At 63.6% G+C, this 49,824-nt stretch carries 44 protein-coding genes, 1 pseudogene and 1 riboswitch; of the genes and pseudogenes, 24 read left to right on the plus strand and 21 right to left on the minus strand.

What is annotated here, in order from left to right:
• The 7 genes and pseudogenes from B2S33_RS16310 to gshB form a co-directional block, all read right to left on the minus strand.
• Nucleotides 1-283 (minus strand): annotated as a pseudogene (locus B2S33_RS16310) (dihydroorotase); the annotation flags it as partial.
• Nucleotides 280-1,284 carry an aspartate carbamoyltransferase catalytic subunit gene (locus B2S33_RS16315; RefSeq protein ID WP_027914040.1) on the minus strand — a complete coding sequence of 335 codons (1,005 nt, stop codon included), beginning with the start codon at nt 1,282-1,284 and terminating at the stop codon, nt 280-282. The gene B2S33_RS16315 and the pseudogene B2S33_RS16310, both read right to left, overlap by 4 nt.
• A 12-nt stretch (nt 1,285-1,296) precedes the next feature.
• Nucleotides 1,297-1,815, minus strand: a complete 519-nt coding sequence (gene pyrR, locus B2S33_RS16320) for a bifunctional pyr operon transcriptional regulator/uracil phosphoribosyltransferase PyrR (RefSeq protein ID WP_023533003.1) — start codon at nt 1,813-1,815, stop codon at nt 1,297-1,299.
• Nucleotides 1,816-1,864: 49 nt separating this feature from the next.
• Entirely contained in the window at nt 1,865-2,302 is a 438-nt protein-coding gene (ruvX, locus tag B2S33_RS16325) for a Holliday junction resolvase RuvX (RefSeq protein WP_288650663.1), read from the minus strand.
• A complete protein-coding gene (locus B2S33_RS16330) occupies nt 2,302-2,871 on the minus strand; it encodes a YqgE/AlgH family protein (protein WP_242810019.1) in 570 nt (189 codons plus the stop codon). The genes ruvX and B2S33_RS16330 overlap by 1 nt, the downstream gene beginning before the upstream one ends.
• 46 nt (nt 2,872-2,917) lie before the next feature.
• Entirely contained in the window at nt 2,918-3,817 is a 900-nt protein-coding gene (locus B2S33_RS16335) for an energy transducer TonB (RefSeq protein WP_027914038.1), read from the minus strand.
• A gap of 139 nt (nt 3,818-3,956) precedes the next feature.
• Complete coding sequence (gene gshB / locus B2S33_RS16340) at nt 3,957-4,922, minus strand: glutathione synthase (RefSeq protein ID WP_288650664.1); 966 nt, start codon at nt 4,920-4,922, stop codon at nt 3,957-3,959.
• A 239-nt stretch (nt 4,923-5,161) separates the two neighbouring features.
• Between gshB and B2S33_RS16345 the strand changes: the two genes are divergently transcribed.
• The 7 genes from B2S33_RS16345 (at nt 5,162) to trhA (ending at nt 14,718) form a co-directional block, all read left to right on the plus strand.
• Complete coding sequence (locus B2S33_RS16345) at nt 5,162-5,563, plus strand: response regulator (RefSeq protein ID WP_027914036.1); 402 nt, start codon at nt 5,162-5,164, stop codon at nt 5,561-5,563.
• A 48-nt stretch (nt 5,564-5,611) separates the two neighbouring features.
• Entirely contained in the window at nt 5,612-5,977 is a 366-nt protein-coding gene (gene pilH, locus B2S33_RS16350; RefSeq protein WP_111475567.1) for a twitching motility response regulator PilH, read from the plus strand.
• Complete coding sequence (locus tag B2S33_RS16355; protein ID WP_027914034.1) at nt 5,974-6,525, plus strand: chemotaxis protein CheW; 552 nt, start codon at nt 5,974-5,976, stop codon at nt 6,523-6,525. The genes pilH and B2S33_RS16355 overlap by 4 nt, the downstream gene beginning before the upstream one ends.
• 48 nt (nt 6,526-6,573) lie before the next feature.
• Entirely contained in the window at nt 6,574-8,598 is a 2,025-nt protein-coding gene (locus B2S33_RS16360; protein ID WP_225806697.1) for a methyl-accepting chemotaxis protein, read from the plus strand.
• A gap of 9 nt (nt 8,599-8,607) precedes the next feature.
• Nucleotides 8,608-13,557: an Hpt domain-containing protein gene (locus B2S33_RS16365; protein ID WP_288650666.1), complete on the plus strand. Its 4,950-nt coding sequence runs from the start codon at nt 8,608-8,610 to the stop codon at nt 13,555-13,557.
• Complete coding sequence (locus tag B2S33_RS16370) at nt 13,550-14,032, plus strand: chemotaxis protein CheW (protein WP_023532942.1); 483 nt, start codon at nt 13,550-13,552, stop codon at nt 14,030-14,032. The genes B2S33_RS16365 and B2S33_RS16370 overlap by 8 nt, the downstream gene beginning before the upstream one ends.
• Nucleotides 14,033-14,100: 68 nt before the next feature.
• Nucleotides 14,101-14,718 carry a PAQR family membrane homeostasis protein TrhA gene (gene trhA, locus B2S33_RS16375; RefSeq protein ID WP_027914031.1) on the plus strand — a complete coding sequence of 206 codons (618 nt, stop codon included), beginning with the start codon at nt 14,101-14,103 and terminating at the stop codon, nt 14,716-14,718.
• Between the two features lie 41 nt (nt 14,719-14,759).
• Here the strand turns inward: trhA and B2S33_RS16380 are convergent, their stop codons facing one another.
• On the minus strand, nt 14,760-15,479 hold the full coding sequence (locus tag B2S33_RS16380; protein ID WP_027914030.1) for a 16S rRNA (uracil(1498)-N(3))-methyltransferase: 720 nt from the start codon (nt 15,477-15,479) through the stop codon (nt 14,760-14,762).
• A 104-nt stretch (nt 15,480-15,583) separates the two neighbouring features.
• On the minus strand, nt 15,584-16,990 hold the full coding sequence (locus B2S33_RS16385) for an adenosylmethionine--8-amino-7-oxononanoate transaminase (protein WP_028687250.1): 1,407 nt from the start codon (nt 16,988-16,990) through the stop codon (nt 15,584-15,586).
• A 205-nt stretch (nt 16,991-17,195) separates the two neighbouring features.
• Between B2S33_RS16385 and B2S33_RS16390 the strand changes: the two genes are divergently transcribed.
• The 3 genes from B2S33_RS16390 (at nt 17,196) to B2S33_RS16400 (ending at nt 20,507) form a co-directional block, all read left to right on the plus strand.
• A complete protein-coding gene (locus B2S33_RS16390) occupies nt 17,196-19,097 on the plus strand; it encodes a flavin monoamine oxidase family protein (protein WP_288650667.1) in 1,902 nt (633 codons plus the stop codon).
• A gap of 245 nt (nt 19,098-19,342) precedes the next feature.
• Nucleotides 19,343-19,894, plus strand: coding sequence for a cytochrome b (locus B2S33_RS16395; RefSeq protein ID WP_027914027.1), 552 nt, complete (start codon nt 19,343-19,345; stop codon nt 19,892-19,894).
• A gap of 34 nt (nt 19,895-19,928) precedes the next feature.
• Nucleotides 19,929-20,507, plus strand: a complete 579-nt coding sequence (locus B2S33_RS16400; RefSeq protein WP_145279391.1) for a YceI family protein — start codon at nt 19,929-19,931, stop codon at nt 20,505-20,507.
• A gap of 49 nt (nt 20,508-20,556) precedes the next feature.
• Here B2S33_RS16400 and B2S33_RS16405 read toward each other — a convergent pair whose 3' ends face one another.
• The 4 genes from B2S33_RS16405 to ahcY all read right to left on the minus strand — a co-directional run bounded on the left by B2S33_RS16405 (nt 20,557) and on the right by ahcY (nt 25,992).
• On the minus strand, nt 20,557-22,437 hold the full coding sequence (locus B2S33_RS16405) for a DEAD/DEAH box helicase (protein ID WP_027914025.1): 1,881 nt from the start codon (nt 22,435-22,437) through the stop codon (nt 20,557-20,559).
• Between the two features lie 218 nt (nt 22,438-22,655).
• Nucleotides 22,656-23,444, minus strand: a complete 789-nt coding sequence (locus B2S33_RS16410; protein WP_280077513.1) for a substrate-binding periplasmic protein — start codon at nt 23,442-23,444, stop codon at nt 22,656-22,658.
• 133 nt (nt 23,445-23,577) lie between these two features.
• Nucleotides 23,578-24,423 (minus strand): methylenetetrahydrofolate reductase [NAD(P)H], encoded by an 846-nt coding sequence (gene metF / locus B2S33_RS16415; RefSeq protein WP_027914023.1) that lies wholly within the window; start codon nt 24,421-24,423, stop codon nt 23,578-23,580.
• Nucleotides 24,424-24,582: 159 nt separating this feature from the next.
• Nucleotides 24,583-25,992, minus strand: coding sequence for an adenosylhomocysteinase (gene ahcY / locus B2S33_RS16420; protein ID WP_027914022.1), 1,410 nt, complete (start codon nt 25,990-25,992; stop codon nt 24,583-24,585).
• 20 nt (nt 25,993-26,012) lie between these two features.
• A riboswitch (S-adenosyl-L-homocysteine riboswitch) is annotated at nt 26,013-26,109 on the minus strand.
• 178 nt (nt 26,110-26,287) lie between these two features.
• On the opposite strand from ahcY, the gene B2S33_RS16425 reads away from it, so the two are divergent.
• Entirely contained in the window at nt 26,288-26,689 is a 402-nt protein-coding gene (locus B2S33_RS16425; RefSeq protein ID WP_023533000.1) for an acyl-CoA thioesterase, read from the plus strand.
• A 35-nt stretch (nt 26,690-26,724) separates the two neighbouring features.
• Here the strand turns inward: B2S33_RS16425 and B2S33_RS16430 are convergent, their stop codons facing one another.
• The gene (locus tag B2S33_RS16430) at nt 26,725-27,960 is read right to left on the minus strand and encodes a cation:proton antiporter (RefSeq protein WP_049696726.1); all 1,236 of its coding nucleotides are present in this window, start codon (nt 27,958-27,960) and stop codon (nt 26,725-26,727) included.
• A 242-nt stretch (nt 27,961-28,202) separates the two neighbouring features.
• On the opposite strand from B2S33_RS16430, the gene B2S33_RS16435 reads away from it, so the two are divergent.
• Nucleotides 28,203-29,036: a DMT family transporter gene (locus B2S33_RS16435; RefSeq protein WP_288650669.1), complete on the plus strand. Its 834-nt coding sequence runs from the start codon at nt 28,203-28,205 to the stop codon at nt 29,034-29,036.
• A 27-nt stretch (nt 29,037-29,063) separates the two neighbouring features.
• Nucleotides 29,064-29,450: an MAPEG family protein gene (locus B2S33_RS16440; RefSeq protein WP_023533046.1), complete on the plus strand. Its 387-nt coding sequence runs from the start codon at nt 29,064-29,066 to the stop codon at nt 29,448-29,450.
• A gap of 27 nt (nt 29,451-29,477) precedes the next feature.
• Here the strand turns inward: B2S33_RS16440 and B2S33_RS16445 are convergent, their stop codons facing one another.
• Complete coding sequence (locus B2S33_RS16445) at nt 29,478-30,629, minus strand: murein transglycosylase A (protein ID WP_027914019.1); 1,152 nt, start codon at nt 30,627-30,629, stop codon at nt 29,478-29,480.
• A 118-nt stretch (nt 30,630-30,747) separates the two neighbouring features.
• Between B2S33_RS16445 and B2S33_RS16450 the strand changes: the two genes are divergently transcribed.
• Nucleotides 30,748-31,206 carry a c-type cytochrome gene (locus B2S33_RS16450; RefSeq protein WP_027914018.1) on the plus strand — a complete coding sequence of 153 codons (459 nt, stop codon included), beginning with the start codon at nt 30,748-30,750 and terminating at the stop codon, nt 31,204-31,206.
• A gap of 49 nt (nt 31,207-31,255) precedes the next feature.
• Here B2S33_RS16450 and B2S33_RS16455 read toward each other — a convergent pair whose 3' ends face one another.
• The 4 genes from B2S33_RS16455 to B2S33_RS16470 all read right to left on the minus strand — a co-directional run bounded on the left by B2S33_RS16455 (nt 31,256) and on the right by B2S33_RS16470 (nt 35,829).
• Nucleotides 31,256-31,648, minus strand: coding sequence for a DUF1090 domain-containing protein (locus B2S33_RS16455; RefSeq protein ID WP_288650671.1), 393 nt, complete (start codon nt 31,646-31,648; stop codon nt 31,256-31,258).
• 138 nt (nt 31,649-31,786) lie between these two features.
• On the minus strand, nt 31,787-33,484 hold the full coding sequence (ligB, locus tag B2S33_RS16460) for an NAD-dependent DNA ligase LigB (RefSeq protein ID WP_027914016.1): 1,698 nt from the start codon (nt 33,482-33,484) through the stop codon (nt 31,787-31,789).
• A 143-nt stretch (nt 33,485-33,627) separates the two neighbouring features.
• The gene (gene metK, locus B2S33_RS16465; protein WP_023532964.1) at nt 33,628-34,818 is read right to left on the minus strand and encodes a methionine adenosyltransferase; all 1,191 of its coding nucleotides are present in this window, start codon (nt 34,816-34,818) and stop codon (nt 33,628-33,630) included.
• Nucleotides 34,819-34,836: 18 nt separating this feature from the next.
• Nucleotides 34,837-35,829, minus strand: a complete 993-nt coding sequence (locus B2S33_RS16470) for an ArsR/SmtB family transcription factor (RefSeq protein WP_027914015.1) — start codon at nt 35,827-35,829, stop codon at nt 34,837-34,839.
• 228 nt (nt 35,830-36,057) lie between these two features.
• Between B2S33_RS16470 and tkt the strand changes: the two genes are divergently transcribed.
• The 10 genes from tkt to B2S33_RS16520 all read left to right on the plus strand — a co-directional run bounded on the left by tkt (nt 36,058) and on the right by B2S33_RS16520 (nt 46,385).
• A complete protein-coding gene (tkt, locus tag B2S33_RS16475) occupies nt 36,058-38,055 on the plus strand; it encodes a transketolase (RefSeq protein WP_059183444.1) in 1,998 nt (665 codons plus the stop codon).
• A gap of 182 nt (nt 38,056-38,237) precedes the next feature.
• Nucleotides 38,238-39,299, plus strand: coding sequence for an erythrose-4-phosphate dehydrogenase (gene epd / locus B2S33_RS16480; RefSeq protein ID WP_140174829.1), 1,062 nt, complete (start codon nt 38,238-38,240; stop codon nt 39,297-39,299).
• 12 nt (nt 39,300-39,311) lie between these two features.
• The gene (locus B2S33_RS16485; RefSeq protein ID WP_028687244.1) at nt 39,312-40,475 is read left to right on the plus strand and encodes a phosphoglycerate kinase; all 1,164 of its coding nucleotides are present in this window, start codon (nt 39,312-39,314) and stop codon (nt 40,473-40,475) included.
• Nucleotides 40,475-40,726: a hypothetical protein gene (locus B2S33_RS16490; protein WP_027914011.1), complete on the plus strand. Its 252-nt coding sequence runs from the start codon at nt 40,475-40,477 to the stop codon at nt 40,724-40,726. Before B2S33_RS16485 ends, B2S33_RS16490 begins: the two co-directional genes overlap by 1 nt.
• A 74-nt stretch (nt 40,727-40,800) precedes the next feature.
• Nucleotides 40,801-41,130, plus strand: coding sequence for an MliC family protein (locus B2S33_RS16495; protein WP_027914010.1), 330 nt, complete (start codon nt 40,801-40,803; stop codon nt 41,128-41,130).
• A 98-nt stretch (nt 41,131-41,228) separates the two neighbouring features.
• Nucleotides 41,229-42,293 carry a class II fructose-bisphosphate aldolase gene (gene fba, locus B2S33_RS16500; protein WP_023533056.1) on the plus strand — a complete coding sequence of 355 codons (1,065 nt, stop codon included), beginning with the start codon at nt 41,229-41,231 and terminating at the stop codon, nt 42,291-42,293.
• Between the two features lie 232 nt (nt 42,294-42,525).
• Complete coding sequence (locus B2S33_RS16505) at nt 42,526-44,661, plus strand: putative bifunctional diguanylate cyclase/phosphodiesterase (RefSeq protein ID WP_027914008.1); 2,136 nt, start codon at nt 42,526-42,528, stop codon at nt 44,659-44,661.
• A 31-nt stretch (nt 44,662-44,692) separates the two neighbouring features.
• Complete coding sequence (locus B2S33_RS16510; protein ID WP_023532914.1) at nt 44,693-45,193, plus strand: M48 family metallopeptidase; 501 nt, start codon at nt 44,693-44,695, stop codon at nt 45,191-45,193.
• Nucleotides 45,194-45,205: 12 nt separating this feature from the next.
• Nucleotides 45,206-45,502 carry a winged helix-turn-helix domain-containing protein gene (locus tag B2S33_RS16515; RefSeq protein WP_027914007.1) on the plus strand — a complete coding sequence of 99 codons (297 nt, stop codon included), beginning with the start codon at nt 45,206-45,208 and terminating at the stop codon, nt 45,500-45,502.
• A gap of 145 nt (nt 45,503-45,647) precedes the next feature.
• Nucleotides 45,648-46,385 (plus strand): substrate-binding periplasmic protein, encoded by a 738-nt coding sequence (locus B2S33_RS16520; protein WP_027914006.1) that lies wholly within the window; start codon nt 45,648-45,650, stop codon nt 46,383-46,385.
• A 139-nt stretch (nt 46,386-46,524) separates the two neighbouring features.
• On the opposite strand, the gene yccS is transcribed toward B2S33_RS16520, so the two are convergent.
• Nucleotides 46,525-48,723, minus strand: a complete 2,199-nt coding sequence (gene yccS / locus B2S33_RS16525) for a YccS family putative transporter (protein WP_059183443.1) — start codon at nt 48,721-48,723, stop codon at nt 46,525-46,527.
• A 123-nt stretch (nt 48,724-48,846) separates the two neighbouring features.
• The coding region (locus B2S33_RS16530; protein ID WP_288650675.1) for an NAD(P)/FAD-dependent oxidoreductase at nt 48,847-49,824 on the minus strand (978 nt) is incomplete at its 5' end.

Consider the following 49,824-nt stretch of genomic DNA (forward strand, 5'->3'; position numbering starts at 1 on the left):
GCGGCGTGCAGCACAGGCTGGTCACGCCGCCGGCCACGGCCGCGCGGGTCTCGCTGGCGATGGTGCCTTTGCGGCTGTAGCCGGGCTCGCGCAGTGACACGCCCAGGTCCACCAGGCCAGGGGCGACGACCAGGCCATCGGCCTGAAGGGTGCGGCTGGCAGCAAAGCCAGCGGGCGCGGCGCCCATGGCGGCAATGCGGCCACCCTCCAGGTGCAGGTCGGTGACCTGGTCAAGGCCGCTTTGAGGGTCGATGACCCGGGCGCCAAGAATGCTGATGCTCACTGGGCGATCTCCTGGTCGAGTTGACGTTGTACGTTTTGCCCGCTCATGGCCATGGACAACACGGCCATGCGCACGGCGATCCCGTAGGTAACCTGGTTCAGGATCACCGAATGCTTGCCATCGGCCACGGCCGATTCGATTTCCACCCCACGGTTGATCGGGCCGGGATGCATGACGATGGCGTCCGGCTTGGCGCCTGCCAGGCGGGCGGTGGTCAGGCCGAACAGACGGTAGAACTCGCCTTCGCTGGGCAGCAGGCCACCGGTCATGCGCTCACGTTGCAGGCGTAGCATGATCACCACGTCCACATCCTTGAGGCCTTCTGCCAGGTCGGTGTACACCTTCACGCCATACTGCTCGATGCCGACGGGGATCAGGGTTTTGGGGCCGATCACGCGAATGTCCGGGCAACCCAGCGCCTTGAGCGCCAGCATGTCCGAACGCGCCACGCGCGAATGAAGGATATCGCCAACGATGGCAACCGATAGGTTCTCGAAGCCGCCCTTGTGACGGCGAATGGTGAGCATGTCGAGCATGCCCTGGGTCGGGTGCGCATGGCGGCCATCACCGCCGTTGATCACGGCAACCTCCGGGCACACGTGCTCGGCAATGAAGTGCGCCGCGCCCGAATCCGAGTGGCGCACCACGAACATGTCGGCCGCCATGGCTTCAAGGTTGCGCAAGGTATCGAACAGCGTCTCGCCCTTGCTGGTCGAGGAGGTCGACACGTTCAGGCTGATCACGTCGGCCGACAGGCGCTGGGCGGCCAGCTCGAACGTGGTCCGGGTTCGGGTCGAGTTCTCGAAGAAGACGTTGCACACCGTCTTGCCACGCAGCAGCGGCACTTTCTTCACGGCGCGGGCGCCGACTTCCAGGAAGGAATCGGCAGTGTCGAGAATTTCGGTCAGCAGTTCGCGGGGCAAACCGTCAAGCGAAAGGAAATGGCGCAGCTGGCCCTGATCATTGAGCTGCAGCGGGCGCTTGGCGTCGATTGGCGTCATCGCGGGGGACTCTTAAAGGGCGGTAGCGGGGGCGAGGTCCTGGCGCTCGAGGGCGAGCGGCGTGGGTCCGGTCAATTTTACCCGTTCATGGGCCGCCAATGACAAGGTGGCGCCGAGCACATTCGGGCGGATGGGCAGCTCGCCTGCATCCAGGTCCAGCAGGCAGACCAGGGTGACGCTGGCCGGGCGGCCATAGTCGAACAGTTCGTTGAGGGCGGCACGAATGGTTCGCCCGCTCATCAGCACGTCGTCTACCAGCACCAGGTGCTGGCCTTCGATTTCGAACGGCAGCTCCGAGGGGCGCACCTGCGGGTGCAGGCCATTCTGGCTGAAGTCGTCTCGATAGAACGACACGTCAAGCGTACCCATGGGGCTGGTGTCGTCCATGGCCTGTTGCAACGCCTGGGCCACCCACACACCGCCGGTGCGAATGCCGATGTAGCGTGGCTCGGCGATGGCGCGGCGGGCCAGATGGGCGCGAAGGTCGACAGCCATCTGCCGGATCAGCGCGGCAGGATCAGGTAGGCTCATTGCAGGTTCCTCGGAAGGGTGCGCCGGAGGCATCCGGCCGCGAAGATGATCAGGTATTGGCCTCCAGCCAGCCTTGCAGCAGCAGGGCGGCGGCGATAGCGTCGACCGGGTTGTCCCGGTACGTGCCGCGCTGGCCGCCACGGGCCATGCGCTCGCCCTTGGCCTCGAACGTGGTCAGGCGTTCGTCATGGGTATGCACCGGCAGGTTGAAGCGCCCATTGAGGCGGCGGGCGAATTTTTCGGCGCGGGCGCTCATGTCGCTGGGGGTGCCGTCCATGTTCAGCGGCAGGCCGACGACGATGGCGTCAGGTTTCCATTCGGCGACCAGGCGCTCGACCTGGGCCCAGTCCGGCACGCCATTCTGGGCGCGCAGCGTACACAGCTCACGGGCCTGGCCGGTGACCGCCTGGCCGACAGCAACGCCAATCTGCTTGGTGCCATAGTCGAAGCCCAGCAGCAGCCGGGGTTCGGCAAGTGCGTCGGCCATCAGGCGTGGCCCGCTTGGCTGGTCAGCAGGTGAAGGTTGATGCCAAGGCTCGCGGCCGCCGCTTCCAGGCGCAGCTCGCTGGTCATGGCAAACAGGATATCCGGGTCGAACGCACAGTTGAGCCAGGCGTTATCGGCCAGTTCGGCCTCCAGCTGGCCCGCTTCCCAGCCGGCGTAACCCAAGGTGATCAGGCTCTTTTCCGGGCCCACGCCTTCCGCGATGGCGAACAGCACGTCCTGGGACGTGGAGAGCGAGAGGCCCTGGAGTTCCACCGTGGCCTGGTAGCTGCACTCGCTGGTGTGCAGCACGAAGCCGCGGTCGGTCTGCACCGGGCCACCTTGGTAGATGGGCACCTGCAGCGTGCTGGTCGGCGGGGTTTCGTCCGGGCGCAACTGCTCGAGGATGTCGGCCAGGTTCAGTTCCTGCGGCTTGTTCACCACAAGCCCCATCGCGCCATGAGCATTGTGCTCGACGATGTACGTGAGGGTCTGGGCGAAGTTCGGGTCGGCCATGTGCGGCATGGCGATCAGGAACTGGTGCTTGAGGTAGCTCGGCGTGAGGTTCTTCATGGGGGATAGTGTGGCGCCACCCGGCCACAGCTGCAAGCGTGCCGGCTCAGTTGCTGGACAACCGATCGCCTCTGGCGAAGCGCCAGGTGCGGATGATTTCCAAGCGGTCGTACTCGGCCAGGTCACCGGTGAACGGTGCGAACGGTGCAGCCAGGCGCACAATGCGCTGGGCCGCCTGGTCCAGCACGGGCTGACCGGAGGATTCGAGCACCAGCACTTCGTAGAGTGACCCGTCGCGGTTGATCGAGACCATCATGCGCAGGTTGCCGTAGATCTGCTGCCGGCGTGCCTCGTCCGGGTAGTTCAGGTTGCCCACGCGTTCGACTTTCTTGCGCCACTCCTCCTTGTACCAGGCGCCCTTGTCGCGCATGGTCGAGGCCGCATTCAGGCGATGGATACGCGGGCGCTTGGCATATTGCTGCTGCTCGTTGGCAAGCTCGGCTTCAAGGCTGGCGATCTGGCTGGACAGCTGCGAGCTGTCGAACTCGCGCACGGGCGTGCTCGGCTTGGGCTGGGGCTTGCTTTCCCGGGGCTTGGGCTCGACCTTCTGCGCCTTGGGGGCTTTGGTCGCGACCGCCGACTTCTGTGGAGGCGGCGGTACCTCGGGCCTGGCGGCAGGAGGCGGCGTGATCTTGTTGATCTTGGTGTCCTGGAAAGGCGCAAGCTCGGTGGTCTTGGGCACGGCCTTCTTGTCCAGGGTGCCGCTGCCTTGCTGGTTGTCCTGCGCCTGGAAATCAGCCTTTTCCGGCGGCTTTTCGCTCTTGAACGTGGCCAGGGTGATGTCCATGGTGCGGCTGATCTGCGCCGGCTTGACCACGGTAAAGCCCACTCCGAGGATCAACGCCAGGTGCACCAGCGCCGCCAGAAACAGCGTGAAGCCCAGCCTGTCCACCGGGCGAACGCGGGGCGGCAACAGGTCGGCGGGGATGTCAGCGGGCAGCGTCATCAGGTATCCAGGGGCATCGTCGAGCTACAAACGGCACGCGACAGTCAGCAGAAGCACGGGGCGGTTGTGCCGGGCTTGCAGCCTGTCGCTTGCGGGTGAGCATGATACCCCACGCCAGCCCGTTACCGAATGTCCGTGGTCAACGCGCCTTGAGCTGGCGATCAATGGCATCCATCAGCTGGCCGCCGATGTCGGTGCCGTAGGCGGCGTCGATTTCGCGGATGCAGGTGGGGCTGGTCACGTTGATCTCGGTGAGGTAGTCGCCAATCACGTCCAGGCCGACGAACAGCAGGCCTTTCTCGCGCAGTGTCGGGCCCACCTGGGCCGCGATCCAGCGGTCGCGCTCGCTCAAGGGGCGTGCCTCGCCGCGACCACCGGCTGCCAGGTTACCCCGGGTTTCGCCGCTGGCCGGAATACGGGCCAGGCAGTAGTCGATCGGCTCCCCCCCCCCCNNCCCGTCGATCATCAGGATGCGTTTGTCACCGTCCTTGATCGCCGGCAGGTAGGCCTGGGCCATGATCTGTTGAGTGCCCAGCAGGGTCAGGGTTTCGAGGATCACCGACAGGTTTGGGTCGCCCGCCCGGTGACGGAAGATCGACGTGCCGCCCATGCCATCCAGGGGCTTGAGGATCACATCGCCATGCTCGGCGGCGAATGCGCGGATGATGTCCGGGCGGCGGCTGACCAGGGTAGGCGGGGTGCACTGCGGGAACAGCGTGGCGAACAGCTTTTCGTTGCAGTCACGCAGGCTCTGGGGGCGGTTGACCACCAGCACGCCTTCGCTTTCGGCCTGTTCGAGCAGGTAGGTGCTGTAGACGAATTCCAGGTCGAAAGGCGGGTCCTTGCGCATCAGGATCACGTCCAGTTCGGCCAGGGCGCTGTCCTGCTCCTCGCCCAGCTCGAACCAGCGGGCCGGGTCTGCGAACACCGTCAATGGGCGCATGCGCGCACGGGCCTTGCCTTCGCCTTGATACAGGTCGCGCTGCTCCATGTAGAACAGGCTCCAGCCGCGTGCCTGGGCAGCCAGCAGCATGGCCAGCGAACTGTCCTTCTTGTAGGAGATGGACGCAATAGGGTCCATGACAATGCCGAGGCGAACGCTCATGGGGTGGTTCCTCTTGGCGGCGTGGCCGCGATGGATCGAAAGAAAAGTGGCTCAGGGTGGCGCCGCCAACGCCGCCGGTCAAGGGGCGCGGCAGATGGAATGGCTACCCGGACTGTGCTAAAAATGCAGCTTCAAGCCTTTGGCTACACGCTTCAAGCGAAAAGCGGCCATGGGCCCATGGGGCTTTCCTGTCGCGTGCCGCTTGCACCATGCAGCTCAATTCCCCCGGGTAGGCGTCTATGGAACAACCCCTGAAAGTGATGGTGATCGACGATTCACGCACCATTCGCCGCACGGCGCAGATGCTGCTCAGTGAGGTGGGCTGCGAGGTCATCACTGCCAGCGATGGCTTCGATGCCCTGGCCAAGATCGTCGATCACAACCCGGCCGTGATCTTCGTCGATGTCTTGATGCCGCGCCTGGACGGCTACCAGACGTGCGCGGTGATCAAGCAGAACAGCACCTTCAAGGACGTCCCGGTGATTCTGTTGTCGTCGCGCGACGGTTTGTTCGACAAGGCCCGCGGGCGTGTGGTCGGTTCTGATCAGTTTCTGACCAAGCCGTTTACCAAGGAAGAACTGATCGAGGCAATACAGGCCCATGTGCCTGGGTTTGCCACAGCCCAACAAACAGCACCCTGACCGTGCCCTGCCCTGGCACGGTCTTACGAATCCTGATGGGGAACCAGTATGGCCCGCGTTCTGATTGTCGACGATTCGCCGACAGAAATGTATAAGTTGACCCAATGGCTGGAAAAGCACGGGCACGAGGTACTCAAGGCCAATAACGGCGCCGATGGCGTGGCCCTTGCCCGGCAAGAGAAGCCGGATGCAGTGCTCATGGACATCGTGATGCCAGGCATGAACGGCTTCCAGGCCACTCGCCAGCTCAGCAAGGACCCGGAGACCAAGGCCATTCCGGTCATTGTGGTGACCACCAAGGACCAGGAGACCGACCGCATCTGGGCGACGCGCCAGGGCGCACGTGACTTCCTGACCAAGCCCGTGGAAGAAGATGCGCTGGTGCGCAAGCTCCAAGAGGTGCTGGGGGCTTGACCACACGCCCGCAGGGGGCGTCGCTGACCGCCTTCGAACTGTTGCTGGATATCGATCGCCGCTGCCGGCTGCTGGTGGCCGACCAGCCAGCTTCGGGTGACAGGTTGCAGCAGTGGAGCGGCATCGGTTTTCGTGTAGCCGGGCAATGGTTCGTCGCCCCCATGGGCGAGGTGGCCGAAGTGCTGCGTGAGCCCCGCAGTAGCCGAGTACCCGGTGTACAACCCTGGGTATGCGGGGTGGCCAATCTGCGTGGCCGGCTACTGCCCGTGATGGACCTGGGCCGTTTCCTCGGCCTGGGCAGTGCCGTGCCAGGCAAGCAGCGCCGCGTCCTGGTGCTCGATCACGAGGCGCTTTTCGTTGGCCTGCTGGTGGACGAAGTGGTGGGCCTGCAGCACTTTGCTATCGACAGCCTGCAACCTGCGCTGCCAGTGACCGATGCTGCCGGGCCCTTCGTTCAGGGGCGCTTCGAACGCGACCACGACTACTGGGCGATCTTCAGCCCCTTTGCCCTGGCCCAGGCACCGGGCTTTCTCGATGTGGCGTTATAGGACCTTGCAAACGTGAACCAGCCTGCTCCCCCCGTCACCGCCACCACCGTGAGCCCCCGCACCCGCAGCATTGCGCAGATCACCGTGCTGTTCCTGATCCTGATCCTCTCGATCATTCTGCTGTTCGCCAATTTCGCCTACCTCAACACCCAGTCCAACTACGACAAGCAGTACATCGGCCATGCCGGCGAGCTGCGCGTGTTGTCGCAGCGCATTGCCAAGAACGCCACTGAAGCGGCTGCCGGCAAGGGTGTGGCCTTCAGGCTGCTGTCCGATGCGCGCAACGACTTCGAGCGTCGCTGGGGCTACCTGCGCGAAGGCGACAAGGCCACTGGCCTGCCCGCAGCGCCACCCTCGGTGCGCGAAGAAATGGAAGCGGTGCGCGATGACTGGGAGAGCCTGCGCAAGAGCACCGACACCATCCTGGCCAGCGAACAGACCGTGCTGTCCTTGCACCAGGTGGCGGCAACCCTGGCCGAAACCGTCCCGCAGTTGCAGGTCGAATACGAAAAAGTGGTCGAAATTCTGCTGCAAAGTGGCGCCCCGGCCAGCCAGGTCGCCGTGGCTCAGCGCCAACTGCTGTTGGCCGAACGTATCCTGGGGTCGGTCAATACCGTACTGGCCGGCGATGCGGCGGCGGCGCAGGCCGCCGATGCCTTCGGCCGTGATGCCGGCCGCTTCGGCCAGGTGCTTGAGGGCATGCTCAAGGGCGACGCTGGCATTGGCGTTACCCGTGTCGAGGACGCCGATGCCAGGGCGCGGCTGGCGGAAATCGCCGAGCTGTTCCAGTTCGTGGCAGGCTCGGTCGATGAAATTCTCGAAACCTCGCCGGAGCTGTTCCGGGTGCGGGAGGCGGCCGGCAGCATCTTCAGCCTGTCGCAGACCTTGCTCGAGGAAGCCTCGCACCTGGCCAACGGGTTCGAAAACCTGGCCAGCGGGCGCACGCTCGATACCGTTGGGGGGTATGCACTGGGCTTGTTGGCGCTGGCCTCGATCATCCTCATCGGCCTGGTCATGGTGCGCACCACCAACCGTCAGTTGCGTGAGACCGCCGAAAAGAACGAACGCAACCAGCAGGCGATCATGCGCCTGCTCGATGAAATCGAAGAGTTGGCAGATGGCGACCTGACGGTGACCGTGTCGGTGACCGAAGACTTCACCGGCGCCATTGCCGACTCCATCAACTATTCCGTCGACCAATTGCGCGACCTGGTCGCCACCATCAACCACAGCGCGGTGCAGGTCGCCTCGGCGGTGCAGGATACGCAGAACACGGCCCGCCAGTTGGCCAAGGCATCCGAGCAACAGGCCGAGCAGATCAGCGAGGCCTCCGAGGCAGTCGGGGACATGGTCGAGTCGATCGACCGTGTTTCGGCCCATGCCTACGAGTCGGCCAAGGTCGCCGAGCGGTCCGTGGCCATTGCCAACAAAGGCAATGAGGTGGTGCACAACACCATCGACGGCATGAACAACATTCGCGAGCAGATCCAGGACACCGCCAAGCGCATCAAGCGCCTGGGCGAATCGTCCCAGGAGATCGGCGATATCGTGAGCCTGATCGACGACATTGCCGACCAGACCAATATCCTGGCCTTGAACGCCGCGATCCAGGCCTCGCTGGCCGGTGAGGCAGGGCGGGGGTTCGCCGTGGTCGCGGACGAGGTCCAGCGCCTGGCCGAGCGCTCGTCCTCTGCCACGCGGCAGATCGAAGCCCTGGTGCGGACCATTCAGGCCGACACCAACGAAGCGGTCATTTCCATGGAACAGACCACGGCCGAAGTCGTGCGCGGCGCCAGGCTGGCGCAGGACGCCGGCGTGGCGCTGGCTGAGATCGAAGGGGTTTCGCAGAACCTTGCCGACCTTATCCACAGCATTTCCGATGCGGCCCAATTGCAGACGTCCTCGGCGGGCCAGATCTCACACACCATGGCCGTCATCCAGCAGATCACCGCCCAGACGTCCGCAGGTTCCAGCGCCACCGCCGACAGCATTCGTCACCTGGCGCGCATGGCCAGCGAGATGCGCCGTTCGGTCTCCGGATTCACCCTGCCGGCACCTGCCGAGCCCCATTGAGAAATGCCCATGTCCACGCCCATGCCCGGCCCCATTGCTGGCCCTGCCCGCCACGATACCGTGGGCCTGGCCTGGACCAAGGCTGCCCTGCTCGATTGCCTGGGGCAGGGGCGCCAGGCGCTGGAACGCTTTGCTGGCGAGCCTGAAGACCTGTCGTTACTCACCTTCGTGGCGGACAACCTGCACCAGGTACACGGTTGCCTGGTGATGCTGGAGTTGCCTGGGGCAACGCGCCTTGCCCAGGAGCTGGAGATGCTCGTGACCGACCTGGCCAACGGTAAGGTCACCCCGCGAGGCGACTGCCTGGGCGCGTTGTTCAAGGGCCTGGAGCTGTTGCCTTCCTACCTGGAACGTCTGCGCGGTGCACGCCATGACTTGCCACTGGTGATGTTGCCGCTCCTGAACCAGCTGCGTGCCTGCCGGGGCGCGGAACCGGTGGTTCATGGCCGCCTGCTCGGCAATGCAGGCCAGCGTCTGGCAGGTGCCCAGGACCTGGCGAACCTTGACGTGTCATTGGGCAACTGGCGCGAGCAGTTGCAGGCTGGGGAGGGCCGCGACGCGCTAAGGTCGGTAGTGGCGGCATTGTGTGACGACCTCATGCGCATCAAGGACCGCCTGGACCAGTTCGTGCGCAGCGACCGGCAGCACAATGAACAACTGGAGGTGTTGCTCGCGCCCCTGCGCCACGTGGCCGATACCCTGGCCGTGCTGGGTTTCCAGCAGCCGCGTCGGGTCATCATCGATCAAGTGATGACGCTGCAAGGGCTGGCCGAGGGCGATCGGGCCGTGGATGACGCGGTGCTGATGGATGTGGCGGGGGCCTTGTTGTACGTGGAAGCCACGCTCAACGGCATGGTCGGGCCACTCGAAGAAGGGGGGGAGCCAGGCCTGCCGGGCGCCGATGTCGCCGAGATTCGCCTGGTCGTGCTGCGAGAGTCGCTGAACGTGTTGCAGCAGGCCAAGGACCTGATGGGCGATTGCCTGGAGTCGGGCTGGCCCCGTCAGCACTTGCAGGCCTTGCCAGGCTTGCTCCAGCAGGTGCGCGGCGCCCTGGCCATGCTGATGTTGCCGGCCGCTGCCGAGGTGTTCGCGCGCTGCACGGTGTTTGTCCAGGGCTGGGTACAACAGGCGCAGGCCGACCCCTCGTCCGAGGAACTGACGCTGCTGGCCGAAGCCTTGAGCGCTGGCGAATGCTATCTGCAATGGCGCGTGGCCGACCCGCTGGCCGACGCTCAGCGCTTCATCGTCATGGCTCGCGAGCGCCTGGGGGCGTTGGGCGTGCACTGTTCCACCGTTGAAGAGCATGCCGATCTGGAAGAGTCGGATGGCCTTCAGGACGAATTGCGTGGCGTATTCATCGAAGAAGCCCAAGCATTGCTTCAGGACATTGAGCGGCACTGGTTGACTTGGCGTGCCGACCACCAGCAGCACAACGCGCTGATCGAAGTGCATAGGGCATTGCATACGCTCAAGGGCGCAGGCCGCCTGGTGCATGCCCAGGCGTTGGCAGAGCTGGCCTGGGCCGCCGAGCACTTGCTCAACCGTGTGCTTGCCGGCCGCAACGTGCTTGGTGCGGACGGGCAGATGGCGCTTGAGCAAGCGTTCGCGCAACTGCCCGAGGTGCTCGCCGACTTCGCCGCGGGGCACCTGCCGCATGTGAGCGCCGTACAGCAACTGGTGGGCCACCTGCATGCCCTTGCCGAGCGCGACCTGCCAGCCGCGGCCAGCGCGCAGGGGCTCGACCCGCAGTTACTGGACATCTTCCGTGGCGAGGCCCAAGGCCACCTGGCCAGCCTCGACGGGTTCCTGGCAAATGCCCAGCACGGCGTTCCTGTAGACGACGCCCTGCAGCGGGCCTTGCACACCCTCAAGGGCAGTGCGGCCATGGCCGGAGTTGTGCCCATCGCCGAACTTGCCACCGTGTTCGACCGACTGGTGCGCGAGTACAAGGCGCACGACCTGCTGCTCGATGAAACGGAGCTGCACTGGCTCAAGTCCGTCGCCTCGATGTTCGGGCAGGGCCTGGCGCAGTTATCCACCACCCCGTTCGAGCCACTGCCTGGTGCGGCCCAATTGATCGAGCAGGTCGAGTTGGCCATCGATACGCGCATCGCCGCCCTGGGCGGCGATGCGCATGCCTCGACCGGCAACGCCCGCGACCCGCAACAGGTCGCAGCTTTCCTGTCGCAAGCCATGGATCGTTTGCTGGACGCCGAGTCGTTGCTGGCCGACTGGCAGCGGCGCCCGGCTCAACGGGCGGCCTTGGAGACACTGTTCGATGACATGACCGAGCTTGCCCATGCCGCCCATTCGGCCGATCTGTGGCAGGTGGATGAGGTGTGCGAAGCCTTGCTGGACCTGTACGGTGCAGTGGAGGAGGGCAGCCTGCCTGCCGATGCGCAGTTCTTCACCCATGCCCAGCACGCCCACGAGGCGCTGCTGGACATGCTCGACGAGCTGGCTGCCGGCCAGGACGTCGTCCCGCGTACGCCGCTGGTGGCTCGCCTGCGCGAACTTCAGGGGCAAGGGCTTGCACCCGATGCCACCGGGCGCGTGGGCCTCGACAGCGTCACACCGCTGCACCCGGACATGGACGTGCAACTGATCGACACGCCAGCCCCAGACCTGGCCCTCGACCCCGCGCCAGTGCCGCCGTCACAAGCTCCGGAAAGCGCCGGGGAAGAGCTGATGGAGGTTTTCCTCGAAGAAAGCTCGGACATCGTCGAGAGCGCCGCTGCAGCGCTGGCGCGATGGCAGGCCGACCCGCGCAGCACGGTGGAGGTGGACAACCTGATGCGCGACCTGCACACCCTCAAAGGGGTGGCACGCATGGTCGAAATCGGCCCCATCGGTGACCTGGCCCATGAACTGGAATTTTTGTACGAGTTGCTCGCGGCAGGGCGCCTGCCACCGAGCGGGGCCCTGTTCTCGCTGTTGCAGAACTGCCACGACCGCCTGGCGCACATGCTCGATGCGGTGCGCCTGGGGCAACCGCTGCACGCCGCCACGGCGCTGATCGATTACATCCGCAACTTCAGCAGCGCAGGCCTGACCGATAGCGCGGCCGGCACCAGCCCGGTCGAAACTGCCGCCAGCGAAGGTCCGGCAGTAACCCCCGAGCGAGTGCCGGGGGACATGGTCAAGGTCGATGCCGAACTGCTGGACGACCTGGGCAACCTGGCCGGTGAGCACTCGATCATCCGTGGACGCATCGAGCAGCAGGTCAATGACGCCCAGTTCACCCTCAACGAAATGGAAACCACACTCGAGCGCATGCGTGACCAGCTGCTGCGCCTGGATATCGAAACTCAGGGTCGGATCTCCAGCCGCCAGCAGCTGGAGGGCGATGTCTATGAAGACTTCGACCCCCTGGAAATGGACCGCCACTCCCAGTTGCAGCAGTTGTCGCGGGCGCTGTTCGAGTCGGCCTCGGACCTGCTGGACCTGAAGGAAACCATGGCCCAGCGCGCCCAGGAAGCCTACGGCCTGCTCCAGCAGCAGGCGCGGGTCAACAGCCAGCTTCAGGAAGGCCTGACGGCAACGTTGATGGTGCCTTTCGAACGCCTGGTGCCGCGCTTGCAGCGCGTGGTGCGGCAGGTGGCGAGCGAGCTGGGCAAGCAGGTCGAGCTGGTGGTGGGCAACGCCGAGGGCGAGCTGGACCGCAGTGTGCTGGAACGCATGGTGGCGCCGCTTGAACACATGTTGCGCAATGCCGTCGACCATGGCCTGGAAAGCCGCGAAGCCCGATTGGCTGCGGGTAAGCCCGAGCAGGGCACGATCCACCTGAACCTGCTGCACGAGGGGGCGGACATCGTCATCGAGATGACCGACGATGGCGCCGGCGTACCCCTACAAGCCGTCCGGCTCAAGGCGATCAAGCGCGGCCTGCTCGACCCGCAGGCACAGCTGAGCGACCACGAGATACTGCAGTTCATCCTCAGGCCGGGCTTTTCCACGGCCGAAAAGATCACGCAGATCTCAGGGCGAGGCCTGGGCATGGACGTGGTCCACGAGGAGGTCAAGCAGTTGGGCGGCTCGATGACCATCGAGTCGGCCCAGGGCAAAGGGGCGCGTTTTCAGATTCGCCTGCCGTTCACGGTGTCGATCAACCGCGCGCTGATGGTGCACCTGGGCGACGAGCAGTACGCCATCCCGCTCAACACCATCGAAGGCATCGTGAGGGTACCGCCCGCTGAGCTGGCAGGTTGCTACGAGCAGGAGCCGCCGCGCTACACCTACGCAGGCCATCAGTACCAGCTGCGCTACCTGGGCGAGCTGGTGCAGGGCGCGCCGCGTCCTACGCTGCTGGGCCAGAGCGTGCCGCTGCCCTTGTTGCTGGTGCATTCACAGGAGCAGTCGTTCGCCATTCAGGTCGACAGCCTGTCGCCCAGCCGGGAGATCGTGGTCAAAAGCCTGGGCCCGCAGTTTGCGGCCGTTGCCGGCCTGTCGGGTGCAACGCTGCTGGGGGATGGGCGCGTCGTGTTGATTCTCGACCTGTTGGGGCAATTGCGTGGCCAGCAGCGGCGGCTTGCTCGTTTGCCTGGAGGCACGCCGCGTGGGTTGCTGCCGGCAGCGACCCCGGACCGCACCTTGCTGGTGATGGTGGTAGACGATTCGGTCACGGTGCGCAAGGTCACCAGCCGCCTGCTTGAGCGCCATGGCATGAGCGTCATCACCGCCAAGGACGGGGTGGATGCCATGGCGGTGCTGGAAGGGCACCGGCCCGATGTGTTGCTGCTGGATATCGAAATGCCGCGCATGGACGGTTTCGAAGTGGCGACCCGCATTCGCCAGGACGCCCGCCTCAAGGCGCTGCCCATCATCATGATCACCTCGCGTACGGGGCACAAGCACCGCGACCGAGCCATGGCCATCGGGGTCAACGAATACCTCGGCAAGCCTTATCAGGAGTCGGTCTTGCTGCACAGCATCCTCCGGTGGAGCCAGTCCCATGCTTGAACTGATAGCCGGGCAGCGCAGCAGCCTTACCGGGCTGTTGCTGCCATTGGGCGACCGTACGTTAGTGCTGCCCAATGTGGCCGTAGCCGAACTCAGTGGGCTGCGCAATGTAGCGTGTCAGCGCGGTGACCTGCCCTGGCACCTGGGCTGGGTCGACTGGCGCCAGCAGCGCTTGCCCCTGATCGGTTTCGAAGCGGCCTGTGACAGCCATACGCCCTGTGGAGAACGGGCCCGGGTGGTGGTGCTCAACGCACTGGGCGACACGGGCTTGCGTTACCTGGCCTTGTTGCTGCAAGACATACCGCGCTCGTGCAAGCTCGACAGCCAGCTCAACTACGTTGACGTGGCGTTGGCACCCCTTGAGTTGGCCGCTGTCCAGGTAGGGGATCAGGTGGCGCGCGTGCCTGACCTGGTCGGGCTCGAGCGCCTGGTCAGGGACGCACAGCGCAGCGGCAGGCTGCAAACGCCGGGTTAGAGCGTGCCGCCGGTACGCGTCGAGTGTCGCGGCTGAAACTAGCTGGGTTTCGAAAGGTCTTTAAGTGCATGTATTACGGTGAACGCTTCAATGCCTGGACCCACTTGGTGGGTGCGTTGCTGGCAGGCCTCGGTGCCCTCTGGCTGATCATCGGCGCCATCTTGCAGGGGGACCCCTGGAAGATCGTCAGTTTCTCCATCTACGGTGGCACGCTGCTGTTGCTGTACAGCATTTCCACGCTGTATCACAGCACGCGAGGGCGGGCGAAGGTGATCATGCGCAAGCTCGATCACCTCTCCATCTACCTGCTGATCGCCGGGAGCTACACGCCCTTCTGCCTGATCAGCCTGCGCGGGCCCTGGGGCTGGAGCCTGTTCGGCATCGTCTGGGGGCTGGCCGTACTGGGCATGTTGCAGGAAATCAAGCCCCGCTCCGAAGCACGCGTCTTGTCCATCGTGATCTACGCCGTGATGGGCTGGATCGTGCTGGTCGCGGTCAACCCGTTGCTGGAGGCGCTGGGTACGGCCGGTTTTGCCTGGTTGGCCGCAGGGGGCGTGTTCTACACCGTGGGCATCATATTTTTCGCATTCGACCGGCGCTTTCGCCACTGGCATGGCATCTGGCACCTGTTCGTGATTGCCGGCAGCCTGATGCATTTCGTGGCAGTGTCGCACTACGTGCGCTGATGAACCCAGCCTGTGAGCAGCCTCTGCTCCCCTGAGAAGGCTTAGAAATCGCCCCAGAGCTGTTGCGCCACCGAAAGGGCTACCACCGGCGCAGTTTCAGTGCGCAATACCCGCGGGCCAAGGCGCGCTGCATGAAAGCCCGCTGCCTTGGCCTGCTCGACCTCGGGTTCGCTCAAGCCGCCTTCGGGACCGATCAGAAAAGCCAGGCTTGCCGGTCTGGCATGGCTGACCAACGGTTCGGCCACCGGGTGCAACACCAGCTTGAGCTGCGCCTGGGTTGCGGCCAGCCACTCAGTCAAGGTGATGGGTGGGTGGATGATCGGCAGGCTGGAGCGGCCACACTGTTCGCAGGCGCTGATCGCCACTTGCCGCCAGTGGGCCAGGCGTTTGTCGGCACGCTCGTCCTTCAGGCGCACCTCGCACCGCTCGCTGACGATCGGGGTGATTTCATTGGCGCCCAGCTCAGTGGCTTTCTGGATGGCCCAGTCCATACGCTCGCCCCGCGACAGCCCTTGACCCAGGTGCACCTGCAGGGGGGAATCGGCCTGGCCAGCGAATGCCTGGTCCAGGCTCACACGCACGGCCTTCTTGCCCACCTCCAGCAACTGCCCACGGTATTCCTGGCCGCTGCCGTCGAACAGCTGCACGGGGTCACCCGCCGCCATGCGCAATACGCGGCCGATGTAGTGGGCCTGTGCCTCGGGCAGGTCGTGTTCCCCAAGGCTCAGGGTAGCGTCGATGAAAAAGCGGGACAGTCTCATGGGTAAGCTCTGAAAAGGTAAGGACAACCGGAAGGCCCGCGCTGGCATGACGCATGCGCAGCGCAGGTTCCGGCGCGGTCGAAGGCCTGACCTTCGCCCCGTAATCAGCCCGGATCGCGAAAATCCGGGTGGAAGGTGCTGGGCACCGTCACGCAGGTGCTGTCGCGGGTGGCGATGTCGATGCCTTCGCTGGCCACTTCGGCCAGGAAGTCGATCTGTTCGGGCGTGATGATATACGGTGGCAGGAAATACACCACACTGCCCAGCGGACGCAGCAGCGCGCCACGGGTCAGGGCATGCTCGAACACTTTAAGGCCGCGTCGCGCCTGCCAGGGGTAGGGCACTTTGCCGGCTTTGTCCTGGACCATTTCGATGGCCAGGACCATGCCGGTCTGGCGAATCTCGGCCACATGGGCATGGTCGGCCAGATGCGCGGTGGCGGTGGCCATGCGCGTGGCCAGCGCCTTGTTGGCCTCGATCACGTTATCCTGCTCGAAGATGTCGAGGGTGGCCAATGCGGCCGCGCACGCCAGTGGGTTACCCGTGTAGCTGTGCGAATGCAGGAACGCGCGCAAGGTGCGGTAGTCGTCATAGAACGCCTGGTACACCTTGTCGGTGGTCAGGCAGGCGGCCAGGGGCAGATACCCCCCGGTCAGGGCCTTGGACAGGCACAGGAAGTCCGGGCGAATACCTGCCTGCTCGCAGGCGAACATCGTGCCCGTACGACCGAAGCCAACCGCGATCTCGTCATGGATCAGGTGCACGTCGTAGCGATCGCAGGCTTCGCGCAAAAGCTTGAGATAGACCGGATGGTACATGCGCATGCCGCCGGCGCCCTGGATCAACGGCTCGATGATGACCGCGCTGATCGAGGCATGATGCTCGGCCAAGGTCTGCTCCATGACTTGGAACAGGGTGCGCGAATGCGCCTCCCAGCTGACGCCCTCCGGACGCAGGTAGCAATCGGGGCTTGGGACTTTCAGGGTGTCGAGCAGCAACGCCTTGTAGGTTTCGGTGAACAGCGGGACATCACCGACGGACATGGCCGCGATGGTTTCACCGTGATAGCTGTTGGTCAGGGTGACGAACCGCTTCTTGTCCGGCTTGCCGACGTTCTGCCAGTAGTGGAAGCTCATCTTCAGCGCCACTTCGATGCACGAGGAGCCATTGTCGGCGTAGAACACCCGGTCGAGCCCAGCCGGTGTCATGGCCACCAGGCGTTCGGACAGCTCGATCACAGGCTGGTGGCTAAAGCCTGCCAGAATAACGTGCTCAAGCTGGTCGACCTGCTCCTTGATGCGCTGATTGATACGCGGGTTGGCATGGCCGAACACGTTGACCCACCAGCTGCTCACGGCATCCAGGTAGCGCCGGCCCTCGAAATCCTCGAGCCACACGCCTTCCCCGCGCTTGATCGGTATCAGCGGCAGTTGCTCGTGGTCTTTCATCTGGGTGCAGGGGTGCCAGAGGACCTTGAGGTCGCGCTGCATCCACTGATCATTGAGGCCCATGAGCATTTCTCCTGGCTTGGCGGCGTGGGGGCGTAAGCCTAAGCAATGGCACGGGTGAGAACAACCCGCCAGAAAATGTCATTTAGCCAGACCACTTGATGTCACTACGCTGGCAGCCCTGGCAGCGGTGACGTATTCTAGCGCCTCTCTCGGGGCATCCCGCCTCTCTCTGTTTTCTGCAACCTTTGACTCGGAGTTCGCCAACATGGCTGCTGCTTGGGTGCGCCTGTGCGCGTTGGTATTGATTGGTGTTTCCAGCGGTGCCGCGCTGGCGAGTGACAAGATGCCTACGGCAATCGTCGTGGGTGGCGGCATGGCAGGCCTGACCGCAGCTTATGAGCTGCAGAACAAGGGCTGGCAGGTGACCTTGCTCGAAGCCAAGGCAGGCATGGGCGGCCGCTCGGGCCTGGCCACCAGCGAATGGATTGGCAATACCAAGGCGCAGCCTGTACTCAACCAGTACGTTGATCGCTTCAAGCTCGACACGCTGCCAGCGCCGGAATTCGTGCGCACCCCTGGCTACCTGATCGATGGCGAGTATTTCAGCGCCGCAGACCTGGCCCTCAAGCAGCCGGCCACGGCCGAAGCCCTCAAGCGCTACGAGAAAACCCTGGACGACCTGGCCCGTTCGATCGACGATCCGCTCAACCCCCAGGCGACCAGCACCCTGTTCGCCCTGGACCAGATCAACGTGTCCTCCTGGCTGGACAAGTTGCAGCTGCCTGCCACCGCCCGTCAGCTGGTCAACCAGCAGATCCGCAGCCGCTACGACGAGCCATCGCGCTTGTCGCTGTTGTATTTCGCCCAGCAGAACCGCGTCTACCGTGACGTGAGCGTCCGTGACCTGCGTGCAGCGCGGCTTCCTGGCGGCAGCCCGGTGTTGGCGCAGGCATTCGTCAAGCAACTGAAGACCATCAAGACCGACTCGCCGGTAAGTGCAATCGTTCAGGACAAGGATGGCGTCACCGTGAAAGTCGGCAGCGTGGGTTATCGCGCCGATTACGTGGTGATGGCCGTGCCCCTGCGCGCACTGGCCAAGATCCAGATGACACCTGGCCTGGATAACCAGCATGTGGCGGCGCTCAAGGGCACCAACTACGGCTGGCGCGACCAGGTCATGCTCAAGTTCAAGAAACCGGTGTGGGAAAGCCGGGCGCGCATGTCGGGCGAGATCTTCAGCAATACCGGCCTGGGCATGTTGTGGATCGAGCCGGCCCTCAAGGGCGGTGCCAATGTGGTGATCAACCTTTCCGGCGACAACGCCCGCCTGCTGCAGGCCTTTGGCGACAAGCAAATGGTCGACCAGGTGCTCATTCGCCTGCACACCTTCTACCCTCAGGCCCGCGGCGCCTTCACCGGCTATGAAGTCAAGCGCTACAGCGCCGATGCCGGCACCGGGGGTGCCTACCTGGCCTATGGACCTGGCCAGATCAGCAAGTACTGGCGTCTTTGGGAGCGCCCGGTGCAACGCATCGCGTTTGCCGGTGAGCACACCGATGCCCTGTACCCAGGCACGCTTGAAGGCGCACTGCGTAGCGGTCAACGGGCTGCCGGCCAAGTGCAGGACCTGCTGGCCGGCAAGTCGTTCGACCCAGTCAAGGCCGTGCCGGCTGCCGCGACAGCCGCAGCAGGTGCGGCAGCGGCCAAGAGCAAGGGCAATTTCTTCACCAACCTCTTCGGCGGCGCGTCCAACAAAGACAAGGCAGGCGACCAAGCGCCGGCCAAGCCTGAGGCCCAATCGACCGACGCGACGGGTCAGAAGAAGCCAGGGTTCTTCGCTCGGCTGTTCGGCGCCAAGGAAACCCCAGCGCCAGAGCCTCAACCGGCGGCAAAGGCCGCTGACGTAGCACCTGTAGCACCCCCCGTCGCGCAGCCTGCAGCGCAAGCGCCACAACAGGCACCGGCCAGCCCGGCGCCCGCCGTCAAGGCAGCACCCACCAAGGCAGCAGCCACCAAGGCCGCCCCGGTCAAGCAGGCGCCGGCCCACAAGCCAGCGGCCAAATCGGCCCACAAGCCAGCTCACAAGCCTGCCGACAGCAAAAAAGCGGCTACCAAGCCGGCGCCAGCCAAGAAGCCTTTGACCGATAGCCAGGCCAAAGCGAGCTGATACCGCCGGCCTGCCCGGCACCGCCCCGGCGGCGCCTAACCGCAGGGCTCAGCCACTCGACTGAGCCCTGTGCCATGCGCATTGATCGAAGCGCTCGCTACCTGATATCGGCGTTAACGTTTCCTTAATAGCCTTCTATGAAAATTGCTATCGGATTTGTCGATAATCCAAAGCAAGTTTTTCCGCTTTTATTCGATACGTTTGACGCTAGTCTTTGCATAGCTTTCACGGGGAAGAACGCCAACATGCAAGTGCGCAATTCATCTTCACGTTACGGCGCTGTCAGCATTCTCATGCACTGGGGCGTGGCGCTGACCGTCTTCAGTCTTTTCGGCCTCGGGTTGTGGATGGTCGGGCTCGACTACTATGACCCATGGCGCAAGGCCGGCCCAGACCTGCATAAAAGCATTGGTCTGATGCTGCTGGCGGTGATGCTGTTGCGCGTGCTGTGGCGTTTTGTGAGCCCGCCGCCGCCGGCACTTGCCAGTTATGGCCCGCTCACCCGATTGGGTGCCAAGCTGGGGCATCTGGCCCTGTACCTGGGGTTGTTCGCCGTGATGATTGCCGGTTACCTGATTTCCACCGCCGACGGCGTGGGGATCCCGGTGTTTGGCCTGTTCGAGGTGCCTGCCCTGGTCAGCAATCTGCCAGACCAGGCGGATCTGGCCGGTGTCATCCACCTGTGGCTGGCGTGGGGGGTGGTGGTTTTTGCGGGGTTGCATGCCCTGGCCGCACTCAAGCACCATTTCATCGACCGTGACGCGACCCTCATGCGTATGCTGGGCCGCAAAGCTTGACGCTCAACCTCAATCGCAAAGGAAGGAAGTAACGATGTTGAAAAAGACTTTTGCCGCTCTGGCGCTCGGTACTGCTCTGTTCTCCGCTGGCCAGGCCATGGCAGCCGAGTACAAGATCGACAAGGAAGGCCAGCACGCTTTCGTGGACTGGAAGATCAGCCACCTGGGCTACAGCTTCATTCACGGTACGTTCAAGGATTTCGACGGTAACTTCACGTGGGACAGTGCCAAGCCTGAAGCCAGCAAGATCAGTGTCGACCTGAAAACCGCCAGCCTGTGGTCGAACCACGCCGAGCGTGACAAGCACATTGCCAGCCCCGACTTCCTGGACGTTAAGAAGTATCCGGATGCCAAGTTCGTGTCCACCAGCGTCAAGTCCACCGGTGACAAGACCGCTGACGTCATGGGTGACCTGACCCTGCACGGCGTGACCAAGCCGGTGACTTTCAAGGCCACCTTCAACGGTGAAGGCAAGGACCCATGGGGCGGTGAGCGCGCTGGCTTCAATGCCACCACCACCTTGAACCTGAATGACTTTGGCATCGAAGGCCCAGGCCCAACCTCGCAGACGCTGGATCTGGATATCAGTGTCGAAGGCGTGAAGCAGAAGTAATACGTGTCAGCCGAATGAAAAACGGGGCCGCTTGCGGCCCCGTTTTCGTTTACGACCCCTTGCGGGTCAGCAGTGCCGGGCGTTCGCCCCGCGGACGGCTTGGCAGATCGTCCAGTTGCTCGGGGGTCGGATAACGGTCCAGCTTGGATTCCTTGCGGATGATCACAGGCTGATGCTGTGGCTGGCGCGTGTTGCCTACGGCCGGTTCCTGGCGGGCAGCTGCGTCACGCGGTGGGCGACCACCACGCGCGCCGCCGTCACGACGAGCAGTGCCGCCATTATTGGCACGAGGCGGGCGTTTCTCACCACCGCCAGTACGGGGTTGACCGTTGTTGCGGCCTTGACCACCGGCATTGGTACGCGGCGTACCTCCTTGCGGTTGACTACCATTACCGGCTGGGCGACGGTTGCGGCCTTGGCCCTTGCCATTCTGGTACGGGCTCACGTAGTCAGCCCGGTTACCGAAGTTATCCACATCGTCATCCAGAAACTCTTCCGGATCGCGGTTGGGCTGCATGGCCGGAGGGGTCGCGTTGCTGGCCTGTTGCTGACGAGGCTTCTTGTCACGTGGCTTGCGCGGCTGTTGCTGCCTGTCGCCGGACTTTTCCTTGTCAGCGGGTTTGTCCGCAGCCTGCTGGCGGGTTTTGCCCTTGTCCTTGCCCTTATCCTTGCGGCCACCGTTGGCGTCCTTGCTGCCCTCGCCGCGGGCCTGCTGACCACGACCGCCACGGCCATTGGGCTGCTGGCGTTCGCGGACTTCAGGCTTCTCGGCCTCGACCTGGCTGGCATCGAAGCCCATCAGGTCGCCGTCAGCGATCTTCTGACGGGTCACGCGCTCGATACTCTTGAGCAGTTTCTCCTCGTCAGGTGCCACCAGGGAAATGGCCTCGCCAGAGCGACCGGCGCGGCCAGTACGGCCAATGCGGTGCACGTAATCTTCTTCGACGTTGGGCAGCTCGAAGTTGACGACGTGGGGCAGTTGGTCGATGTCCAGGCCACGGGCGGCGATGTCGGTGGCGACCAGCACGCGAATGTTGTTGGCCTTGAAGTCAGCCAAGGCCTTGGTGCGTGCGTTCTGGCTCTTGTTGCCATGGATGGCTGCGGCAGTCAGGCCGTGCTTTTCCAGGTACTCGGCCAGGCGGTTGGCGCCATGCTTGGTACGGGTGAAGACCAGTACCTGCTCCCACGCACCCAGGGTGATCAAGTGCGCCAGCAGGGCACGCTTGTGGCTGGCCGGCAGGCGGTAGACACGCTGCTCGATGCGCTCGACGGTGGTGTTGGGCGGGGTGACCTCGATGCGCTCCGGGTTGTGCAGGAGCTTGTCGGCAAGGTCAGTGATGTCCTTGGAGAACGTGGCCGAGAACAACAGGTTCTGGCGTTTGGCAGGCAGGCGGGCCAGCACTTTCTTGACGTCGTGGATGAAGCCCATGTCGAGCATGCGGTCAGCTTCATCCAATACCAGAATTTCTACATGGGCCAGGTCGACCTTGCCTTGACCGGCCAGATCGAGCAGGCGACCAGGGCAGGCAACCAGGACGTCGACGCCCTTGGCAATGGCCTGCACTTGCGGGTTCATGCCGACGCCGCCGAAGACGCACGCACTGACCAGCGGCAGGTCGCGGGCATACAGCTTGAAGCTGTCGTGCACCTGGGCCGCGAGTTCGCGGGTAGGGGTCAGTACCAGGACCCGTGGCTGACGGGGGCCATGGCGCTGGGATTTGTCCGGGTGACCTGCCGGGAACAGACGTTCGAGAATCGGCAGGGCGAAACCGCCGGTCTTACCGGTACCGGTCTGTGCGGCGACCATCAGGTCGCGGCCTTGCAACACGGCGGGAACTGCCCGCTGTTGCACGGGGGTCGGCTGGGTATAGCCCGCGGCTTCAATGGCGCGGACAAGAGCCTCGGAGAGACCGAGGGAAGCAAAGGACATGGGCAATCCTGTTCTCGTGTGGGCTGGGCCCGTAGGGATGTTCTGCCTGGCGCGACGGGCATCGGCAAGATGCGATCGCGTCCGGTCCAGCTGGGCTTTCACTGCACATCCGGGAAACGGAGGGCTGACGCCAGAGTGCGTCGATGCCGATCGGGATGCCTGTTGCGAGGCCGAGCGTCCGGGCGTGAGCCGGGCGGGAAGGCCCGAGTATAACAGAGCTAGCGCGCTGTGCTGCTTTCCTGCTGCTCAACGGCGTTCGCAAGGTTCTCAGGGTCGTGTGTGTAGTGGTCCATGATGGCCGCGTAGGCCGGTTCCTGCTTGAATCGCCGCAGTTCCTCGGCAAAGGCCTGGGCCAGTACCTCACGCCCAGGCTTGCGGGCCAGGCCCAGGTACTGGGGCTGGCGACTGACGACAAGCGGCAAGGCTTCGATCTGCTGCTCCAGACCCATGAGCCGGATGACATGCAGGCCGACCCTGCGGTCGGTAATCGCAAGGTCTATGCGCCCCAGCGCCAGCTTGCCAAAGTTCGCTTCATGGGTCGGCGCCGCTTCGCGCTTGAAGAAGGCAGCCTCATTGAACGCCGCACTGTAGTTGTAGCCTGGCGAGGTGCCCACGGTCAGGCCGGCCAGCGCATCCAGGCTCGATACCTCATGGCGGCGAGCCTTGGTCTGGAACAGGATCAACTCGGCCGTGGACATGGGTTCCGGGACATACAGCAAATAAGGGTGGCGGGACTCGACCTGGAAGACATCCATGATGCCGTCGGCCTGGCCCTGCTCGATCATTGCCAGGCACCGCTTGAAGGGCATGAACTGCCATTGGACCTCGTACCCAAGACGACGCAATACCTCGGTCGTGACCTCGTAGTCGATGCCACGCGGCTGGCCGTTTTGCTGATAGACATAGGGTGCCCAGTCATCGCTTACCAGGCGCAAGCGCTCGCCCAGCGCGAACGGGCTGAGGCAAAAAAGCAGCAGGATCCAGATCAGACGGGCGGAGATTGGCATGCCCGGAGATTACGCGCTCGGCCAGGTCAAGACCAGTGCCGGATTGGGCGAGGCAGGGCGCCGCAGGTGGGGCCTGCCACACGTGCGTATGAACCAGGCGCCGGTCAGCTACCAGCACGTGGTCCATCGGGCTTCAACGAGACGGCTGGAGGTTGTTCCAGATCGCCATGCTCGGTTCTGCCTGGTTCAAGGTGTAGAAGTGCAGGCTCGGTGCACCGCCTTGCAGCAGCTCCTCGCACATGCGGGTGATGACTTCTTCACCGAAGGCCTGGATGCTGGCCGTATCGTCCGCATAGGCTTCGAGCTGTTTGCGAATCCAGCGTGGAATTTCGGCGCCGCAAGCGTCGGAGAAACGCGCCAGCTTGCTGTAGTTGGTGATCGGCATGATGCCGGGCACCACGGGGATGTCCACGCCCAGCTTCTGGGCTCGCTCGACGAAGTAGAAGTAGCTGTCGGCGTTGAAGAAGTACTGGGTGATGGCGCTGTCGGCACCGGCCTTGACCTTGTGCGCGAAATTGGCCAGATCGGCTTCGAAGTTGCGTGCCTGTGGATGCATCTCGGGGTAGGCGGCGACTTCGAGATGGAAGTGGTCACCCGTTTCCTGACGGATGAACTCGACCAGGTCACTGGCATAACGCAGCTCGCCACTGGCCATGCCCATGCCCGAAGGCAGGTCACCGCGCAGTGCGACGATACGCTTGATGCCGACTTGCTTGTACTCGGCCAGCAGCGCGCGCAACTCGGCCTTGGTATCGCCTACGCACGAAAGGTGGGGCGCAGCCGGCACCTGCACCTGGCTTTCCAGCTGCAATACCGTGTTGAGCGTGCGGTCGCGGGTGGAACCGCCGGCGCCGTAGGTGCAGGAGAAGAAGTCAGGGTTGCAGGCGGCCAACTGGCGCGCCACGCCCATCAGCTTTTCATGACCTGCGTCGGTTTTGGTCGGGAAGAACTCGAAACTGTAACGGCGTTCTTGTGACATCACTCGTTCCTCTAACAGCAAGCCCAAAGCTGCAAGCTGCAAGTAGAAGCCAGGTCGGTGATGGCCGACCTGGCCTGGCATCGTTCACGTTTCTTTCAGGCGTGCACTTCAAGCGGCAATGCCACGGTCTGGCACTGCCTGGCGCTTGAAGCGTACCGATCAGTAACGGTAGGCGTCTGGCTTGAACGGGCCTTCAACGGTTACGCCGATGTAGTCGGCCTGCTGCTTGGTCAACTGGGTGACCACGCCGCCGAAACCGCGGACCATTTCCAGGGCCACTTCTTCGTCGAGCTTCTTGGGCAGCACTTCGACCGTCAGGCGCTCGGCTTTCTTCTCGGCCGACAGGTCGGCGTACTTCTGCTCGAACAGGAAGATCTGTGCCAGGACCTGGTTGGCGAAGGAGCCATCCATGATGCGGCTTGGGTGGCCAGTGGCGTTGCCCAGGTTGACCAGGCGGCCTTCGGCCAGCAGGATCAGGTAGTCGTCGTTCTGAGGATCGAAGCTGCCGGCGCCGGTACGGTGGATCTTGTGCACCTGCGGCTTGACCTCTTCCCATGCCCAGTTCTTGCGCATGAAGGCCGTGTCGATTTCGTTGTCGAAGTGACCGATGTTGCAGACAACGGCACGCTTTTTCAGGGCCTTGAGCATGTTGGCGTCGCAGACGTTCACGTTACCGGTGGTGGTGACGATCAGGTCGATCTTGCCCAGCAGCGCCTTGTCGACACTGGCTTCGGTGCCATCGTTCAGGCCATCGAGGAAGGGCGATACCACTTCGAAACCGTCCATGCACGCCTGCATCGCGCAGATGGGGTCGACTTCGGTAACCTTGACGATCATGCCTTCCTGACGCAGCGACTGAGCCGAGCCCTTGCCCACGTCACCGTAGCCGATCACCAGGGCCTGCTTGCCCGACAGCAGGTGGTCGGTACCGCGCTTGATGGCATCGTTCAGGCTGTGACGGCAGCCGTACTTGTTGTCGTTCTTGCTCTTGGTGACCGAGTCGTTGACGTTGATGGCCGGAACCTTCAGCTCGCCTTTGGCCAGCATGTCCAGCAGGCGGTGCACGCCGGTGGTGGTTTCTTCGGTCACGCCGTGGACGCGCTCGAGCACCTGTGGGTACTTCTTGTGCAGCAGTTCGGTCAGGTCGCCACCGTCGTCCAGGACCATGTTGGCGTCCCAGGGCTGGCCGTCCTTGAGGATGGTCTGCTCCAGGCACCATTCGTATTCCTGCTCGGTTTCACCCTTCCAGGCGAAGACCGGGATACCGGCGGCTGCGATGGAGGCGGCGGCCTGGTCCTGGGTGGAGAAGATGTTGCACGACGACCAGCGCACTTCGGCACCCAGGGCGACCAGGGTTTCGATCAGCACGGCAGTCTGGATGGTCATGTGGATGCAGCCCAGGATCTTGGCACCCTTGAGCGGTTGCTCGGCTTGGTACTTGCGGCGCAGGCCCATCAGCGCAGGCATTTCCGATTCGGCGATGATGGTTTCGCGACGGCCCCAGGCGGCCAGGGAGATGTCGGCAACTTTGAAATCGGTAAAACCAGCAGGCATGTTTGCAGCGCTCATCAGAGCCTCCATTCGTAGTGTGCGAATGGGCGCCGTTGTGCGTTGAGCGTCCGCGGGAGCGGACAACGCCCCATCCGAGCCTGACAGGTCGAGCCTGCTGCAGCGCCCCTCGGACAGGTGGCGGGCATGGCGCCGCTGTGGACGGCCATGTAAAACGGCCACGATTATAGCCGGGTGCGGCACCATCCCCAAGGTTTTCTGTCGATTAATCGAGACGATAGTCGATGTTGGGTGGAGCGGCGCTGGCCGCTCTGCCATCATCGTTTTACGCAAGCCAGGATGCTCAGGAGTCCCGATGAACTTCCACACCCGCAAATGGGTTAAACCCGAAGACCTCAACCCCAACGGCACGCTGTTCGGTGGCAGCCTGCTGCGCTGGATCGACGAGGAAGCGGCCATCTATGCCATCGTGCAGCTGGGCAACCAGCGCGTGGTGACCAAGTACATGTCCGAAATCAATTTCGTCAGTGCCTCGCGCAAGGGCGACATCATCGAACTGGGCATCACCGCCACCGAGTTCGGCCGCACCTCGATCACGCTGCGCTGCGAAGTGCGCAACAAGATCACGCGCAAGAGCATCCTGACCGTCGAACGCATGGTCTTCGTGAACCTGGGCGAGGACGGGCTGCCTGCGCCCCACGGGCGTACCGAAATCAAGTACGTGCAGGACCAGTTCCCCGACTCCGCCGTGGAGTGACGGTCTGGGGGCTGCAGGGTGCAGCCCCGCTTCTTTCAGGGTTGTACGCTGACCCTGCGTACCACCTTGCCGATGCTCAGGCCCTGCACCAGGATCGAGGACAGCACCACGATGTAGGTGATCGACAGCAGCAGGTCACGCTCTTCACCCAAAGGCAACGACAGCGCCAGGGCTACCGATACTCCACCACGCAGGCCACCCCAGGTCAGCACCCGCACCGTGCCCTTGGGCACCGGGCGCCAACGCCGCAGCAACACGATGGCCGGCGCCACGGTCAGCAGGCGCGAGAGCAGCACGGCCAGCGCCAATACACTGCCGGCGGCCATGTGCAGCCAGTTGAAAGGCAGCAACAGCAGCTCCAGGCCGATCAACGCGAACAGCAGCGCGTTGAGCATATCGTCGATCAACTCCCAGAAACCGTCCATGTAGCGACGGGTCATGTCGTTCATCGCCAGGTTGCGCCCCAGGTTGCCGATGATCAGGCCCGCCACCACCATCGCGATAGGGGCCGAGACGTGCAACTCATAGCACATCGCCGAGCCACCGATCACCAGCGCCAGGGTCAGCATGACCTCGACCTGGTATTGCTCCACACTCTTGATCATGCGGTAGGTGGCGTAGCCGATCACACCGCCAAACAACACGCCACCGATGGCCTCGCGAACGAACAGCAGCGCCGTGTCGGCGACACTCGGGGTTTCACCGAGCTGGATGATGCCAAGCAGCACGGTGAAGACCACAACGGCAGTACCGTCGTTGAACAGCGACTCGCCGACGATGGTGGTCTTCAGGGGTTTAGGAGCATTGGCCGTACGCAGGGCGCCCAACACCGCAATCGGGTCGGTCGGCGAGATGAGCGCGCCGAACAGCAGGCAGTAGATCAGCGGCACCTGCCAGCCGAACATCGCGAACACCCAGTGCGACAGGTAGCCGATGACCACGGTGGCGATCAGCACGCCCACGGTCGCCAGCAGGCCGATGGGCCAGCGGTAGCTGCGCAGGTCGGACAAGTTCACGTGCAAGGCACCGGCGAACAGCAGGAACGCCAGCATCCAGTGCATCAGCAGGTCATTGAAGTCGATCTGGTTCATCAGCGCTTCGACGCGGGCTTCCAGGCCAGGAAAGCCGATCAGGCTCAATGCCTGAAGCATGAGCGAGAACAGCAAGGCCGTGACCATCACGCCGATCGCAGGTGGCAGGCCGATGAATCGGTAGTTCACATAGGTGAGAAGGGTGGTAAGGCAGATAAACGCGGCAACTAATTCAAGCATCCCGATTCCTGTAACAGTGGCTTCCAAGTCGTCACCCGAATGACTCGGGCAGCTCTTTGATGACCTGACGAGGGGTTCGGGGCACAGGGTTTGACCGATTTTGCATTAATCGTTCCCATTAGCGCCCAGCCAAAGGCGGTGGGTGGGCTGTAACAGGGGGTGGCGAGGCCGCTTCGTGATTGACGCGCTCACCTGGCCAGGGCTTATAGTCTGCGTCCGGTAACCCCTTGAGGACCCACCGCGTGTTGGCCACGTCTCTGGTGCTGATCGCTGCCTTGCTTCATGCGACCTGGAACACCCTGATCAAATTCAGCGGCGAGCGCCTGCTGGTCATTGCCAGCATGGACACGGTGGCCCTGGTCCTGGTGATGCCTGCGGTGGCTTTCGTGGACATCCCGCCTGCCGGTATCTGGCCCTGGTTGCTGGCTTCGGCGTTTGCCGAGCAGCTGTACCGCTGGCTGCTGATCAAGGCGTACCGCGTGGGTGACCTGGGCCTGGTCTACCCGCTGATGCGTGGGCTGTCGCCTCTGGTCGTACTGGCGCTGACCCTGGCGTTTGCCGGAGAACCCCTGAGCCAGCAGCAGATCATCGGCATTCTGCTGATTCCCTGTGGCATGGCCTGCCTGTTGTGGCAGGGCGGTGGCGGAGACCGGCTGCCGTGGTCGATGTTGCCGGTGGTGGCCCTGATCGGGCTGTGCATCGGGTGCTATACCTGGTTCGACGGTCAGGCCGTGCGCGAATGGGGCAAGCCATGGGACTACTTGGTGTGGCTGACGCTGCTCAGTGCCTGGCAATTCCCCGCGCTGGCCGCAGTGGCGCGACGGGCACCGTTCGTGCTGTTCTGGAAAACCCAGTGGCGGCTGGGCCTGGCCGTCGGCCTGTGCGTGCTGTTCAGTTATGCTCTGGTGCTCTGGGCGATGCACCTGGGGTCGGTGGCCGAGGCAGCGGCGCTGCGCGAGCTGAGCGTGATCCTTGTGGTGTTGCTGGGGATGCGCTACCTCAAAGAACCTTTCGGCGGGCCAAGACTCCTAGCTTGCGGGCTGGTACTGGCAGGTATGCTGGTAATGAAGCTCTGACCGACTGACAAACGAGGAATCCTGTCCATGACCGTTGCCCTGTGGTGCATCCTGATCGCGCTGATCCTGCCGCCGCTCTGTGCGCTGATCGCCAAGCTGGCGAGCGGCCGGTTCGGCTTGAAGCACAACCATGACCCGCGCGCCTTCCTCGATACCCTGTCGGGGCTGCCGCGCCGCGCGCACTCAGCCCAGCAGAACGGTTACGAAGCCTTTCCGGCATTCGCCGCCGCTGTGCTGGTGGCAGACATCGTCGGCAACGCCGAACAGGTGACCCAGGATGTGCTGGGTGTGATGTACATCACCAGTCGGCTGCTCTACATCATCTGCTACCTCGCCGACTGGGCGGCACTGCGCTCGCTGGTCTGGTTCGCTGGCCTTGCGATCATCGTGGCGTTCTTCGTGGTCTCGGCCTGACCGCATCGCCCGGTGCCGAGGCCCCCGTCACGGGACCTTGGGCACTTCAGGCAGCGGTTGGCCCTTGGGCCACAGCATCCAGATCTGGCCCTGCTGCTTCATGTTCCCGGCCAGGTCTCCGGCTGCCTGGCCGGTCCCCCAGAACAGGTCGGCGCGAACCTCGCCTGCGATAGCGCCCCCAGTGTCCTGGGCCGCGACCGGGCGCACAACGGGGCTGCCGTCCGGTCGGGTGGTCGATAGCCACAGCAGGCTGCCAAGCGGGATGACCTTGCGGTCGATAGCCACGCTGTAGCCCGCCGTCAGTGGAACGTTGAGCGAGCCACGTGGCCCTTCGTTGCTGTCGGGGCGCGTGCTGAAGAACACGTAGCTGGGGTTGCTGGCCAGCAATTCGGGAACCCGTGAAGGGTTGGACTGGGCCCACGCATGAATGGCGCCCATGCTCACGTCTTCTTTTTTCAGCTGCCCTTGCTCGACCAGCCAGCGGCCAATCGGACGATACGGATGACCGTTCTGGTCAGCGTAACCCAGGCGCAGCTGGCGCCCGTCCTCCAGTTGGACGCGACCAGAGCCCTGGATCTGCAGGAACTGCAAGTCCATCGGGTCGGTCAGCCAGGCCAGTACCGGGGCCTTGGCGCCGTTGCGGTTGATGACCTCAGCAGTGTCGTAGGGCTTGAGCACGCGGCCTTCGAGGCGACCACGCAGGCGCTTGCCCTTGAGTTCGGGGTACACGCTGGCCAGGTCCACCGTGATCATGTCTTCGGGAGGGCCGTAGACCGCCACATCATAGGTGGCAGAGGGGGTCAGGCTGCCAGGGTAGACAGGTTCGTAATAGCCTGTGATCAAGCCGTTGGCACTGTTGTCAGCCGAACGCAGGCCATAGACCTCAAGGTTCTGCTCGAGAAAGGTGCGCACCTGTGCAGCGCTTGCCGGCTGGCTCCCGGCGGCTTCACAGGTGGCCGCCCAGACCGGGTCGCGCTTGAGCTTTTCGCAGCCGCTGCGCCAGGCATAGAAACCGGCGAGCAGGTCTTCGTCGCTGACCGTGGGCAGGTCTTTCCAGGTACCAGGCGCGTAGGTTGCGATGGCGTGGGGCTCGGGCTTTGCCGTCTGGTCGTTGTCGCAGCCGGCCAGCAAGGCCAGTAGCGGGAGTGTCCAGGCCAGGTGGCGCAAGGCATGTTTCATCGGTGTATTCCTGTCATGGACGAACACGCGGTTCACCCTTGTTTTTTATGTGGCTATTGGTCTTTCGCCCATTGGCAGCGATACTGGCCGGCCCTTTTTCCAGGCATGGGTAGGCGAGATGTTTAAGCGGTTGGGCGTTGTGGTGCTTGCAGCATTGACCTTGGGTAGTGGCCTGACAGGTTGCGGGGGCGTTGACCCCAACTCGCCACTGGGCAAGCGCAAGGCCATCTTCAAGGACATGCTCAAGACAAGCGAGGACCTGGGCGGCATGTTGCGTGGTCGACTGCCGTTCGACGCCGGTCGCTTCGCCCAAGGGGCGGACACCCTGGATACGCTGTCTCACCAACCCTGGCAGCACTTTGCGCAGGTACCCGAGGGCGAAGGCAGCGCGGCGCGCCCCGAGGTGTGGCAACGGCAGGCGCGCTTTCAAGACCTGGCCCGGCAGCTGGAGGCAGCTACCGGAGCGCTGGTGCAAGCGACCCGCCAGCCGTCGCTGGACGCTGCGCAGTTGAAGGCACCCATGGACAAGGTCGAAAACGCATGCCGGGCGTGCCACAGCGAATTTCGTAACCATTGAATGGCGCGGCAGGCAGCGGCTGGCCCGTGCGCCGCCTCAGGCGCTGGCCTCAGCGGTCAAGGTCGTCTACCGCGTCCTGCAGTTCCTTGCGGGACTCGGCGAGCTTGTCCTTGCGCTTGTTGATTTTTTCGGCGTCGCCTTTCTTCTCGGCCTTTTTCAGGTCCTTCTCCCGCTGAGCCACCTCATGGCGCGCATCGAGCACCTTCTGCTCACGCTCTTTGCGCAGGCTGGCGTCGGTGCAGTTGGCCACGCCACGCAAGGCCTCCTCCAGCCCGGCCGCCTGCGCGGCATTGCCGTGCTCACGGGCGATCTTGAGCTGGTTCTCGATCGCGCTGCGCTTGGCATCGCAACCGGTCAGGCCGGCATCGGGCGCGGCGGCCTGTGCAGCGCCTGCGCCCAGGCCCAAGGCCGCGAGCAGAAAAAGGGAAGAAAAGCGTTTCATGAAAAGCCTCCTGGACGGGGCAGGGCAACGAGAAAAATTCTGGATGGAAATCCTGCCTTGGTTTTGGCCATTTAGGAACCCTTGATAAGACTGGGCCGCTAAATCTCCGGCTTTTCCTACAGTTTTTTTGGTAAATAATCATTGCTCAGGCCTGAGCGGCTGCTCCGAGAACCCGTCTACACCTTGCCCGGCCAGATGTGACCCAATGGCTTGCACCTCGGCGCTGGCGAAGAATCGCGCAAGTTCGTCCGCCCGTTTCGAGCCGATGCCAGGCTGGGCTTGCCACTGCCCACGCGTCTGGGCAACCACCGTCGGCCAGTCACCGGGCAGCGCCACCCCCTTGCCGATAGGTGTCCCGATACCGCGAACCCATTGTGTGAATGGACGCAAGCGGGCCTGTTCGAAGGCGGCCAGCAACTGGGCTGCCCTCAGGGTGCTGATGCCTGGCACCTGTTGCAGGCGCCCGGCATCGAGCTCCAGCCAGTCGGTCATCGTCGAAACCAGGCCTGCCTCGACCAGTCGTCGCCAGGTGCCTGGGCCCGTTCCTGGCAGGGCCAGGCCTTGTTTGCCGGCCAGCCAGCTGAGGCGAGCGATGAACTGCTCATTACAGCCTTCTCCGGCACGCCAGCAGCTGTGGGCATGGTATTGGTCGACTGCCGGTGCAGTGACTGGCTGGCGCTCGACCGAGTAATGCACGATCTGGTCGAAACGGGGGATGGTCAGCCCTGCCAGGCTGATGGCTATCTGGTCGCCTGGACGAACGTCCAATGCCTGCCAGCGTGACAGCGAGCCCAGGCTGACACGGGTCACGCGTCGGTCATCGAGGGTCACCGGCTCGACGTGAACGATGGGGGTGACCTTACCTGTGCGTCCGATTTGGAAGCGCACCTCGCGCACCTGCGCCAATTTTTGTGCGTAGGGGTATTTCCAGGCTGCGATCCAGTACGGCGCCTTGGCCTGCCAGCGTTGGGCAGGCGGGCGTTCGCCCTGGCGCAGGATCACCCCATCGCTGGCGAAGGGTAGCGGCGTGCCGAACCAGTGGTCCCGCCACCGCGCAGCTTCTTCGGGGGTGTTTATCGCAACGCTGTAGCGCTGACTGTCCGCAAAGCCCAGTTGGGCCAGCTGCGACAGGCGCTCGGTTTGCTGTTCAGGCCCCTTGGGCCACTCCCAGACGAACAGACCGAGGCGGGCGCCTTGTTCCTCGTCGATCTGATGGCGAGCGAGCAGGCCGGCGACCGTGCCACGGGCATTGAGGCCCCCTGCGCTTGCCTGTATGTGGCCTTCAAGGCGCAAGTAGAGCTCGCCTTGCAGCGACAGATCGAGCGGGCGGGGCAGCTGCCGGACAATCCCTTCGAGTTGTGGGATATGGCGGCTCCAATCGTGCCCCCGGACCCCGTCGCCTCGGCTGATCAACTGGGTCAGCCGGCCCTGGCGGTAGATCAGTGACACCGCCACGCCATCGACCTTTGGCTGTACCCACAGGTCGGTCTTGCCAGTCATCCAGCCGGCAACCCGCTGGAAGTCGGCCAGCTTCTGCACGCCGGTGTGCGGCACGGGATGGACGACCGGACCGCCCGCCCTGGCCAGCGGCGAGGCCTCGGTCGCAAGGCCAACGCAGCGCTGCAACATGGCCAGGTGATCGCGGCTCTGGTCATACAGCTCATCGGCCACCAGTGCCACGCCGTCACGATGATAACGTTCGTCCCAATGGGCGAGCGTTGCGCTCAGTTGGGCGATCTGTGCGTGTGAGCGTGCCGGTGTCCAGTCCGGGCACGGGTTGGCCCAGGTCGGCGGCAGGTGCAACACCACCATGATCAGCAGCAATACGATTGGCATGGCCCGCTTCCTTGCGTGGCTTGAAGTGTGCCGAGCCTATGGGGTTTTCACGGTGTTCGCCTCGGGCGGTTTGTCAGGCGATATGTCACAAAAAAGCCCCTGCCGATTGCTCGGCAGGGGCTTTCGCTCAGCGCTGTAGGAAATTACAGGCCGGCAGCGTCACGCAGCGCTTCAGCGCGGTCAGTGCGTTCCCAAGTGAAGGTGGTGAAGGTGTCGTCACCCACGGTTTTCTGCTGCGGGGTGCGACCGAAGTGGCCGTAAGCAGCGGTTTCCTGGTACATCGGGTGCAGCAGGTCGAGCATGGTCGTAATGGCGTATGGACGCAGATCGAAGCACTCGCGCACCAGCTGGATGATCTTCTCGTCCGACACCTTGCCAGTGCCGAAGGTATTGATCGAGATGGAGGTCGGTTGGGCCACGCCGATGGCATACGAGACCTGGATCTCGCAGCGCTCGGCCAGGCCGGCGGCGACGATGTTCTTGGCCACGTAGCGGCCGGCATAGGCGGCGGAACGGTCGACCTTGGACGGGTCCTTGCCCGAGAACGCGCCGCCGCCGTGGCGGGCCATGCCACCGTAGGAGTCGACGATGATTTTGCGACCGGTCAGGCCGCAGTCACCGACCGGGCCGCCGATGATGAAGTTGCCCGTCGGGTTGATGTGGTACTGGGTACCTTTGTGCAGCAGTTCGGCAGGCAGCGTGTGCTTGACGATCAGCTCCATGACCGCTTCCTGCAGGTCTTTCTGCGACACCTCGGGGTTATGCTGGGTGGACAGCACCACCGCATCGATACCCACGACCTTGCCACCTTCGTAACGGCAGGTGACCTGCGATTTGGCATCCGGGCGCAGCCAGGGCAGCAGGCCGGACTTGCGTGCTTCGGCCTGACGCTCGACCAGGCGATGCGAGAAGCAGATCGGCGCTGGCATCAGCACTTCGGTCTCGTTGCTGGCGTAGCCGAACATCAGGCCCTGGTCACCGGCGCCTTGGTCTTCTGGCTTGGAACGGTCGACGCCTTGGGCAATGTCCACCGACTGCTTGCCGATGATGTTCATCACGGCGCAGGTGGCACCGTCAAAGCCGACGTCGGAGCTGTTGTAGCCGATGTCGATGATGACCTTGCGTACCAGGTCCTCGAGGTCGACCCAGGCCGAGGTGCTCACCTCGCCGGCAATGATCGCCACGCCGGTCTTGACCAGCGTTTCACAGGCGACGCGGGCGTACTTGTCCTGGGCGATGATCGCGTCCAGCACGGCGTCCGAAATCTGGTCGGCGATTTTGTCCGGATGCCCTTCGGACACGGACTCGGAGGTGAAAAGGGAGTATTCGCTCATCTCGAAGGTTCCTGAAATTTACCGATGGTGTATGTCGCCAGCCGTCCGCTGGAAATGGCGGACCTGGATCTGGAAACCGTTACGCAGGCCTACGTACAGGCTATCCCCGTGGGACAGGCCTGCCGCGTTGGCCCAGCGGGCCAAGTCGTCCTGTTCGAAGCCGAGCCACAGGTCGCCGCAGGCTTCCCGCGCCCACCCCTGGTCATGGCTGCACAATTCGGTGATCAACAGGCTGCCGCCTGCCTTCACCCGTTTGGCCAGCTGGCACAACGCCAGGGCCGGATCGCTGAAATGATGCAGGACCATGTTCAGCACAACGCAGTCGGCGACCACATCCGTTGCACCCAGTGCATCGGCCAACTGCAGGTTCACGTTGTCCAGCCCTTCGCGCTGACAGACCTGGCGGGCGAGTTCGAGCATGGTCGGGCTGTTGTCAAGCGCGGTAACCTGCGCAAAACGCCGAGCCAGGTCCGGAAGGAACCCCCCATCGCCGGGGCCGACCTCAAGCGCGCTGGCGCTTGGGTCGAAATGCAGCTTGTCGAGCAGCGCCAGCAGGCTCTCGCGATATTGCGGCAAGCCTGCGATCAGGTCCTGCTGGGCGCGAAAGCGCTCTTCCACGCGCAGGAAGAAGTCCTGGCTGGTTGCCGCGCGGCGCTGCTGCACCTGGGCGATGCGGCCTTGCACCTCGGCGGGCAAGGCCAGGTCATCGACCTCGTCGAGCAGCGCGGCGTGCAAGCGTCCGCCCAAGCGCAAGCTGTCGGGCAGGGCGCGGCGATAGAAAATGGCGTTGCCTTCCCGACGGGTGGCTACCAGGTCGGCCTGGGCCAGCACCTTGAGGTGGTGGCTCATGCCCGACTGGCCGATGTCGAAGATCTGCGCCAGCTCCAGCACGCCGAAGGAATCGTTGGCCAGGGCGCGCAGCACATTCAGGCGCAACTCGTCGCCACTGGCCTTGCACAGGGCGGCCAGTGCCTCGCGTTGTTCCGGTATCGCTTGCGCACGAAGGTTCATGGTGCGGGAGTCTAGACAGGCATCGTTGCCCTAGCAAGGCCTATATCAAAAAGTTTTGATATTGCAGGTCCGTTGCCCATTAGCCATTACCCTTGTGTTGCCATTGCGGTCGATGATCGGACCAATGCACGCCGCTTGCTGCTTAAATGTTTGCCCCAAGCGCCCCAGTGGGCGAAAATGGACGCCTTTTTCGTATCACCACCTATTCAAGCCCCCAGGAGATCAGCGATGCCCAGCCGTCGTGAACGTGCCAACGCCATTCGTGCCCTTAGCATGGATGCCGTGCAAAAGGCCAACAGCGGCCACCCCGGTGCCCCCATGGGCATGGCGGATATCGCCGAGGTTCTTTGGCGCGACTACCTCAAGCACAACCCGAGCAACCCGGCATTTCCCGATCGCGACCGCTTCGTGCTGTCCAACGGCCACGGTTCGATGCTTATCTATTCGCTGCTTCACCTGACCGGCTACGACCTGTCGATCGACGACCTCAAGGGCTTCCGTCAACTGCACAGCCGTACCCCTGGCCACCCGGAGCACGGTTACACCCCTGGCGTCGAGACCACCACCGGCCCGCTCGGCCAAGGCATCGCCAACGCCGTGGGCTTCGCCCTGGCCGAAAAAGTCATGGCGGCCCAGTTCAACCGTGACGGCCACACCATCGTCGACCACAACACCTATGTGTTCCTGGGCGATGGCTGCATGATGGAAGGCATTTCTCACGAAGTGGCCTCGCTGGCCGGTACCTTGGGGCTGAACAAGCTGGTTGCCTTCTACGACGACAACGGCATTTCCATCGACGGTGAAGTGCATGGCTGGTTCACCGACAACACCCCGGCGCGCTTCGAAGCCTACAACTGGCAGGTGATCCGCAACGTCAACGGCCACGACGCCGAAGAGATCAAGACGGCCATCGAGACCGCCCGCAAGAGCGACCGTCCGACCCTGATCTGCTGCAAGACCACCATCGGTTTCGGCTCGCCGAACAAGCAGGGCAAGGAAGAGTCCCACGGCGCGCCGCTGGGCAACGACGAAATTGCCCTGACCCGTCAGGCACTGGGCTGGAACCACGGTCCGTTCGAAATCCCCGCCGACATCTATGCCGAGTGGGACGCCAAGCAAGCCGGTGCCAAGGCCGAAGCCGAGTGGAACCAGCGTTTCGACGCCTACGCTCAGGCGCACCCGGAGCTGGCCGCAGAGTTCAAGCGCCGCATGGCCGGTGACTTGCCTGCCGATTTCAGCGAAAAGGCCCAGGCCTACATCGAGGAAGTGGCGGCCAAGGGCGAAACCATCGCCAGCCGCAAGGCCAGCCAGAATGCCCTGAACGCCTATGGCCCGATGTTGCCCGAGTTCCTCGGCGGTTCGGCGGACCTGGCCGGTTCCAACCTGACCCTGTGGAAGGGCTGCAAGGGCGTGGAAGCTGGCGATGCCAGCGGCAACTACGTGTTCTACGGCGTGCGTGAATTCGGCATGACCGCCATCATGAACGGCGTGGCACTGCACGGCGGCCTGGTGCCTTACGGCGCGACGTTCCTGATGTTCATGGAATACGCCCGCAACGCCGTGCGCATGTCGGCGCTGATGAAGCAGCGCGTGATCCATGTCTACACCCACGACTCCATTGGCCTGGGCGAAGACGGCCCGACCCACCAGCCGATCGAGCAGCTGACCAGCCTGCGCACCACGCCGAACTTGGACACCTGGCGCCCGGCGGATGCCGTTGAGTCCGCCGTGGCCTGGAAGAACGCTCTGGAGCGCAAGGATGGTCCATCGGCGCTGATCTTCTCGCGCCAGAACCTGCAGCACCAGGCCCGCGATGCGCAGCAGCTCGCTGCCATCAGCCGTGGCGGCTACGTGCTCAAGGATTGCGCTGGCGAGCCTGAGCTGATCCTGATCGCCACCGGCTCCGAAGTGGGCCTGGCCGTTCAGGCCTACGACAAGCTGACCGAGCAAGGCCGCAATGTACGCGTGGTGTCCATGCCATCGACCAGCGTGTTCGATGCCCAGGATGCTGCCTACAAGCAGTCGGTGCTGCCACTGGAAGTCAGTGCCCGTATCGCCATCGAAGCGGCACATGCCGACTTCTGGTACAAGTACGTCGGCCTCGAAGGCCGCGTCATCGGCATGACCACCTACGGTGAGTCGGCGCCGGCCTCGGCACTGTTCGAAGAATTCGGCTTCACCCTGGAGAACATCCTCGGTACCGCCGAAGAGCTGCTGGAAGACTGATGTATCAGGGAGGGCAGGATGCCCTCCTGGTCGTGCGAGGGGAGGGCGTCGCCCTCCATCGCGCCATGAGGCCGCTTCCACAGGTACTGTCGCCAGCCACGGCGTAGTACCTGTGGAAGCGGCCTTGTGCCGCGATAGGCCGCCATGCGGCCTCGAAGCCATCACGCTTAGCGAGTCAACGAATGTCCCACTTGCGTCCCTATAAAGTTGCACTCAACGGTTATGGCCGTATCGGCCGCTGTGTTCTGCGCGCGCTGTTCGAGCGGGGCAGCAGGGCCGATTTCGAGATCGTCGCACTCAACGACTTGGCCGACCAGGCCAGCCTGGAATACCTCACCCGCTTCGACTCCACCCATGGGCGCTTTCCCGGCGAGGTCAAGGTCGATGGCGATTGCCTGCACATCAATGGCGATTGCGTGAAGGTGATGCGCAGCGCCACGCCCGAAGGCATCGACTGGGCGGCCCTGGACGTGGACCTGGTCCTGGAGTGTTCCGGCGCCTACAACACCCGTGCCGATGGCCAGCGCTTTCTCGAGGCCGGTGCGCCAAGGGTGCTGTTCTCCCAGCCCATGGCCAGCGAGGCTGACGTCGATGCCACGGTGGTGTACGGCATCAACCAGCACTGCCTGACCGGCATTGAGCGGCTGGTCTCCAATGCTTCGTGCACCACCAACTGCGGTGTACCGCTGCTGCGGGTGCTGGATCAGGCATTTGGCATCGACTATGTACAGATCACCACCATTCACTCGGCCATGAACGACCAGCCAGTGATCGACGCCTATCACCATGAAGATCTGCGCCGTACCCGTTCGGCGTTCCAGTCGGTGATTCCGGTGTCCACCGGCCTTGCGCGCGGCATCGAGCGTCTGCTCCCGGAACTTGCCGGGCGAATCCAGGCCAAAGCGGTACGCGTGCCGACGGTCAACGTCTCGTGCCTGGACATCACCTTGCAGACCGCTCGCGACACCACCGCAGCCGAGGTCAACAGGGTACTGCGCGAGGCGGCGCTGACCGGGCCGCTCAAGGGGCTGCTGGCCTACACCGAGCTGCCCCACGCCAGTTGTGATTTCAACCACGACCCGCATTCGGCCATCGTCGATGCCAGCCAGACCCGTGTATCAGGCCCGCGCCTGGTCAACCTGCTGGCCTGGTTCGACAACGAATGGGGGTTTGCAAACCGTATGCTCGACGTTGCCGGACATTTTCTGCACGTCGTCCACCCAACCCGCAACAAACAGCCCTGAAGGACCGCATTCATGACCGTGTTGAAGATGACCGACCTCGACCTGCAAGGTAAGCGCGTACTGATTCGCGAAGACCTGAACGTGCCTGTCAAGGACGGTGTGGTGACCAGCGATGCGCGCATCCAGGCAGCGCTGCCGACCATCAAGCTGGCCTTGGAGAAGGGTGCGGCGGTGATGGTCTGCTCGCACCTGGGCCGCCCCACTGAAGGTGAATTCTCTGCCGAGAACAGCCTTGAACCGGTTGCCAAGTACCTGAGCAAGGCGCTGGGCCGTGACGTGCCGCTGGTGGGTGACTACCTGGGTGGCGTCGAGGTCAAGGCAGGCGAGCTGGTGCTGTTCGAGAACGTGCGCTTCAACAAGGGCGAGAAGAAGAACGCCGATGAGCTGGCCCAGCAGTACGCGGCGCTGTGCGATGTGTTCGTGATGGACGCCTTCGGCACGGCTCACCGCGCCGAGGGTTCCACCCACGGCGTTGCCAAGTTCGCCAAGGTCGCGGCGGCTGGCCCGTTGCTGGCAGCTGAGCTGGATGCCCTGGGCAAGGCGCTGAAGGCCCCGGCCAAGCCAATGGCCGCCATCGTCGCCGGCTCCAAGGTGTCCACCAAGCTGGACGTGCTCAACAGCCTGAGCTCGGTATGCGATCAGCTGATCGTCGGTGGCGGCATCGCCAACACCTTCCTGGCGGCTGCCGGGCACACGGTCGGAAAGTCGCTGTACGAGCCCGATCTGGTCGAAACGGCCAAGGCCATTGCCGCCAAGGTCAGCGTGCCGCTGCCTGTCGATGTGGTGGTTGCCAAGGCCTTCGCCGAAGACGCCGAAGCGACCGTCAAGGCCATTGCCGATGTTGCGGCCGACGACATGATCCTGGACATCGGTCCGCAGACCGCCGCCCAGTTCGCCGACTTGCTCAAGTCCTCCAAGACCATCCTGTGGAATGGCCCGGTTGGTGTATTCGAGTTCGATCAGTTCGGCAATGGCACCCAGGTGCTGGCCAAGGCAATCGCCGACAGCGCCGCGTTCTCCATCGCCGGTGGCGGTGATACCCTGGCAGCCATCGACAAATATGGCGTCAGCCAGGATATCTCCTACATTTCTACCGGTGGCGGCGCCTTCCTCGAGTTCGTCGAAGGCAAGGTTCTGCCAGCGGTGGCCATGCTCGAAGAGCGGGCCAAAGCCTGATGAACACGGCGCCTGGCAAAAGGAGTGGCCTGATGGCCAAGCAGTTGCCTGTGTTGCTGCTGGTCGGGCTGCTGAGCGCCTGCGCCGGCAGCCCGGATGCCCAGGACGACCCGGCGCAACCGCCCAAGGGCGGTTGCTATCAGTCCGAATGGCAAGCCGAAACCGTGCCAGTGATCAGCAAGCGCGTAGGCCCGGAAGGGCTGGAAAAGTACGACGAAGAGCACCAGCGCAAGGCGCCCGGCTGCCCTTGATCGGGCCGCTGGCAACCTGCAGGCAGGTTTGTGGTCTTGGAGAAGGGCTGTGTGCTGCCCATCGAGGTAACTGAATGAAAGCGCTCTTGGCCGTAATGGCCCTGGCGACACTGGCAGGATGTTCACTGCTGCAACCGGCGCAGACCGCGCCGGCGGACAACTGGACCCGGTGGGTCTGCGACACCCAGGCCGAAGTGCTGTGGCGGTTTGCCGACCCCCAGCGTGACCAGGTTGACGTACGCCTTGGCGGCGGCGACCAGGTGTACCGGCTCAAGGCCGAGCCCGGCGCCTCCGGCGCGCTGTACAGCGACGGCATGCTGGCGTTCCACACCAAGGGCGAAGAGGGCTTGGTGTACTGGGTGGCGACCAACGATCTGATAGGGCGGGGCTGCAAGGCACCGTGACTGGCCGGGCCGCTAGGTGGCCCACACTACTTGAACAGCAACTGCCCCTGCGGCAGGCTTGCACGAAACAACGACGCTTGTCGGGAGAGAGATACACAATGGCACTCATTAGCATGCGCCAGATGCTGGACCACGCCGCCGAGTTCGGTTATGGCGTACCGGCTTTCAACGTCAACAACCTTGAGCAGATGCGCGCCATCATGGAAGCGGCTGACAAGACCGACTCCCCTGTGATCGTCCAGGCCTCGGCCGGTGCGCGCAAGTACGCAGGTGCGCCGTTCCTGCGTCACCTGATCCTGGCGGCCATCGAAGAATTCCCGCACATCCCGGTTTGCATGCACCAGGACCACGGCACCAGCCCGGATGTCTGCCAGCGCTCCATTCAGCTGGGCTTCAGCTCGGTCATGATGGACGGCTCGCTCGGCGAAGACGGCAAGACCCCGACCGATTACGAATACAACGTGCGCGTCACCCAGCAGACCGTTGCCATGGCCCATGCCTGTGGTGTGTCGGTAGAAGGCGAACTGGGCTGCCTGGGCTCGCTGGAAACCGGCATGGCCGGTGAGGAAGACGGTATCGGTGCCGAAGGCGTGCTCGACCACAGCCAGATGCTGACCGACCCTGAAGAAGCTGCCGACTTCGTCAAGAAGACCCAGGTCGATGCCCTGGCCATCGCCATCGGCACCAGCCACGGTGCTTACAAGTTCACCAAGCCGCCTACCGGTGACGTGCTGGCCATCGACCGCATCAAGGAAATCCACAAGCGCATTCCCGACACCCACCTGGTGATGCACGGCTCCTCCTCTGTACCGCAGGAGTGGCTGGCGATCATCAACCAGTACGGCGGCGACATCAAGGAAACCTACGGTGTGCCGGTCGAGGAAATCGTCGAAGGCATCAAGTACGGCGTGCGCAAGGTCAACATCGACACCGACCTGCGTCTGGCGTCCACCGGTGCCATCCGTCGTCACATGGCCATGAACCCGAGCGAGTTCGACCCGCGCAAGTTCTTCGCTGAAACCGTAAAAGCCATGCGCGACGTGTGCATCGCCCGTTACGAAGCATTCGGCACTGCCGGCCATGCCTCGAAGATCAAGCCGATCTCCCTGGAAGGCATGTTCCAGCGCTACGCCAAAGGCGAGCTGGCCGCAAAAGTCAACTAAGCAAACCGGCCCCCGGAAAACCCGCAGCGATGCGGGTTTTTCGTTTCTGGCGGTGGCTGCGAAAGCGTTCTGCCATTGCATGTCACAGAATGTCAGCGAAACCGCGATCGGTCGGCTACCTTCAGTCAGTGGCTGATGGTTTTTGGCTTGTGATGCGTGCTATCAGCTCATGCCTGGGGTAAAACTGGATCCAACGGCCAGTTTGTAGTCGGTCATATAACAGAGATGCAGCATGGATGGCGCTCACCTTCAACTCATGCCACAGGATGGCAGCTCGGTGCTTCTGGTAGTCGACGATTACCCAGAGAACCTCATCAGTATGCAAGCCTTGTTGTCGCGCCAGGATTGGCTGGTGCTGACGGCAAGTTCGGGCCGAGAAGCCCTGAGCGCATTGCTGGAAAACGATGTCGACCTGGTTTTACTGGATGTGCACATGCCTGAGATGGACGGCTTCGAAGTCGCTCGCCTGATGCGCGGCAGCCAGCGAACCCAACTCACGCCCATCATCTTCCTGACAGCCAACGAGCAGTCCCAGGCCGCCGTGTTGAAAGGCTATGCCAACGGCGCCGTGGACTACATGTTCAAGCCGTTCGACCCGCGGATTCTCAAGCCCAAGGTGCAGGCCCTGCTCGACCAGCAGCGCAATCGGCGGCGCCTGCAGGCGCTGACCCGTGAACTCGACGAGGCCCGCGCCTTCAATGCATCGATTCTGGACAATGCGGCCGAGGGTATTCTGGTGGTGGATGCCGGGGGCATCATCCGCTTCGCCAACCCGGCTATCTGCTCCCTGCTGGCAACGCCTATCGAACAGTTGCAGAACGTCGATCTGCTGGGGCTGTTGCAGCTGAGCACGCCGAGTACGTGGCAGGATTCGACGTTCCACCAAAGCTATCTGGCCAGGCGCATCCACCGCATGCATGACGCCCAGTTGCGTCGCCCGAGCGGCGAGCTGCTGCCGGTGGCCTTGTCATGTGCGCCCCTGCCTGCCGAGCAACAGGCGATGGTGGTAACCGTGCTGGACATGTCGGCGGTGCACAACCTGCACCAACAGCTCGAATACCAAGCCATTACCGACCCGCTCACCGGTCTGCTCAATCGCCGTGGGTTCTACCAGGCGGCCGAAGGGGCGTTGCTGCGCAATGAGCGTTCGGACCGGGCGCAGGCCTTGATGTACATGGACCTCGATGGCTTCAAGCGTATCAACGACTCCCTTGGTCATGATGCCGGTGACCGGGTCCTGCGCTGGGTGGCCGAGCAACTCAAGGATTGCCTGGGCAGTGAAGCGCTGTTGGCACGCATGGGCGGGGACGAATTCACCGCGCTGTTCGACGGCTTGCCCTATGCCGAGCAAGCCGGGCGCTACGCCGAGCGGCTGCTCGAGCGCATTGCCATCAGCCATCAGATCGATGGGCTGGACGTGTGCCTGGGCGTGAGCATCGGTATCGCCACGTACCCTGACTGCGGTGGCAACGTAGAAGGCTTGCTGCGCGCAGCCGATGCGGCCATGTACGCTGCCAAGCAGGCAGGGCGCCAGCAGTATCGCTTCTACGACCAGGAGCTCAATGGCCGCGCCCGCTCCCGCCTGATGCTCGAAGACGGCGTGCGTACAGCCATCGAGCAGCAGGATTTCACCCTGGTGTACCAGCCGCAAGTGGCCTTCGCCGATGGTCGCCTGCGCGGCTTCGAAGCCCTGCTGCGTTGGCAGCACCCCAGCGTTGGCGATGTGCCGCCAGGCCTGTTCATCCCCCTGCTCGAGGAGGCGCGGCTGATCAACCGCCTGGCCGGCTGGATCTACGGTCAGAGTGCTGCCCAGCGCCAGGCCTGGTATCAACGCTTTGCGACCGACATCGTGTTGGGCATCAGCCTGAGCCGGGCCCAGTTCGTCTCGCCAAGCCTGGTCGAGGAGCTGCAACGGGTCATCCAGCGCTATGGCCTGCAGCCGGCGCACCTGGAAGTGGAAGTGGCCGAAACCTCGCTCATGTACAACATCGATGCGGCGGTCAAGCAGGTCGACCGGTTGCGTGCGCTGGGTGTGCGGGTGGCGTTGGACGATTTCGGCGCCGGTGACTGTTCGCTGCGCATGCTGCGCGATTTGCCCATCGACACCCTGAAACTCGATCGCCACCTGGTGGCGCGCTTGCCGGACGCGTCGACCGATGCGGCGCTGGCACGCAGCGTCATCGGGCTGTGTGCCGATTACGGGATCACCGTGATTGCCGAGGGCGTTGAAACCCAGGCTCAGGCTCAATGGCTTAAAGCCGCAGGCTGCGAATACGTTCAGGGCTTTCTGGTAGCGCACCCCATGACAGCTGCCGATGCCGGCAACTTCCCGGCAATTTTCCCCTGGCCTGATCCGCTGGCGGGTTAGAATTGGCGCTCGTTACGCCGACCGTACTGCCATGACCGTCCTACGCTACCTGCAAGCCTACCCACCGCACCTGCAACAGCAAGTGCGGCAGATGATCGACAGCGACCGCCTTGGCGAGTACCTGCACAAGCGCTATCCAGAGCGCCACGAGGTACAAAGCGACAAGGCCCTGTACGGCTACGCCCAGGAACTGCGCCAGCGTTTTCTGCGCAGTGCACCTCCGCTGGACAAGGTGCTGTTCGACAACCGCCTGGACCTGACCCACCGGGCGCTGGGCCTGAACACTGCTGTCTCACGCGTGCAGGGCGGCAAACTCAAGGCCAAGAAGGAGATCCGCATCGCCTCGCTGTTCAAGGAGGCCGCGCCGCAATTTCTACGCATGATCGTGGTGCACGAGTTGGCGCATTTGCGCGAGCGTGACCACAACAAGGCGTTTTACCAGCTCTGTCAGCACATGGAGCCGGACTACCATCAACTGGAATTCGACCTGCGCGTCTACCTGACCTATCGGGAATTGCCGGGCAACGCTTGAGGACCCCGCAGCATGGAAGTGAGCAAGACAAAAAGCAGTTTCTACCGCCGTCTTTACGTCGCCTGGCTGATCGACAGCCAGACCGCTACCAGCGTGCCTGCGCTGATGCAGGCTACGGGCATGCCCCGGCGCACGGCCCAGGACACCCTTGCGGCGCTGGCCGACCTGGACATCGTCTGCACCTTCGAGCAGCAGGAAGGCGCGCGCAATCACGCAGGTCACTACCGTATACAGGACTGGGGGGCCATCGACCGGCAGTGGATCGAGCTTCACCTGAATCAGGTACGCCAAGTACTGGGGTATCCCTGACCTGTACCCGCTAAGGCCGCTGCAATAAAAATCGCAGGTTCGGCCAGAATAGAGGCTAGATGACACTATTGGCCGCTGCCCCGGCCAGAGCCTTTGTGTAAGCTCATTCGCAGTGTACGTTTCTTCACCGCACAAGGGCTTGGGCATGCGGCTGATGCTTTGTGTTCTCGGGTTACTGGCCACTGTCATGGTGCCCCCGGCCGCAGCCGCCGCCAAGCTGCGGCTGGTATCGGACCATTGGCCGCCCTTCACTGACGCCAGCATGCCTGGCGGCGGTTTGGCCATCAGCATCGTGACCACGGCGCTGACGCGGGCGGGCTACAGCAGCAGCTTCGAGGAGGCACCCTGGGCGCGGGCCCTGGCAGGCGTCGGTGACGGCCGTTACGACATACTGATCAACGCCTGGCACAACGACGCGCGCGCACGCATCGGGCAGTTTTCCAGCGCCTACCTGAGCAACCGCATCCGCCTGCTGCAGCGCAAGGACGCGGGCCTGCATTACGAGCACCTCTCGGACCTGTACCCCTACAGCATCGCCGTGGTGCGTGATTACGCCTACTCGAGCGCGTTCGACGGCAATACCCGCTTGCACAAGGTTGCGGTCAGTACCTTTTCGTCCGCCGTGCGCATGCTGGCGGCGGGGCGTGTAAGCCTGGCCGTGGAGGACGAGTACGTGGCCCGCTATCACCTGCAGCGCGAGCCGGACAATGTGCGTGACAAGGTAGAGCTGATGGAGCCTGTACTGGGCGAGAACCCGCTGCACATCCTGGTCAGCCTGAAGCATCCGGACCACCAGTCGATCGTCGCGCGCTTCGATGCGGCCATCGCCGCCATGAAGGCCGATGGCAGTTATGACCGGTTACTGCATCAGTATGGGTTCTAGGCGAGCGGGTGGCATTCCCAGGCGCCGGCTTGGCAGTGGCTTCGGATTTGAGCTTCGCAGCTGATCATGGCCGGTCCGCAGCGCCTGGAGATTTACCCGTCTTCGTAGGCAAAACAGGCTATATACCCTCGCGCCAGACCTAACGCGAGGCGTTACCTGCCGAAGCATCCTTCTTGATCAAATGCGCCGCCAACGTGCGCAAAGGGGCCAACTGGCGGCAGATCAATGCCAGTTGCGTCTGTACCAGGCGCTGATGTTCATCCACCTCCTCGGGCATCTGTTCAAGAGCGGTGGCGAGCGCTTCTTCGGCATCACTGTGAATCGCTACCGGTGAACGCGCCGCCAGGCCATTGGCTATCTCCTCAAGGCTGTTCGCCAGGCGGCTGCCCGCATCCTCGATCAAGTGCTCCCGTGCCTCGGCCGGCAGGGCCGTGTCGCGGTGGGCGCCCAGTCCCGACAGGTAGCTGAGCAGGGTGTGCGACAGCACCAGGAAGCGGAAGCCCACATCGGCCTCCTTGCGAAAGTGGCCAGGCTCCATGAGCATGTTGGCCAGGGTCGTCGACAGCGCTGCATCGGCATTGTGGGCATTGCGCCGCGCCAGGCGATAGGCCAGGTCGTCGCGCTTGCCGTAGGCATATTGCTGCATGATCTGGCGCAGGTATTCGCTGGCGCAGATCAGTGTGTTGGCCAGCGCCTTGTTCAAGCGGCGGCCTTGCCAGTCGGGCAGGAACAGAAACACGGCAAGGATGGCGATCAGGCTCCCGATCAGGGTATCGAACAGCCTTGGCAGGAACAGCCCGTAGCCATCGCCGATCTGGTTGAAACAGAACAGCACCATCAGTGTGATCGCGGCCGTGGCCAGGGTGTAGCGCGTGGTCCGGTTGACGAAGAACACCACCCCCGCCACGACCGCGAACAGCGACTGGATGACCGGGTTGGGGAACAGGTCGAACAGCGCCCAGCCAACGGTCAGGCCTACGGCGGTGCCGATGATGCGCTGCACCAGTTTACGCCGGGTCGCCCCGTAGTTGGGTTGGCACACGAACAGGGTGGTGAGGATGATCCAGTAGCCCTGGGTTGGGTGGATCAGGTGTACCATGCCGTAACCGATGGACAGGGCCAGCGGCAGGCGCAGAGCATGGCGGAACAGCAGCGAGGTGGGCGTCAATTGCGTGCGCAGGCGCTTGCCCATGTCCTTGAGCGAGCGCGGCGAGCGGTCCAGCAGGCTGCTGTCGCTGGCATCGGCCAGGCTGTCGGGATTGCTTGCAGCACCGAGCAGGCGATCGAGCGTGGCCAGGTTGGCCGCCAGTGCACGCAATGAGCGCAGCAGCCCGCGCCAGGCCGGGTTGTTCTGGCCGCGCAGGTGTTCGAGCGAAGCGTTGAGGTCTTCTAGTGCCTCGGTAAAGCCGCTGGCCAGCACGAAAGGTTGTCGCAGCCGAATCGAGCGTGCCAGCTCCTGGCACGAGGCGCCTTGCTTGCGCAGCAGGCGCTGGCACCGGAACATCACATCGCTGTGGAAGAAGGCTTCGGCCAGTGCATTGTAGGGGTAGTGGGAGGCGCTGACCCGCTCATGGATGTCCTGGGCCAGGAAGTAGAGTTTCAGGTAGCGGCTGACCTTGGAGTTGGGTTGGCTGTTGCCCACCCGGTGCAGGATGATTTCCTTCGCCGCATTGAGGGCCGCCACCACCTTGCCATTTTGCTGGGCCAGTTCAAGCCGACGTGCCTCGACGTCCAGGGTGCGGACAGGCTCGAACAGGCTGGCCTTGAGCTTGAGGTAGCTGCCCAGTTCGAAGAACAGTTTCGCCAGGCTTTGCTGCACCGGCTGGTTGGAAAACAATGCCTGCCACAGCACCGAGAGCAGCCCATACCAGGCCGCACCCGCCACCAGCAGCATGGGTTCGTGCCAGAAGTCCGTCACCTGCCCGCCGCGCTGGTCCACACCGATCATCGTGTACACCGCTGTGATCAGCGTTGCCGATGCGATGGCGCCGTAGCGCTCGCCCAAAGCGCCCAGCATGGTCAAGGCAAACGCTGCCAGGGCCAGGGCGCAGACGAAGATCAGGGGGTAGGGGAACAGCAGTTCGACCGCGAGCGCCGCGATGGCAAAACACACCAGGGTGACCGCCAGGGCGCTGAGGCGGCCTTGCCAGCTGTCATCGGTTTCAGCCAGGGCACTGGCGATGATGCCCAGAAACAGCGGGATCAACAGGGCCATTTCGTTCTGGTGCCAGCACAGGGCAAGGCTGCCGGTAAGGGCAATGGTCACCCGGATGCTGTAGCTGAACTTGTCCTGGCCCCACAGGCGACGCAATGAATGACGTAACGAGCTCGATGACATGATGGCCTGCCGGGCAGTGATCGTAGAAATACCGTAGCGATGAGCGGGCAGCCAGATGCCCCGCCACCCGCTATTGAGCACGTGCCAGCAAGAAGCGTTCCGTGCTGCGCGTTGGATTCTACCCTAGACGAACTGCGCCGCGGCGTTGGCCGATGCCCAGGCCCACTGGAAGTTGAAGCCGCCAAGGTGCCCCGTCACGTCCAGCACTTCACCGATGAAGTAAAGCCCCGGGCTCTTGAGCGACTCCATCGTCTTGGACGAGACCTCACGGGTGTCCACGCCGCCCAGGGTCACTTCGGCGGTGCGGTAGCCTTCGGTGCCGGCAGGCACCAGTTGCCAGCGTGCCAGCTTGTCGGCGATCAGGGCCAGTTCGGCCGGTGTGTACTGCTTCATCGGCTTGGATTCGAACCACTGCTCGGCCAGCAAAGTGGCCAGCTTGCGCGTGAACACCTCGCCCAGTACGGTCCTGAGTTCAGCATTGCCGCGCTCGGTTTGCTGGGTGTGCAACCAGTCCAGCGCATCGCGGTCAGGCAACAGGTTGATCTCAAGCGTATCGCCAGCTTCCCAGAATGAAGAAACCTGCAAGATCGCCGGGCCGCTCAGGCCCCGGTGGGTGAACAGCAGATTTTCACGGAAGCTGGTGCCGTTGCAACTGGCGGTGCAGTCCAGCGAGGTGCCGGACAGTTCGGTGCACATGGCCTTGAGCTGGGGCTCGGTGATGGTGAACGGCACCAGGCCCGCGCGGGTTGGCAGTAAGGTATGGCCAAACTGTCGGGCCACCTGGTAGCCGAAACCGGTCGCACCCAACGTCGGGATGGACAGGCCGCCCGTCGCGATCACCAACGACTGGCAAGCGAATGGGCCAGCGCTGGTGCGCAGCAGGTAGCCGCTGTCGGTCTTGTCGATCTGCTCGATGCTGGTGTGCATGCGGATTTCGGCGCCGGCTTCGTCGCACTCGGCCAGGAGCATGTCAAGGATGTCACTGGCCTTGTTGTCGCAGAACAGCTGGCCCAGCTTTTTCTCGTGGTAGGGCACGCCATGCTTGCACACCAGCTCGATGAAGTCCCACTGGGTGTAACGCGCCAGGGCCGACTTGCAGAA

Origin of the sequence: Pseudomonas sp. UBA5568 (assembly GCF_002425525.1) — a bacterium.
Lineage (GTDB): Bacteria > Pseudomonadota > Gammaproteobacteria > Pseudomonadales > Pseudomonadaceae > Aquipseudomonas > Aquipseudomonas fulva.

Bases quoted from the DNA above. Each gene is read 5' to 3' on its own strand.
- B2S33_RS16390 (WP_288650667.1), top strand. From the start codon at position 17,196: ATGGCTGCTGCTTGGGTGCGCCTGTGCGCGTTGGTATTGATTGGTGTT.
- B2S33_RS16410 (WP_280077513.1), bottom strand. From the start codon at position 23,444: ATGCCAATCTCCGCCCGTCTGATCTGGATCCTGCTGCTTTTTTGCCTC.
- B2S33_RS16450 (WP_027914018.1), top strand. From the start codon at position 30,748: ATGTTTAAGCGGTTGGGCGTTGTGGTGCTTGCAGCATTGACCTTGGGT.
- B2S33_RS16370 (WP_023532942.1), top strand. From the start codon at position 13,550: ATGCTTGAACTGATAGCCGGGCAGCGCAGCAGCCTTACCGGGCTGTTG.
- ligB (WP_027914016.1), bottom strand. From the start codon at position 33,484: ATGCCAATCGTATTGCTGCTGATCATGGTGGTGTTGCACCTGCCGCCG.
- B2S33_RS16445 (WP_027914019.1), bottom strand. From the start codon at position 30,629: ATGAAACATGCCTTGCGCCACCTGGCCTGGACACTCCCGCTACTGGCC.
- pyrR (WP_023533003.1), bottom strand. From the start codon at position 1,815: ATGAGCCTACCTGATCCTGCCGCGCTGATCCGGCAGATGGCTGTCGAC.
- B2S33_RS16510 (WP_023532914.1), top strand. From the start codon at position 44,693: ATGACCGTCCTACGCTACCTGCAAGCCTACCCACCGCACCTGCAACAG.
- B2S33_RS16430 (WP_049696726.1), bottom strand. From the start codon at position 27,960: ATGCTTGAATTAGTTGCCGCGTTTATCTGCCTTACCACCCTTCTCACC.
- ruvX (WP_288650663.1), bottom strand. From the start codon at position 2,302: ATGGCCGACGCACTTGCCGAACCCCGGCTGCTGCTGGGCTTCGACTAT.
- B2S33_RS16520 (WP_027914006.1), top strand. From the start codon at position 45,648: ATGCGGCTGATGCTTTGTGTTCTCGGGTTACTGGCCACTGTCATGGTG.
- B2S33_RS16365 (WP_288650666.1), top strand. From the start codon at position 8,608: ATGTCCACGCCCATGCCCGGCCCCATTGCTGGCCCTGCCCGCCACGAT.
- B2S33_RS16380 (WP_027914030.1), bottom strand. From the start codon at position 15,479: ATGAGACTGTCCCGCTTTTTCATCGACGCTACCCTGAGCCTTGGGGAA.
- B2S33_RS16335 (WP_027914038.1), bottom strand. From the start codon at position 3,817: ATGACGCTGCCCGCTGACATCCCCGCCGACCTGTTGCCGCCCCGCGTT.
- B2S33_RS16385 (WP_028687250.1), bottom strand. From the start codon at position 16,990: ATGGGCCTCAATGATCAGTGGATGCAGCGCGACCTCAAGGTCCTCTGG.
- fba (WP_023533056.1), top strand. From the start codon at position 41,229: ATGGCACTCATTAGCATGCGCCAGATGCTGGACCACGCCGCCGAGTTC.
- B2S33_RS16490 (WP_027914011.1), top strand. From the start codon at position 40,475: ATGAACACGGCGCCTGGCAAAAGGAGTGGCCTGATGGCCAAGCAGTTG.
- tkt (WP_059183444.1), top strand. From the start codon at position 36,058: ATGCCCAGCCGTCGTGAACGTGCCAACGCCATTCGTGCCCTTAGCATG.
- epd (WP_140174829.1), top strand. From the start codon at position 38,238: ATGTCCCACTTGCGTCCCTATAAAGTTGCACTCAACGGTTATGGCCGT.
- B2S33_RS16400 (WP_145279391.1), top strand. From the start codon at position 19,929: ATGTTGAAAAAGACTTTTGCCGCTCTGGCGCTCGGTACTGCTCTGTTC.
- B2S33_RS16315 (WP_027914040.1), bottom strand. From the start codon at position 1,284: ATGACGCCAATCGACGCCAAGCGCCCGCTGCAGCTCAATGATCAGGGC.
- B2S33_RS16455 (WP_288650671.1), bottom strand. From the start codon at position 31,648: ATGAAACGCTTTTCTTCCCTTTTTCTGCTCGCGGCCTTGGGCCTGGGC.
- metF (WP_027914023.1), bottom strand. From the start codon at position 24,423: ATGTCACAAGAACGCCGTTACAGTTTCGAGTTCTTCCCGACCAAAACC.
- ahcY (WP_027914022.1), bottom strand. From the start codon at position 25,992: ATGAGCGCTGCAAACATGCCTGCTGGTTTTACCGATTTCAAAGTTGCC.
- B2S33_RS16425 (WP_023533000.1), top strand. From the start codon at position 26,288: ATGAACTTCCACACCCGCAAATGGGTTAAACCCGAAGACCTCAACCCC.
- B2S33_RS16515 (WP_027914007.1), top strand. From the start codon at position 45,206: ATGGAAGTGAGCAAGACAAAAAGCAGTTTCTACCGCCGTCTTTACGTC.
- B2S33_RS16395 (WP_027914027.1), top strand. From the start codon at position 19,343: ATGCAAGTGCGCAATTCATCTTCACGTTACGGCGCTGTCAGCATTCTC.
- B2S33_RS16330 (WP_242810019.1), bottom strand. From the start codon at position 2,871: ATGAAGAACCTCACGCCGAGCTACCTCAAGCACCAGTTCCTGATCGCC.
- metK (WP_023532964.1), bottom strand. From the start codon at position 34,818: ATGAGCGAATACTCCCTTTTCACCTCCGAGTCCGTGTCCGAAGGGCAT.
- B2S33_RS16470 (WP_027914015.1), bottom strand. From the start codon at position 35,829: ATGAACCTTCGTGCGCAAGCGATACCGGAACAACGCGAGGCACTGGCC.
- B2S33_RS16345 (WP_027914036.1), top strand. From the start codon at position 5,162: ATGGAACAACCCCTGAAAGTGATGGTGATCGACGATTCACGCACCATT.
- B2S33_RS16505 (WP_027914008.1), top strand. From the start codon at position 42,526: ATGGATGGCGCTCACCTTCAACTCATGCCACAGGATGGCAGCTCGGTG.
- pilH (WP_111475567.1), top strand. From the start codon at position 5,612: ATGGCCCGCGTTCTGATTGTCGACGATTCGCCGACAGAAATGTATAAG.
- B2S33_RS16440 (WP_023533046.1), top strand. From the start codon at position 29,064: ATGACCGTTGCCCTGTGGTGCATCCTGATCGCGCTGATCCTGCCGCCG.
- trhA (WP_027914031.1), top strand. From the start codon at position 14,101: ATGTATTACGGTGAACGCTTCAATGCCTGGACCCACTTGGTGGGTGCG.
- B2S33_RS16485 (WP_028687244.1), top strand. From the start codon at position 39,312: ATGACCGTGTTGAAGATGACCGACCTCGACCTGCAAGGTAAGCGCGTA.
- B2S33_RS16495 (WP_027914010.1), top strand. From the start codon at position 40,801: ATGAAAGCGCTCTTGGCCGTAATGGCCCTGGCGACACTGGCAGGATGT.
- yccS (WP_059183443.1), bottom strand. From the start codon at position 48,723: ATGTCATCGAGCTCGTTACGTCATTCATTGCGTCGCCTGTGGGGCCAG.
- B2S33_RS16405 (WP_027914025.1), bottom strand. From the start codon at position 22,437: ATGTCCTTTGCTTCCCTCGGTCTCTCCGAGGCTCTTGTCCGCGCCATT.